This is a genomic window from Hymenobacter sediminis (assembly GCF_003231285.1).
GTDB classification, from domain to species: domain Bacteria; phylum Bacteroidota; class Bacteroidia; order Cytophagales; family Hymenobacteraceae; genus Hymenobacter; species Hymenobacter sediminis.
The window spans coordinates 1-56,702 of record NZ_QKNS01000001.1 but is presented as its reverse complement, the minus strand read 5'-3'; the positions used below and the strand labels follow the sequence as shown (position 1 = coordinate 56,702).

Below are 56,702 nucleotides of genomic sequence, written 5' to 3'. Positions count from 1 at the left end.
GCGCCGCCGGTAAGCCCACCAACCAGCCGTATTATGGCAAGGCGTAAAGTCCTTCGTCCTGATCAATGAGCTGCCTTCTGATATATGAAAATGCCCCTGCTGTCCGATGTGAGAGCAGGGGCTTTTTGCTAAGGTATATCGTGCCTGGGTTGGTCGGCCAACTCAGGGAAATACGACTGGCAGCGTTAGGGCAGTATCAATGGTTTTGCCGTTGCGCTTTCCGGGTTCAAACCGGGGTAGGCGACGGATGCACTCGACGGCGGCCGCACCGTAGGCGGCATTGATACCGTGCCCTGGTGCTACTTGCACGTCCGTTACTGCACCTGAGGTCTGCACGACCAGATACTAGTACCCGGCCGTGCTGCCGGGGGCCAGATGGGCGCTTCAGCGTTTTCCGGATGACCTTTAGAAGAGCTTCTTGGTCGCCCGGAAATATCGGTACCTGCTCCACGTAGAGGTAGCCGCCACTGGTTAGCAGAAGTGAGTCGGAGGCTATTGGGGCGGGCACGGAAACGGAAGGTGTGCGGGCCGGGCGTGGCGGGGCGGTGACGGGTGCCGGCGGCCGGGAGGCCCACCAGTTGTAGGAGTTCTGGGCAACTGCTGCGGCCGGCAGAAGCATACAGCATAGAACAACATAGGAGTGCGCAAGTCTTATGACGGATGCCGGAGGTAGGCTGGTTGCTGAAGATAACAACTTGCCCCTGCGCCCCTGTTATCTGCTCACATCATCACCTTCCTACCCATCACCTGCTCCCGTACTCTTCCGTACCTTTCCCTTCTGAACTTTCACCTCATTCCGTGGATCTGTCCCAACTCACTGACCGCATCAATACCGGCCTCGCTCAGCTTCGTTATGGCGAAGAACCAGTGGCCCTCTACGAGCCCATTCGTTACATCATGGCCCTCGGTGGCAAGCGGATTCGGCCCCTCCTGACTTTGCTAGGCGCCTACGTTTTCACCGATGAGCTGGAGCCCGCCCTGAAGCCGGCCCTGGCCACCGAGGTATTCCACAACTTCACCCTGCTCCACGACGACCTAATGGACCAGGCTCCCCTGCGCCGCGGCCAGGCCACCGTGCACGAAAAGTGGAACCCCAATGTAGCCATCCTGAGCGGCGACGTGATGCTGGTACGGGCCTATGAGCTGTTCCTCGATGTACCCGCCGAGTTGCTACCCCACGTGCTGCGCCGCTTCTCCCAAACCGCAGCTGAAGTCTGTGAGGGGCAGCAGTGGGACATGAACTTCGAGACAGAAACCGAGGTCAGCATCGACCAGTACCTCGATATGATTCGGCTGAAGACGGCCGTGCTACTGGGCTTTGCGCTCGAATTAGGAGCCCTGCTCGGCGGTGCTTCGCGCGCAGATGCTGACCACCTGCGGCAGTTTGGTGTAGGCATTGGGGTAGCCTTTCAGTTGCGCGACGACCTGCTGGATGTGTACGGCGACGCGGCCACCTTCGGCAAGCGCGTGGGCGGCGACATTCTCAGCGACAAAAAGACCTACCTCCTGCTCACGGCCCAAGCCCAGGCCAGCGAAGCACAGCGCACCACGTTGGCTCAACACATCGGCCAACCCGTCATTGATGCCGATGCCAAGGTGCAAGCCGTGCGAACCATATACGACGAGCTCGAAATACGTCCTCAGACGGAAGCACTCATCAACGACTATTTCCTAGATGCCTTGCAGCATTTGGAACGCGTAGAGGCCCCCGAAATGCGTAAAAAACCGCTGCGTCAGCTCGCACTTCAGCTCATGGAACGCGAGCAGTAGCCTTTCTCTTCTTCTTGATTTTTTTCAGGCTCATGGAAATTTCTCCTACCCTGGTGCTGACCGTGCTTACGGTGGGCATCTCCCTCTACGCATGGTCTAATGAAGCGCTGCTCGACAGCTGGATTCTATCTCCCTACCGGGTCAAGCGTAACCACGACTACTACCGCTTCATTACCTCCGGGTTTCTGCACGCCGACTTTGGGCACCTGCTTTTCAACATGCTGGCGTTTTACTCCTTCAGCCGCATTGTTGAAACTGTCTTCTTTGCGGTCTTCGGACCTACCGCAGGGCTGCTCTACTTCCTGCTATTGTACCTGGGCGGCATCATTCTGTCTGATATTCCTACCTACCTGCGGCACCGCGACGACCCCGACTACCGGAGCCTTGGGGCCTCGGGTGGGGTAGCGTCCGTAGTCTTTTCGGCTATTCTGTTTAACCCTACCGCCGGTATCCGCATCTTCCCAATTCCCATTCCTATTCCCGGCTTCATCTTCGGGTTCCTTTACCTGGCGTACTCCTACTACATGGGCCGGCGCCGGGGTGATAATATCAACCATGATGCCCACTTCTACGGCGCCCTATACGGTATCGTGTTGACTATCATACTGATACCAAAAATAGGCCCGCTTTTCTGGGAGAGAATCCGTGATTTTATCAATTAATGAATTGATATACAGGTAGTTGAATGTATTCATGGTTGCAGATAATATCCATTTCAGGCAGTGTGCGTACAGAACGGCATACTCTCCACCATTCTACACACTTCCCTGCACCATGAATAAGCTTGTTGCTCCTTTCCGCCAACTCTCTGTAACTGGCGTCCTAGCGCTTCTCATCTCTTTTGCATTAAGCAGCTGCGGCCGTACCCGCAATGCTGATGGTTCGCTTACCACGGCTGGTGTTATCCACTTAATTCTGGCGGTATATGCTCTGTACCGTTTGTTTCAGCAGCCTTGGTCGTTGGGCAAGAAACTTATCTGGGGTCTGATCATTTTCTTCTTCCCCTTCCTTGGCTCCCTTGCCTTCCTGCTCTTCGGTAAAGACAGGTAGTTACTACCTGTTCGCACAAGAAAAAGCCTCGATGCTCGCCGTGAGCATCGGGGCTTTTTCTTGTGCGGATATTCAGGCTTATTGCCCGCCTAGCAAGTGCTGCTTCTCCATGCGGGTTACGTGCTTCAGGATATCGGTTGTGTTGGTGATTTCTGTGGCCTGCCAGTAGTCACCCTTGTTGAGCATCTTTACTTCCAGCACGAGGGTAGTATCGTAGCGAGGTTGGGTAAACTCCAGCCCAACCAAGGCTTGCTCGCCTTCCTCTTTAGTGTATTTGATGCCTTTAAACTGGCTATCCTTGCTAACTACTTTTCCGGCTAACCCCAGCAACGAAACGTTGACCACCTGCTTAGAAGCATCCGCTACGGCAGCCTCTACCGAGCCGGTCTCTACGTAGCGCTGCACCTCTTGCCGAGCTGCCTTGGCTATCTGGGGTTTCAGCAAGCGTAAAGCGCCCTTCATAGCAAAGCCTCCAGGGTTGAGCATGCCCAGCATTGAGCTCTGTTCCGTTACGTCATCAACGAGGCTATTCGTGACGCTGCTCACATCTACGTAGCGCTCAAAGGCAGCTGGGTCGTGGTCGTGCACAGCCTTGGCCGCCTGCATCAAGGAGTACTCGGGGCCTGTGGAAAGCTGACGATAATAGAGGTAGCCCCCGAGAGCCAAGCCAATAAGAAGAGTTAAGAGTACTTTTTTCATAGTAGGGTAAAGGCGAAGAGAATCGGTACGGAAGTAAAAATAGAACAGATTTTGTCGGCTCCTGAGTGGCCTTGCGTAGTTGGTATGGGGTAGGGGCTTCAGGCCCGCCTTCGGCTTTGCTCACTGTTCGCTAGCCGTTCACCACACAAATCTGTTTATGCTATTTCCTGAGATACATGGGCACCGGGGCTGCCGGGGACTTCGCCCTGAAAACACGTTGCCGGCCTTTGTGCACGCCTTGACTTTAGGAGTTGATGTAATAGAGCTAGACGTAGTAATATCCGCCGATAGCCAGGTTGTTGTTTCCCACGAGCCGTGGATGTCGGCGGCTATTTGTCGCACTCCATCCGGCGAACCCATTGTGCCAGCAGAGCAAGCGTTGCACAACCTATATAAGCTGCCTTACTCACTTATCCGGCAGTACGACTGCGGCACCACGCCGCACCCACACTACCCCCATCAGGCACTTGAACCTGCCTACAAACCGCTGCTGCGTGAGGTAGTCCAAACCCTCGATGCTCAAGCCCAGATCATAGGTCGGAAACCCGTGCGGTTTAGCATAGAGTTAAAGAGTACTCCAGACGGCGACCATGTATTCCACCCTGAGCCTACCCGGTTTCTGAGCTTGGTACTCGACGAGTTGCAGGCCCTGCAAATCATGCCCCGAACTACTCTGCTTTGCTTCGACAAGCGAGTGCTCCAGGTTGCCCGGCAGGTTGCTCCCACCTTACCTCTGTGCCTCTTAGTAGAAGATGAAATATCACTGGCCACACATCTGGCGGAGCTTGGTTTCCTACCCCAGGTATATGGTCCATACTTCCGTTTGTTGACGCCCGATGTGGTTGCCGGGCTACGAGCAGCAGGCATCTCATTTGTTCCCTGGACGGTGAACGATACCGCCGACTTGAGCCGGATTCTAGCCTTCCGACCCCAAGGTATTACTACCGATTATCCAGACCGGCTCGCCTCTCTACGGGTGCTGTAACGACCGATAAGTTCTTCTGGAACCGTACTAGCCAAGGGTAATGGATGCCTGCAGCTAGCATGTAAAATACTGTGAGGTTATGGGCGATGACACTTGTGCTGGAAAGCTACTACGATAAGTGTGTACAAGGTGCTTTACACACTTCGTTATACCAATGTGTAATGAAGTGTATTGTAACATCAGGCAATATCTGTTTTGTATGTAACGTGTAACACTTGTAACTGTAACGAATGTGTCTGTAATGTGTCACTGTTCAAGTGTAAACCGGAGTAATGACTTTGCGTACACGTAACACATTCTTATATTTACAATCTTACGCTCTTACACTGTTCGTACTATGTCACATCAAGGCGAAATCCTGCAGGAAGCCATTAAAAACAGCGGAATATCAATTACACGTATCGTGGAAGAACTGGGTATTACACGTCCGACTATCTACCGTAAATTCAAAGAAGAAACACTTGACTACGGATTTGTAAAAAAAGTGGGAGATGTAATATCACATGATTTCTCACAAGATTTTACAGTGGATCATCAGGCGACGTTACCCTTTACATCTTACGCTGTTACACAACCTGTAACACATCAGCCGGAGAGAAGTGTAACACACCGTACTACACCTGTTGCTGTTACAGATTCTGATCCTACAAAACAGCTTCTGGCGCTTCAGCAGAAGTATATCGCGCTTTTGGAGGCGTACAATGAGTTACTCTTAAAGGTGTATGGCCCTAAGTAACAAGCTTGTTCCACGTGAAACATTTTTGTTTCGGTAGAGTAAGCAACCGGCTTTAAGAGGCTGAACAAGTACATTTCTCTGTAAAGGTGCATATACACTAGTGTGAGGTAGTGTAGCGTAAGCGCTGACTTGGCTTAGCGCGTTAAGAGGGGGTAGGAGAGAGGATAATATTGACTGCGGCATACGCCATATCTTGGAGGTAAATTTGACCGCCAGTTATGACTGCCCAAACACCAACACCTAGCCTTCCTGACTTCCGACCGGTGTCCTATTCACGGGTAACCCTAACGGAGTTGATGATTCCGTCCTATGCTAATTTTGGAGGGAAGATTCACGGAGGGATTCTGCTTTCCCTGATGGACAAGGTCGCCTACGCAGCGGCCTCCAAACACGCCGGTACCTATTGCGTCACGGTAAGCGTTGACGGGGTGAACTTCCTTCAGCCAGTCGAGGTAGGCGAGCTGGTTTCGTTGCTTGCTTCGGTAAACTACGTAGGAAGAACTTCCTTGCTAGTCGGCATCAAGGTGACTGCTGAAGATGTAAGAACAGGCACCGTGAAGCACACCAATACGTGCTACTTCACGATGGTGGCTAAGGATGATAATGGCCGGCCTACCCAAGTGCCAGGGTTGCGTCTGGAAACGGCCGAGGATACCCGCCGATTTCTGGAAGCCATCAAGCGCCGGGAGGTAAAGGAACGGAACAGTCAAGAGTTTGATAATGCCCGCACCCGCCTGACTGTAGCGCAGGACTTGCACATGTTGGAGAAGGAACGGTGCGAAATCAGCTACTGAAAAAGCAGTAAAAGAGAAGTCGTATCCAACCACTTCTGTTATCAATCCCGAAACATGGTTGCTATTGGGTAGGAGCTATGGGAATATACCTGCTGCCTAAAGCTCATGGATTCTTTACTAAGACTCCTCGTTGATAGGGGGTAGGAAGTATATGCCGATGAGCAGGAAATCTGCTTACGGAACAAATGACTGCTGTCGCTCCACATAAGGATCATGCATCCTTAAGATATAATCCGGAGGCGCTATCATACCGTACTAGCAGCCGGCACAAAGTAGCTCGTAAATGGGCGGATCTGGAATACCTACTTTTGAGCTTAGACAGGCCAAAGGGCACCGCGCCGGACATGCTCCTAAATGGCAGAAAAAGCTTACGCAAATACATGCGTCGGTTATCTAGTGATCAGCAGGTATAATTAAAGTAGTGGCCCCACTTATATACTGCACAGGTTATACCCTGGCTTATGGACATAACTGTACACGCTAGCACCTGATGAAGGAGGCTAACAAGAGTGATGGAAGGCAGAAAGGACTAAAGGAATACGACCTCCTTTACCACATCAACTCCAACCTCCGCGTTTATAAGTTCTAGCACCCTGGTCTTGGCCATCACCAACTCATGCTTGAGCGGAGCGGAAGACAAGCGCACGAAAAGCTTACTGTTGCTCACGTACACCTGCTGAGTTTTCATGGCTACAGCCTTACCCATGATTCGCTCCCAACTCGCAACCACCGTCACTTCATTCAGCTTGCCTTGCAGCCGGTAGGCGCGAAGCAAAGCCGTAATCCCATCCTTCAGTGGAACAATATCAGACTGACGGGAATTTTCGGAAGAGAAGGGTTTTTTAAGAGCCATTTTGTTACTTAACGCGCGAGCAACAAGCTTGTTGCTTCCTGCGGTAAAGGTACCACCTACTATTCCTAAAGTGGCGTGACAGTGCCAGTTTCTACCCGGAAACGACGAATATCATCCGACAAAGCAGCTAGCACTTTATCAGTGCGCTCTAGGTGCGTATCGGTTAGGAAAATCTGACCGAAGGTATGATTAGCTACCAGCTGCATTAGGCGGGTGATGCGCTTCTCATCTAGACGATCAAAAATGTCATCGAGTAGCAGAAGGGGCTTTTGCTGTTTATGGTGGGCTAGTATCTCGAACTGCGCCAGCTTGAGGGCAATGGCAAACGACTTCTGCTGCCCTTGTGACCCGTAGCCTTTAACTGCCATGCCATCCATCAGGAAAGTAACGTCGTCGCGGTGGGGGCCGATGGTAGTACGCTGCAGGCTTAGGTCCTTACGTTCCTGTAAGCGTAACAGCTTCAGAAAGTCAGCTTCAGGTAGCTCACTTTTATATACAAGGGTTACTTGTTCACGCGCATCGGCCAGCTGCTCGTAGTGCCGCTGAAAAACCGGCTCGAACTCTGTTAGGAACTGCTGGCGGCGCTGAACTAGTTGCTCGCCGAGCGGAGCCAACTGCTCATCCAGCACCAGTAGGTAGTCTCGGTCATAGCCTGCCTGTCGGTCGGCGGCTAGCTTTAATAAAGAGTTGCGCTGCTTAAGTAAGTGCGTGTAGCGAATCAGCCTTTCCAGGTATTCATGGTCGAGCTGAGAGATAAGGCTGTCGAAATACTTCCGGCGCTCCTCACTACCCTGTCGGATAAGGTCCGTGTCGTAAGGAGATATAAGTACCACGGGGTAGCGGCCAATGTGGTCCGAAACACGCTCGTAAGGCTGCTTATTATGAGTTAGCGTTTTCTTCTGCCCCAAGCGTAGGCTGCACTGAATTGTCTCGGGCTTATCTTCCGAAGAGGAGCTAAAGCGTCCTTTAACTACGAAGAACTCCGCGCCCTGCTTGATGCTGTTTACGTCTGAGGAAGTGAAAGCACTCTTCGTGAGGGAGAGGTAGTGAATGGCATCCAGCAGATTTGTCTTGCCACTGCCGTTGTCGCCGATGAAGCAATTGATGTGCGCCGATAAGCCTATGTTGGCTTCCTCGTAGTTTTTAAAGAACAGTAAATGCAGGCTTTCGAGTATCATGCGCGGGGTTCGGAATTGCAATCCTTTTACGTACTTTCGCATCCCAAACGCGAACAACCGAAAGCAAGATGGCGGAGACGAAAGTAAAGGGTGCCTCTAAGGCTTCCAATTCGACGAAAAAATCGTCGGCCCCGAAAGCTACCCCCAAAGGCAAGGCTGCTACCGATACGGTAAAACAGCCCGATCCGGTATTGCCCCCAACCAATGTGGAGGCGGAGCAGGCTACGGGTGCCCCCAAGGCAACCACTCCGGCTCAACCGGAATTTCCGAAAGAGACCTACTTGCAGTGGTATGAGCAGATGCAGCTCATGCGCAAGTTTGAGGAAAAGGCTGGTCAGCTTTATGGTCAGCAAAAAATCAAAGGGTTCTGCCACCTCTACATTGGCCAAGAGGCCTGCGTAGCCGGAGCCGTATCGGCCCTGACGAAGGACGATAAGTGGATTACGGCCTACCGTGACCACGCTCACCCCTTGGCTCTGGGTACCTCACCCAATGCTATTATGGCCGAGCTGTATGCAAAAGCTACCGGCTGCTCGAAAGGCAAAGGTGGCTCGATGCACATCTTTGACAAGAACGTAAACTTCATCGGTGGCCACGGCATTGTGGGCGGCCAGGTGCCCCTAGGTGCCGGCATTGCTTTTGCCGAGAAGTATAACAAGACCGGCAACCTGTGCATCTGCTACATGGGCGATGGTGCCGTGCGTCAAGGCGCTTTGCACGAAGCATTCAACATGGCCATGTTGTGGAAGCTACCCGTAATCTTCGTGGTAGAGAACAACGGCTACGCCATGGGTACCTCCGTACAGCGTACCTCGAACGTAACCGAGCTGTACACGCTGGGCGAAGGCTACGACATGCCATCGGAGCCGGTTAATGCCATGAATGTGGAAGACGTGCACAACGCAGTAGCCCGTGCTGCTGAGCGTGCCCGCGCCGGAGAAGGCCCCACCTTCCTGGAGTTTAAAACATATCGTTACAAAGGTCACTCCATGAGCGACCCGGCTAAGTACCGCACCAAGGAAGAACTGGAGGACTACCGTTCCCGCGACTCTATTGAAGCCGTACGCCACACCATTCTGACCCACAACATGGCTACTGAGGAAGACCTCAGCGCCATCGACGAGAAAATTAAAGCCCAGGTGCAGGAGTCAGTGGAGTTTGCCGAAAACTCACCCTTCCCTACAGCCGACGAGCTGTACAAGGATGTGTACGTGCAACAGGACTACCCCTACATCCGCGACTAATATTGCGGGAGCTTACCAGGTCGTTAGCGGCCTCCTTTTTGCGTAATTCTCATGTCGAAGATTCCTTTCACAGGTAAAAGCCAACAGGCCCGCCAGCAGCAAACGCAGCGCGTGGTAACCTCCACCGATCCGTTGCAGCCAGCAGAAGCCTACAACCCTGAGCATCCGTTGCTGGAAGACCCTGATGCGCTAGCCGTACGCCTAGCAAACTCGGAAGACTTCCTGCGCCGTAACAAGAGCGTGTTGCTGGGCTTGCTGGCCGTAGTGGTGCTGGCTGTAGCTGGCGGTATTGGCTACTACCTGTGGCGCGGCTCACAGGATAGCAAAGGGCAGGCAGCTTTATTCCCGGCAGTAAACTACTGGGAAGCCGACTCCTTACAAAAGGCAATGAAAGGCGACGGCCGAAACCTGGGCTTGGAGCGCGTGGCTTCAGAGTACAGCGGTACAGCTGCCGGTAATCTGGCCAACTTCTACGCTGGGGTAGCTTCCCTCAAGCAAGGACAGTACAAGCAGGCCATCGACTACCTCGAGGATTTCAGCTCCGATGACTATCTAGTACAGGCCCGTGCCTACTCGTTGCTCGGCGACGCTCATTTGGAACTGAACCAGCCCAAGGAAGCAGCCGACTTCTACAACAAGGCGGCCAATTACAACGCCAACGAGTACTTTTCGCCGGGCTACCTGCTGAAAGAGGCCACGGCCCGTGAGCTGGCTAAGGACAACGACGGAGCCGTAGCAGCCTACAACAAAATCCTGACGGACTATCCTGCTTCGGCCGAAGCAACTGAAGCCAAGCAGTACAAAGCTCGGGCAGAAGCGTTAGCTGGCAAGTAATCATCAGCATGCAATCAAAACAAAAAGGACGGGCTAGCCCGTCCTTTTTGTTTTACAACCTTATGTCAGTTTGTGCAAGGAGTAGGGGGTAGGCGAAGTGCTGAAGGACACTACCTTTGTCCACACATCATTTCGTTTCTCAACCTGCACCACCCTTTATGGCTACCTCCCTCAAAAACCTGAGCGACTATACTTCCGATAACTTTATCGACATTTCCGACAAGCGCTTTGGGCTAGTAGTAGCCGAGTGGAACCGGGAAATTACCGATACCCTAGCCCGCGGTGCGTATGATACGCTGATTAAGCACGGTGCTAAGCCCGAGAATATTTTTCGTAATACAGTACCTGGTAGCTTTGAGCTAACCTTAGGTGCTCAGCTGCTGGCGCAGCACGAGGAAATTGACGCAGTCATTTGCTTAGGCGTGGTTATAAAAGGTGAAACCAAGCACGACGATTATATCTGCCATGCCGTGGCTAGCGGTATCACCAACGTTGGGCTGAAATTCAACAAGCCCGTAATCTTTGGGTTAGTAACTACCAATACCCTGGAGCAAGCCTGGGACCGGGCCGGTGGGAAGCATGGCAACAAAGGGGTAGAAGGTGCAGTGGCCGCTATTCATATGTTGGGGTTCTAACCAGGAGTAAGGCCGAGCTTACCGGGTAGCAAGGTTCGCCGTAAAGCCCACAGGGATGATACCGTGCTCATTAGCGGACAAAACCGTAGCTTTGCGCCCGAAAATGCTTGGTCAACGGATGTCTCTGGGGGCCGGTAGTATGCTGGGCTGCGTGAGTACGCTGTAAGGTAAACTTATTCGTGTGAGCCGCTGTTGGGCCATAACTGCTGGTTCTTTGTAGAAGTCGGTGCCAGCAACCTAGCCAATCACCATTCTTTATTAACCTCTCCCTGCACCAACATGAGTGAAGAATCCCTACGCTATTCCAGGGAAGAACTGGCGGAGTTTGAGCAAATCATTCAGGATAAGCTCACCGCAGCCCGTAAGGAAGTGGCGTTCATCAAAGAAACGCTGAGCCGTAAAAACGATTCGGGTACCGATAACACGGCGTCTTCTTCGAAGGTGCTGGAGGACGGAGCCGATACGGCTGAGAAGGAGAGCCTGAACCAGCTGGCTTCGCGCCAGATGAAGTTTATTCAGCAGCTCGAAAACGCTCTGATTCGTATTAAGAATGGCACCTATGGGGTGTGCATTGGTACCGGCAAGCTCATCCCGAAGGAGCGCCTGCGTGCAGTACCTCATACGCAGCACTCGATTGAAGCCAAAATGGCCCGCCGCGACTAGCTCGCAGTAGCCTGCTTACCTGCCCGGACTTGTGACTGGCACCCGCTACGGCGGCGCTGGGTTGCTGGTCCGGGCACTGTTTTCAGGAGGCCGTGGTTATGGGCCTGCTGAATCATTTTTCTGATTTTTACCACTGTACCGTAGCGATACGGCACGCACGCTTCTTCCATATGGGCAAGAAACACTTCTCCGGCGATACGCCCGGCCGCCGTGGCCGCTCAACCGGCAACTCCAACGGGCCCGACGGCTTCCGTAAATTCTCGCAACCCGGCCGCAGCCGCGATGACCGCGCCGGCGGGGGCGCTCCTCGTTTTGGGGGCAATGATGATGCTCGCGGCAATGAGCGGTCTGGTTTTGGCCGTCCGGCCAGCGGCAGCTTTACCCCGGCTAAGAAGTTTAGTGGAGTAGGCAACTTTGGTAGCTTCAAGAAAGGTAGCTCGGCCGGTGCCGGCTACAACCGAGGTGGTGAAGGCCGTCCTGGTGGGTTTGGGCAGCGTAGCGGTGGCCGTCGGTTTGAGGAGGACAACCGCCGCGATGAGCGTCCGGTACGCCCATTTGAGCCTAAGAAGTCATGGCAGGGGCAACCCTATAGCCAAGAGGGCAAGCCCGCCGTGCCGCGCGGATTGCCGGGCGAGCGGAACCGGAAATTCGTTAAGCAAAACCCCAACCAGCAGGATGAACCGCGTCCGGAAGGATTCCGCCCGCGTGAAGCCCGCGAGACTCCTACCCGCCGCGACTTCGGTGCCAACGGCGAGCGGGAAGTACGGCCCGCCCGTCCTTTCGATTACCGGGGCCGCCCCGATGATCTGCCAACGGAACGCAACGAAAACCGTCGGGAAGAGCGCCGGATTGGCCGTGACTTCGAGGGTAGCAATGAGCGTAATGAGCGCCGCGAGTTTAGCAGCCGCAAGCCAGGTGGATTTGGCGGTGAGCGTCGGGAAGGGGGCTTTGGTGGTGGTAGCTTCGGGGAGAAGCGCACGGCTCGTCCGGGCAGCTTTGGTGGCGATAAGCGCGAAAGCCGCTCACGCGAAGAGCGCCCCGGCGGATTCCGCCCGGCACCCCGGGAAGGCCGCTCGTTTGAGGAGCGCCCTAAACGCGCACACGACGAGTTTGTAGGCCGCGGCAAGCAAGCTCCTGAGTCTAACCAAGCCGGTAAGCGCAAGTATGGCGAAGTAGCTGGCGAGGCCCCCGACTACAAGAATCTCAAGTTCTACGAGGAAGATAAAACCCGTGGCAACAAGCGTCGCCGCGAGGAAGACGACTTGGCCAGCGACGAGGTACGCCTGAACCGCTACATTGCCAATGCTGGCATTTGCTCGCGTCGGGAAGCCGATGCGCTGATTGCGGCTGGTGAAATTAAGGTGAATGGCCAGGTAGTAACGGAAATGGGCTACAAGGTGCAGCCCTCCGATACGGTGCAATACGGCAAGACCAACCTCAACCGTGAGAAGCTGGTGTACGTGTTGCTCAACAAGCCCAAGGATTATATCACGACGACGGATGATCCGGAAGGCCGCCGCACGGTGATGGAGTTGGTGAAAAGCGCTTCCAAAGAGCGGGTATTCCCTGTGGGGCGCCTGGACCGCAATACAACCGGTCTGTTGCTGTTCACCAATGATGGCGAGGTAGCTCAGAAACTTTCGCACCCTTCGCACCGCAACAAAAAAATCTACCAGGTGGAGCTCGACAAGCCCCTAACGGAAGACCACCTGCGGCAGATTGCCGAAGGCGTGGAGCTGGAAGATGGCAAAGCTGAGGTGGACGATGTGGCCGTAGTGGCTGGCAACCCGCACTTTGTGGGTGTAGAAATTCACATTGGCCGTAACCGCATCGTGCGCCGCATCTTCGAGCACCTTGGCTATGATGTGGTAACCCTGGACCGGGTACAGTACGCAGGCCTGACCAAAAAGGACCTGCCCCGTGGCAAATGGCGCTTCCTCACGGAGAAAGAAGTTATTCGTCTGAAGTATTTCATGTAAGCACGCAACCCGCCGCATGGTGGTTGGCTCTTCAAGGTGAAGTTGTGAGAGGTGAAATAGCAAGAGAGGAGGCGTTGACCAATACTATGGTTGACTTTCTTTTCTGAGCGCTTCACTTTTCTCAACTTCACCTTTCACCATTTTACCCTCATCCGTTAGGTGCGCACCTTAGCCCTTGATATTGGTAACACAGCCGTTAAGTACGGTTGCTTCGAGGCCGATGCACTAGTGGCATCGGCGGCGGGCCAAACGCCAGAGCAGGTTCGTGCGGTATTGAAGCGGTGGCAGCCCGAGCACGCCGTTGTAGCTTCCGTGGCCGAGCCCACCTCTGGCTGGGCTAATAGCCTTCGGGAAGTGGTGAGGGGTAGGGTGCTGGAGTTTGTGCCGGCTACTACCCCGCTACCCATCGACAACGCTTACGCCACCCCACACACCCTGGGTGCCGACCGGCTGGCCGCGGCTGTAGGGGTAGCATGGCTACTGCCGGGCCGTAATGTGGTAATCGTGGATGCGGGCACTGCAATTAAGTGCGACCTAGTTACCGCCGACAGCACCTTCCAAGGAGGCAGCATTGCGCCAGGGCTGGCTATGCGGTTCCGGGCATTGCATACGTTTACTGGTAGGTTGCCGTTAGTAGACCACCTGACGGATGTAGCGGCCTCTGTTCCTCTAACTGGCACCGATACGGAGTCGGCTATCCGGAGTGGGGTAGTAAACGGAGCCGTGGCGGAAGTGGAGGGCTTGCTGGCTGCCTATCATGCTCGGCTTCCTGACCTAGCAACTGTACTAGCCGGCGGTGATGCCGCTTTTTTCCGCACCCGGCTGAAAGGACCTATCTTTGTTATTCCAGAGCTCGTGCTGATTGGGCTCCATCGAATTTTAGTACACCATGTCTCAACCTAACTTCACCGGCCTAGCCGGTGGTCTTTCGCTGCTGGGCCTGCTGGTAGCGTCGCCTGCCGTAATGGGGCAGGGCCTTGGCAACTCGCCTTATTCGCGCCTGGGCCTGGGCGATGCCAGCCTGAATGCTGGCGGCGTGCGGCAGCTAGGCATGGGAGGCATTGGAGTGGCTGCTCCCAACAGCGTAAACGTCAACGAAATCAACCCGGCCCTGCTTTACTACACTGCTCGAACTACGTTTGAGGGAGGGTACAGCGCGCAATTCAAGACCTTGCGCAACAATGTAAGCAGCCAGCGCACGGGTTCCGCTAACTTGAGCTATCTGGCATTGGCCCTGCCCATCAACCGCCGGTGGGGAGCAGCAATTGGGCTGAAGCCATACAGCTCCGTCGATTACGAATCGACTACGGTGGATAACAGCGTCGCCGGCGACCCAACAGCCTTCGTGGAGAAGAGGTACACCGGAAGCGGTGGGCTAGCCGAAGCCTATATGAGCCACGGCGTACGCCTGACGAAAGGCCTCACGGCTGGGGTATCGGTAGGCTACGTGTTCGGTAGCATCGACCAGGAAGCCCAGACACGCCTGGCTAATTCCGTAGCCCAGCTGGAATCAGCCTCACGGGATATTTATCAGCAGCACATTCACTACTCTGACTTCACGTTTCGGGCCGGGGCTCACTACCGCGGTAAGTTCAGTGATAAGCTCAACTATAACCTGGGCGGCACTTACAGCTTCCGCTCAAACCTGAACGGGGAGCGAAGCCTAAGCTTGATCCGGCAGGATGACGAAGGAGTGCAAACCTCACTAACTGCCCTGGAGGTAGATGCTACTGGCAAGGCACGGGTACCCAGCCTGACCCAGATTGGCATCAGCCTCGACAACAACCGTAGCTGGAGCCTGAGTCTAGAAGGCACTCGTCAGCAATGGTCACAGTTCCGAGCTTTCGGAGAGCAGGGGGGGAGTGCCGGCATTCCGCTTAGCGACACGTACCGGGCTGCCGTAGGTGGAGAAATTACCCCCGACGCAAGTTCGGTGGATAGCTACTTCAAGCGCGTGACTTACCGGGCCGGCCTGAGCGTTGCTCAGCTGCCCTACCGTCCCGGCGGCAACACCCTCTATGATCGGGCCGTGAGCTGGGGCTTTGCTTTCCCGCTACCCACTGCTACCCCCCTCGATGCTACCACCATCAGCCTAGGCTTTGTGTATGGGCAGCGCGGCAACACCGATGTGCTTCAGGAATCTGGCGGCACAGTGGAGCGCAACGTAAAGGAAGATTACGTGCGTATGCAGTTGGGCGTGACGCTAAACAACCGTTGGTTTATCAAGCGGCGTATTCAGTAGCGTAGCATGAAAACGGGCTGTGTTCGACGTCTGATGCTAGCTGGCCTGCTGGTTAGTTTCCTGGTTGGGTGCGGCAAGCAAGAGGAGGTAGCTGTAAAGAAGACTATCTATACGGGGCCAACCATGGAAACCGAGAACTTGCTCATGATTATGAGCGACTCGGCTAAGCTGCGCATTCGGCTTACTTCCGCGCTTCGCCAGGATTTCGAGAACGGCAATCAGATTTATCCGAAAGGGGTGAAAATCACCTTTCTAGATAAGGACGGGCAAACGGTCGTCAACACCATTGACGGTAACTACGGCCTCTACGAGAAAGTCAAAAACCTTTACACGCTGCGGGGGAACGTGCGCGTAACCAACGTGCCCAAGCAGCAGACCATGAACACGGAAGAAGCCTTCTACGACCAGACGAAGGCTTCTATCTACACCAAGAAGGAAACGGAAATCCGGGTTACTACCCCCACCGAAGTCCTGACCGGACGCGGGCTGACGGCCAACCAGGATTTCTCATTCTACAGCATCCTGACGCCCACGGGTGTGTTCACCTTGCAAAACGCGCCAACTACTACCCCTGCCTCCGGTACCACCCGCTAATTATTCTTCATGAAACGCTTTTGGGACCCTGGCATTAGCCGCACGCTTTTGCTTGTTGTGGGTGTTGTCACCTTCGTTATTGCGGCTTACCAGACCTTGGTTACCGGCAACATGGAGGGCTTGTATAATAACTACTGGCTGTTCATGCTATCCTTCGGGGCTGTTATCTGGCTCCGCTACCTGCGCCAGCGCGACAAAATAGCAGCAGCCGAGGCAGAAGCTACCCGCAAAGCCGCCGAAGCCTCCGTCAAAAAGCCCCGCGGCAAGAAGCGCTAATGCTACGGCACAGCCGGGTAAACGGCAGCGCTTATATGGCTCTAACCGGTAGCACCGTTGCCGTAAAGCCGATACAGAAAAGCCTTTCCTTTCATGCAGGCAAGGCTTTTCTGCGTTTACAGCCAGCTCACTGCAAAACGGCTGGGCTATCTAGCTGAGCTATGGTCATTTCATTACCGAATGACCGTGTTTTTTGGTTATTTTGCGCCTCTTTCCACTTTTCTTACTGCGCTTTTTTTCAAGTAAATGGCATTAATCAACACGATTCGAGAAAAATCGGGCTGGGCAGTCGGGGCCATCATCATCGGCCTGCTGCTCTTCATGCTGGGGGGAGACTTCCTGTATGGACGTAGCAGCATCTTTAACAAGAACGATTTGACCGTCGGCGAAATTGCCGGTGAGAAGGTGGAGTACGACGCGTTCAATGCTACCCTGGAGCAGGCCAAGCAAGCCTTCATTGCCCAGCAGCAGCGTCAGCCCGACGAGCAAGCCATGGGCTACCTGCGCGACCAGGCCTGGAACCAGACCATCTACCGCATTGCCTTCCAGCAGGAGTTTGACCGGCTGGGGCTGAAGGTTTCCGACGAGGAGCTGACCGACATGGTACAGGGCAACAACATTCACCCTAGCATCCGGCAGGCTTTCACGGACCCTGCTACCGGCCAGTTCGACCGCAACAAGGTTATTGACTACCTGCGCAACCTCGACAAACTGCCCCCGCAGGCTCAGGATGCTTTCCGTAGCTTCGAAGCCAACCTTGGCCCGGAGCGCATGGCAGCTAAGTATAACAACTTACTTAAGCTAAGCACCTACGTTACCTCGGCAGAAGCCAAGCGCTTTGATCAGGCTCAGAATACCCGCGCTACCCTGCGTTACTTGGCAGTACCTTACTTCACCCTCTCCGATTCGAGCGTGAAAGTAACCGACGAGCAGCTGCAGGCCTACCTCGATAAAAACAAGGGCCGCTACAAGGTAGAGGATGGCCGTACCATTGAGTACGTATCTATTCCGGTAACGGCTTCGGTGGAAGACAGCGCCGCTGTACGCAAAACCGTTGATGAGCTGGCTACCCAGTTCGCCTCGGCACCCGTTGATTCGGCCTTCGTAAAGCTGAACTCGGACAACCCTACCAGCCCCGCCTACCTCTCGCCGGCCGATATGCCCGAGAAGCTGCGTGCTCAGTTGCCACTGCAAGTAGGAAAAGTATATGGCCCCTACGCTGAGAACGGCACCTACTCGCTGTTCAAAGTATCGGGTCAGAAAGCAGGAGCCCAGGCTGCTGCTCGTGCCAGCCACATCCTCATCAAGCCAGAAGGCGCTACCCCAGAGGCCGACGCAGCCGCGAAAGCTAAAGCGGTGGAAGTGCTCAACAAAATCAAAGGTGGTGCTGATTTCGCAGCCATGGCCCGCCAGTACGGTACTGATGGCACCACCGCCACCGGCGGCGACTTGGGCTGGTTCCAGCAGGGCCGCATGGTTCCCGAGTTTGAGAAGGCTGTATTCGGAGCTAACTCAGCTGGCCTGCTGCCCGCACCGGTGAAAACTTCCTTTGGTTACCACATCATCAAAATCACGGCTCCGAAGACTACGCAGACCTACCAGATAGCTGCCGTACAGAAGAGCATTCAGCCCACCGACGCTACCCGCGACGCAGCCTACCAAAAAGCACAGGCTCTGAAAGGTGAGGCTACCGACTTAGCTTCGTTCCGGGCCGCTGTTGCCAAGGATAAGACCCTGCAGAAAGTAGAAGCCAAAGGCATCGGCCGCGGCGACCAGGCCGTGAATAACCTGCAAGGTGCCCGCCAGCTGGTGCGCTGGGCCTACGGTGTAAACCCGGAAGGTGAGCCTACCGAAGTAGGTGACGTATCAGAAGTTTTCGAAATCAATGACCAGTATGTAATTGCCGTCCTGACCGGTGAGCGGACCAAAGGCACTGCTGATCTGGCCAGCGTGAAGCCGGAAATTACTGCGCTGGTACGCAACGAACTGAAGGCTGAGCAGATCATAAAGAAGCTGAACGCCTCGAAGGGCACACTGGAGCAAATTGCTCAGGCCTACGGCAATGGTGCTCAAGTGAAAACTGCCGAAGGAGTAGTACTGGGTCAGGGACAGATCCCGGGCCTAGGCAACGAGCCGGTAGCCGTTGGTAAGGCTTTCGGCCTGAAGCCCGGCCAGAAGTCGGCTGCTTTTGCCGGTGAGCAGGCCGTAATGATTGTGGAGCCTGTAAGCGTACAGCCCGCTACCAATACTACCGATGTAAACACTGTGCGCCAGCAACTGACCGCCCAGCGTAGTGCCCGCACCGACGGCCTCACCTACGAAGCCATCAAGCAGCACGCCAACATCAAGGATAACCGCACGAAGTTCTTCTAAGCTGCGCGCAGTTCCCTGCAAGCAAAAGGCCGTACCTTAGGGTGCGGCCTTTTTTGTTTAAACGGTACGAGGGCAAGGTGATGAATCAGATGTTTAGTCCACGTAGATTAAGTTGATAGAACATCCAGCTTACCACCCCACTGCCCCGCACTTCAGGCCTGATCTTTTCGTTATGCTTCTATGAATAAGTCGTTGCGTTTAGTTTTAAGCAAGGGTGGTTTGGCAGTGCTGTTCCTAGCAGCTAGCCCGGGCTTGGCTCAACAACAGTCGGGTGATAATGCCGTGCAACTGGCCCGCGAATATGAGCGTACCGGCGAGCATGAAAAAGCGGCCTATCTCTTCGGGCGTTTGCGTACCGAGGAGCAGGTAGCCCCTAATATTCTGCCTGACTACCTGGCTGCTCTGCAGGGCCTCAAGCGCGACAAAGAGGCTGAAAAGCTGATTAAGCGGGCCCAGCGCCAGCGCCCTGATGACCTGACGTTGGGAGTAACGCTTGGTCAGGTGTTCGAGAAGGCCGGTAACGCATCAGCAGCCCAGAAACAGTGGGAACGGGTGCTGCTTCAACTGACCAGTGCTCAGGTAGTACCCGTAGCCACTGAATTTCAAAAGGCGGCCCTACCTGATTGGGCGGCCCGAACCTATCTGCGGGGACGGGAACTGGTCAAAAACGAAACCGAGTTTGCCCCTCAGCTAATTCAGCTTTACACCCAAAGTGGCCAGACGGATAAGCTGATGAGCGAAACCTTGCGCTTAGTGCAGGAGAATGAGCAACAGCTGCCTTTTGTGCGCAACATGCTCCAGAATAGCCTCCAGGAAGACAAAGACTTCGCTGCGCTGGAAAAAGAGCTACTAGGGCTGGTACAGAAGAACCCGGATCGAGGCGTTTACAGCGAGCTGCTGCTGTGGCTGCAGGTACAGCGCCGCGACTTTAGCGGGGCCCTGGTACAGGCCAAAGCCCTAGACCGCCGCAGTCGGGCCGATGGACAACGGGTGCTGGAAGTAGCCGAAATAGCCCGCCGCAACAAAGACTACGAAAGTGCCATCAGCGGCTACGAATACATCGTGCGCGAATACCGAGGCCGGGCTTACTACGCGCTGGCCCGACAGCGGCTGGTACAAACCCGCGAGGAGCAGGTGCGCACTACCTACCCCGTAAACGTAACCCAACTCCGCAGCCTGCTACAGGACTACCAACAGGTGCTGGCCGACCTGGGGCGCACCCCCGAAACGGCGCCGGTATTGCGCAGTATGGCGGCCCTGATGGCTTTTCAGCTTGACGAAAAGGAGGCGGCCATTAAGCTACTAAAAGAAGTTATTGACATGCCCCGCGCCAGCCTGGATGTAGTAGATCAGGCCAAGATTGATCTGGCCGACATCTACCTGCTGCGCGCTGAGCCCTGGGAAGCCACACTGCTGTACTCGCAGGTAGAAAAGTCACACAAAGACACACCGCTGGGCTACGATGCCAAGCTGCGCAACGCCCGCCTGAGCTACTTCGCCGGCGACTTTAAATTGGCGCAAAGCCACCTCGACATTCTCAAGCAGGCGACCAGCCGGGAAATTGCCAACGATGCCATGCAGCTCAGCCTGCTCATCACCGATAACACGGCCATGGATACGGCGGGGGTAGCCCTCCGCGACTACGCGGCCGTGGAACAGCTCGTATTTCAGAACAAGATTCCGGAGGCCCTGCGTGGGCTCGATGCCTTACTACAGAAATACCCAGGCCACGCGCTTCAGGATGAAGCCTGGTTTCTGAAGGCCCAGCTCCTACGCCGCACCGGCGACTACCCGGCGGCACTTGCAACTCTGGAGAGCATTACGGGTAACCCCAAGTACGATGTGCTGAGCGATGACGCCCTGTTTCTGGCGGCCAGTATTCAGGAAGAAAACCTCAAGGATTTCGGACAGGCCCAGCAGCTCTATAATCAGGTTCTCGTGAAGTACCCAGGTAGCATCTACGTAGCCGAGGCTCGGAAACGCTTCCGCAAGCTTCGCGGCGATGTAGTAAATTAGTCCGGCTAGCTTAGCCATATTATCAGCGCGTTCTTCGGCCGTAGCTTTGCTAGCCGAAGAACGCGCTGTTGCTTATAAAGCAGTAAGCAGAATCAAAGTTAGCAGCTGCTTTACTATTTAATCATTATACAATTTTATAAAGCAAAGCCAACAATCAGTCACTCGCATATTAATGCTTTACTTATTTATAAAAGGTAAAAATCATGAAGCAAGGGTAAAAAAGCACTTTATCGAAAGCTGAGGTAAGGTGGCACTGATAATAGCTAGCTACAAGGATTGGGGAAGGCGGCAGGGGGAGGGCTGGTGTAAAACGCTGGGTAGGTGGGCTCTGTCAGCAAATACAGGCGCTTGCACCGGCAAATGGCCGCCGAAACCGCCGTTTTTCTTCGTACTTTTGAAGATATAGCCCACGGTGGCCCCTCGCAGAAGTATGGAAAAAAGATGGATTCACAAGCCCACGCCCGACCCTGAACAAGTTCGGCACCTGGCCGACGCCCTGCGCGTCAACGAGGCTATCATTTCCATCTTGTGCCAGCGGCAGGTTTGTTCCTTCGAGGAAGCTCGTGCTTACTTCCGGCCGTCCCTGGATTCCTTGCCTGATCCGCTGCTTATGCGCGACATGGACCGGGCGGTGGAGCGCCTCGTGCGCGCCCTGCACATGGGCGAGCGGGTTTTGGTTTTCGGCGACTATGATGTGGACGGTACCACCTCCGTGGCGCTGGTGTATAGCTATCTGCGTCAGTTTTTCGGCCCCGAGCGGGTTGATTACTACATTCCGGACCGCTACAAGGAGGGCTACGGCATATCAGATGCTGGCATCGACTTCGCCGCCGATTTTGGCTACGAGCTGATTATTGCGCTCGACTGTGGGGTAAAAGCCGTGGAAAAGATTGCCTACGCCAATAAGCTCGGCGTCGATTTTATCATCTGTGACCACCACTTGCCCGGTGCTGATCTGCCGGCAGCCGTAGCCGTGCTGGACCCCAAACGCTTCGACTGTCCCTACCCCTTCAAGGAGCTTTCAGGCTGCGGAGTGGGATTCAAGCTTATGCAGGCCTTTACCCAGCACCAAGGATGGCCCGAGGATGATCTGTATGAGCTGCTGGATCTGGTGGCTGTCAGCATCGCCGCCGATATTGTACCCATTATGGGCGAGAACCGGACGCTGGCTTACCATGGCCTGCGCCTGATCAACGACCGAGCCCGCCCCCAGCGCCCCGGCCTCGATGCTTTGCGCGAGCTGGCTGGCTTGCAAACCACAGAGCTCAACATCAGCAGCCTCGTGTTTGGTTTTGCTCCGCGCATCAACGCGGCCGGCCGCATGGGCGACGCTAAACGCTCGGTGGCTATGCTGCTGGCTGAAAGCACCGATGAGGCGAAGGAAAAAGCTGGGGTAGTGGATAAAACTAACCAGGAGCGCCGGGGCTTCGATACCAGTATTACCAAGGAAGCCCTGGAAATGATTGAGCAGGACGCCCTGCTGCGCACTGCCCGTACCACCGTTCTGTTCAAGCAGGACTGGCACAAAGGGGTAGTAGGCATTGTGGCCTCGCGCTGCCTCGATAAGTACTACCGTCCTACCATTATCCTTACCGAAAGCAACGGCAAGGCCACCGGCTCGGCCCGTTCCGTAGTGGGGTTTGATGTGCACCAGGCCATTGAGGAGTGCGCGGAGTTGCTGGATCAGTTTGGAGGCCACATGTACGCGGCGGGCCTGACTCTCCCCATTGAAAACGTGCCAGCCTTCCGCGAAAAGTTTGAGCAGATAGTAGCCGGCCGCATTTTGCCGGAACAACTTATTCCGCCCGTGGAAATCGACCACGTTCTGCAGCTCAGCGACATTACCCCTTCTTTCTTCCGTCTGCTGAGTCAGATGGAGCCTTTTGGGCCAGGCAATCCTAACCCAGTATTCGCCTCCGAGAAGGTATATGCTACCCCCAACTCAGCCCGCATTGTTGGCAACTCCCACCTGAAACTCACCCTGACCCAGGACGGCCGCCATACCGTTGATGCCATTGGCTTCGGGCTAGGAGAGTATTACGAGCAAATCCAGCAGGGGCAGCCATTCAGTGTGTGCTACACTGTAGAAATGAACGAGTTTCGGGGCGTGAAAAACCTGCAGCTGCGGGTGAAGGACATCCGCTGGGAGTAGACGGCAGTTAGCCAGCAGAGGCAGCTAGGGTTCAGGGAAACGAAAGGGGGAGGGAACTAGAGCCGTCCGGCGGGCTGTAAGTCTGCTGATGCGGAAGCGCGCTCCTACCCCTGTTCATGTGGTAAACGTGCGGCAATGGTCCTGCCCCTCTATCAAGAAGCCTGAAATGGCTTGCAGCGGTGGCAGCCGGGGCGCAATGCGTACCTTGGTAGCGGCGTTATAGGCGCCTACATTTCTCTTTTTATCTATTCCATTTTAATGAAAGCAGTTTATCTGGCGCTCGGGTTCGGGCTGGCTACCGTGGGCACTGCCGCCGCTCAGCAACCGGCCGGCTATCAAATTAACCTCGATCTGCAAAATGTTCAGAACGACCGGGTTAAGGTAGTTGTCAATACGCCCGCCGTGAAGGAGCAGCAGGCTACTTATGTGATTCCTTCGGTTGTGCCGGGCTCCTATTCTAAAAAGGATTATGGCCGATTCGTCACTGATTTCAAAGCCTTTGACAAGCAGGGCAAACGCCTGAAGGTGAAGAACGATGGGCCAAATCTGTTCGTTATTGACAATGCCAAGAACCTGACGCGGCTGGAGTACCTAGTGGATGATACCTGGGATGCCAAGCAGGACGACTCCTTCATCTTCCAGCCCGGCGGCACCAACATTGACGCCGGCCGCAACTTCACCATCAACCACTACGGTTTCTACGGCTACCTCGAAGGCTATAAGATGCAGCCTTACCAGGTGAGTGTGCAGAAGCCTACGGGGCTCTACGGTGCTACCGCCCTAGATGTACGCCGCGAGTCAGCTACCAAAGACGTATTCACGGCTCCCGACTACGTGACACTGGCCGATGGCCCTATCCTGTATGCCAAGCCCGACACGGCTAGCTTCAGCACGGGCGGCGCGCGCATTTCGGTAGCGGTACTGTCGGAGAGTGGGGTAGTAAAAGCCGCAGACGTCAGCCAGATGCTACGGCCAATGTCGGAGGCTCTGACCAAGTTTTTTGGGAAGATGCCGGTACCCCGCTATCAGTTCTTGTTTTACTTCCCCAGCCTGAACTCGCCGCTCAATAGCAAAAACGGCGGCTATGGAGCTATGGAGCACAGCTACTCCTCGCTCTATTTCCTGCCCGAAATGCCGGATCAAGACCGGCTACGGAGCATGGTGCTGGAGGTAGCCTCGCACGAGTTCCTGCACATGCTGGCTCCGCTGAACATCCACAGCCGCGAAATCGGGGAGTTTGATTTCCGCAATCCTAAAATGTCGCAGCACTTGTGGCTCTATGAAGGCGTGACGGAGTACGTGTCGCAGCTGGTGCAGGTGCGCGGCGGCCTGATTACCCCCGAAGAGTTCCGGGAGCGGATGAAAGGCAAAATAGATAATGCCGGTAAGTATGAGAACGTGTCGTTTACGGAAATGAGCCGTCGGATTCTGGATGCTCCTTACAAAGACATGTACCAGAACGTATACGAAAAAGGCGCGCTGATTGGCTTGCTGCTCGATATCCGCATCCGGGAGCTCAGCCAGGGCCGCCAAACCCTGCGCGACGTGCTGCTGGCCCTACGCGAGAAATACGGCCCTACCCGCTCGTTTGAAGACAACCAGCTCATTCCGGAAATTGTGGCTCTCACCAGCCCCGAGCTACAGCCGTTCTTTACGCGCTACGTGCAAGGCAACGAGCCCCTGCCGCTAGCCGAATATCTGGGCAAAATCGGGTGGGTGTACGCACCCGTAGGCCAAGCTCGCGTAAAAGCCTTCGGTAACCTCGGCTTCGGCTACGACCAGAGCAAAGACCAGTTCCGGGCCGTAAAAACCAAAGCCGACGAAAATGCTTTCGGTCTGAAAGAAGGCGACGTGATTGTTGCTGTGAACGGCCAAGCCGTAACCATGCAGACTGCCGAGAAGCTACTGCGCCCGTTGGTGGAGCCTAAAACTGCTGACCCCGTGCGGGTGAAATTCCGCAATGGTAGCGCCGGCTCCGAGCAGGAGCGCCAAGCTTCTCCCCGCGAGTTTGAGGTGGAAGTGAAGAACCTAGTGGAACCAGTGCCCTCTCTTACTCCCTCACAGCAAGCCCTCCAAGATGCTTTGCTGAAAGGGTAGGGGGTAGAACCGCAAGGATGCTATTTGCCTACCCCCTCCTGGCGGTTCTGCTCATCACTTTGTTCCCTTCTTACCTTTGCCCCAATGATTCTTCGAGCCGAACACCTGGTTAAGAAATACAAGTCGCGCACTGTTGTGAACGACATGTCGCTGCACGTAGAGCAGGGCGAAATTGTGGGTCTGCTGGGACCGAACGGCGCCGGCAAAACCACCTCGTTCTACATGACGGTGGGCATGGTGAAGCCTAATGAGGGCAAGGTGTTCCTCGATGACAAAGACATTACCAAGCTGCCCATTTACCAGCGGGCCCGCCTCGGCATCGGCTACCTAGCCCAGGAGGCCTCGGTGTTCCGCGACCTGACAGTAGAAGAAAACGTGCTGTCGGTGCTGGAAATGACCGATCTGCCCAAACAGGCCCAACGCGACAAGGTAGAGGAGTTGCTTAATGAGTTCAGCCTGACCCATGTCCGCAAAAACCTGGGCCGGGTGCTGAGCGGCGGTGAACGGCGACGCACCGAAATTGCCCGTGCCTTGGCCGTAGACCCTAAATTCGTGCTGCTAGACGAGCCTTTTGCCGGCGTTGACCCCATTGCCGTAGAGGAAATTCAGGGTATTGTGGCCAAGCTCAAGCACAAGAACATTGGCATTCTCATTACTGACCACAACGTAAACGAAACGCTCAGCATCGTGGACCGTGCTTACCTCCTCTTCGAGGGCAAACTATTGAAAGCCGGCACCGCCGAAGAGCTGGCCGAAGACGAAATGGTGCGCCGCGTGTACTTGGGCAAGCACTTCGAGCTGAAGCGAAAAATCTAACTCGCATCGGCAACGGGCTGGCAAGTTGCAGAGCCAGAAGGGGGTAGGGCGGAGCATAGCTTCGCCCTTTTCCGTTACTAAACTCCGGTTCATAGATTTCGTGCTAGTCTGGTAACTTTCCGGTGCAGGCAAGGGTACAGACAACCCGTTCCTGCATTGTCCCATCTACCTTCCCACCGTGATTAGTACCGTACTGACCTGGGCCGTGCAACGGCGGCTAGCCAATGTGGAGCATATTCGTCGCTACCCCCACGAGGCGCAGCAACAGGTACTGCACGAGCTGCTGCAGCAGGCGCGCACTACTGAATGGGGGCAGCGCTATGGTTTCGGCGACGGGCTATCGGGCCGGGAATTTGCCCAGCGCCTACCTATCAGCAGCTACGAAGAGCTGTATCCGGAAATTGAGCGGGTACTGCGCGGCGAGGCCAACGTACTCTGGCCGGGCACCGTGCAGTGGTTTGCCAAAAGCAGCGGCACCACCAATGCCCGCAGCAAGTACATTCCCGTCACCCACGAATCGTTGCACGATGGCCACTACCGGGCCGGCCGCGACATGACGGCGCTAGCTACCTTATACTACCCCGACATCAATATTCTGGGCGGCAAAACGCTTTCCTTGGGCGGCACGCACGGCCCCAACCCGTTCCGCCCTGCCGAGGCTGACTCCCGCATCGGCGACGTCTCGGCCGTGATTATGCAGAACTTGCCAACCTGGGCCGAGTTTGTGCGCACCCCGCCCCTGGAGTTGGCTCTGCTAGATGAGTGGGAAGAAAAGATTGAGCGTATTGCCCGCCATGTGCTAGAGGTAGATGTACGCGTGCTGGCTGGCGTGCCTACCTGGATGATTGTGCTGCTACGCCGCGTTACAGAGTTGGCTGGGGCAGCTTCCATCCTTGATGTGTGGCCCCGGCTGGGGCTCTTCCTGCATGGAGCGGTAGCATTTGGTCCCTACCGTGAGTTGTTTCGTCAACTGGTTCCGAGCCCTCAGATGCACTACCTGGAGGTTTATAATGCCTCCGAAGGCTACATAGCCTTACAGGACGAGCCGGAATCGGAAGACCTGCTGCTGTTGCTGAACCACGGCATCTACTACGAGTTCCTACCCCAAGATCAATGGGAAGCCGCTGAACCGCAGGCGGTAGGACTAGAGGATGTGGTATTAGGCCGCACCTACGCCCTAATCATCAGTACCAATGCCGGCCTGTGGCGCTACCGCATCGGCGACACCGTGCGCTTCACGAGCTTGGCGCCCTACCGTATTCGTATTTCGGGGCGTACCAAGCACTTCCTGAATGCTTTCGGGGAGGAAGTGGTGGTAGAAAACGCCGACGCTGCTATTGCCGCTGCTTGCCGGGCTACCCATGCTACCCTTCACGACTACACGGCCGCTCCTATCTACTTCGCTGCCCACGATGGAGCCTCACGGGGCGGCCACCACTGGATTGTAGAGTTCAGTCAGCCACCAACCGATGCCGCCCAGTTCGCGCTAGTCCTAGACGATACCCTACGCCAACTCAACTCCGACTACGACGCTAAACGCCACCGCGACCTTGCCCTGATGCCACCGAAGCTTACTGTGGCTCCAGCAGGCACTTTCGAGCAATGGTTAGCTAAAAAAGGCAAGCTTGGTGGTCAGCACAAAGTGCCTCGATTGAGTAACTCCCGCGAATTGCTGGACGAAATACTTAATCAACTAAATGAATAGTTTAACTTGAGAGGACGTCACTAGCTCCTCTTATGTTTACTTATTCTACTGCTTGCCATGTCGCTAGCCGCGCTTATAGCCTTTGCGGCAGGTTCATTTTTATCTGGGGGGTAGCAGTAACGCTGGGCGCCTGCGCGAGCCTGAAAAAAGGACCTATTGGGTTCTGGTCGCGCAACCGCTTTGATGCCAGTAAAGGGCAGCGGCATGGCCCCTGGTGCGAGTATTTTGACGCGGCCGAACAACAGATTGCCAACAAAGGCCGCTACCGGCACGGCACACCAGTTGGCCGGTGGCGCAGCTTCAGCCCTAGCGGGCAGCTAGAGCGCAAAGAGCAGTTTCATTGGCGCCCACGCGGCCTTGCCACCCTGACGTACTACCACCCTAATGGGCAGGTAGAGAAAACAGGTCAAGCGCGGTACCAAATAGAGCCTACAGGAGCCCGCTTTTTCTGGTTTGGAGAGTGGCGCTGTTTCTCGCCAGCAGGGCAAACACTACCCTCTGAATGGTACCAAGATGGCGAGAAAATCATTGCTCCACTTGAAATGGGTAATCAAGGAACTACAACAAAACGTCGCTCTAATGTTGATTAGATTCAATTGTATTATTGTAAATTAATATATCATGGTCTGTAGGGTTAGTAGAGGCTTATTAAGCCATCAGACAGGACGTTACGGGTTAACGGTAAGATATGTGCATTTGCTCTAGTAAGTTTGGAAAGTGCAAAAAACCTGTATTTTTGTAAAGCTCGCATTTGGTTGTTGAAATCAAAAAGTCCTAAAGTCTACTAATGTCTGTCTCTACTTCTTCATCCCGTCGCTCGGGAGAAGGACGGCGTCGTCGGCGGCGCAGTCTTAAAACTGATGACCAGGATTCTCCTCAGAAAATGCGCGTTACGGCGGGTATTTTTGGGCTGATTATTCTTGCGCTACTGGCCAGCTTAGGAGTTATAGCCGCCAGCGCTGCCGGTCAGTAGATCCACACCTTATCATTAAAAAGAAGAGCCTCTACCTCCGAGCAGTTTCGGGGGTAGGGGCTTTCACTTCTTATTATAAGCTCCTATTCGTCTAGCACGCCGCCTACCAGCCGGCCGAGTACGCTGCCGCTTTCCTTTTGAGCGTTTCCGCCACCAGGAGCCAGAGCCTGAATGAGTTTTTTGACCGGCATAGATTGCAGCCACACCCGACCCGTACCGCGCAGCGTAGCTAACAGAAGGCCCTCGCCACCAAAAATCATCGACTTCAGGCCGCCAGCACGGGCAATACTGAAATCTATGCCGGGCTCGAAGGCTACCACGCAGCCAGTATCCACGCGCAGTAACTCGTTATTGAGGCGCTTCTCGATAATGGTACCGCCAGCATGAATGAATGCCTTACCGTCGCCAGTGAGGCGCTGCAGGATGAATCCTTCGCCCCCGAAGAAACCTGCCCCCAACTTCTGATTGAAGTGAATGTTGATTTTGGTGCCCTTAGCAGCAGCCAAGAAGCCATCCTTTTGCACAATAAGTCCTTGCGGCATCTCCCCTAAGTCGATAGGAACGATGGTGCCGGGGTAGGGAGCCGAAAAAGCAACATGGGCCTTGCCGTAGCCGCCACGATGGGTAAAGTGCGTCATAAACAGCGACTCGCCAGTAATCAGACGGGTGCCTGCCGAAAACAGCTTACCCATAAAGCCTTGGTCGGGCTCTGATCCATCTCCCATTTTGGTTTCAAAGGCAATAGCCTCGCTCATATAAACCATGGCACCTGCCTCAGCTACCACGGTTTCATTAGGGTCCAGTTCTACTTCCAGCACCTGAATATCAGTGCCAAGAATTTTGTAATCGACGTCGTGGGAGCGCATAGCAGGGGTAGGGAGGTTGGTGAAAGCTACGCCCAAGTATAGCAAAACGCGTCTGGATAATTAGCCTCATGGCCGTTTGGGTTACTAGGCTTAGGCTTGTGTTAGGCTTAATTCTTCCCTAGCACAAACTCAAGCTTAGTAACAGACGCGAGTTTTTGCATTCTGCAAACAGGTGCCTAGTCGTCGTTGCCCACTTTGGGTAAATCCTCATCGTCTTCGGGCTCGGCTTCTGCTTTGGGGCCTTTCTTTTTGGCTTCCTTGCTGGTCCGGCGCATGAAATCTTCATCGGATTCTTCGGGCTCTTGAGCCATATCCTCCAGCGCGAAGTCTTCATCCTCTTCGTCCTTTTCACCGAACTGACCGTCGCGGTTCACCAGCTTTTTGTCGCGCACATGGCGGTTCAAGAACTGGTTGATGTCCTCAATGGAATAGTTAGAGGTGATTTCTCCCAGGGGGTTCACCTTGATTTCGAAGCCCTCCAACTCCTTATGGACGCGGGCTTTCTTCTCCGGATCTGTTTTCTTCTTTTTCGGGCTAACGGGTTTCTTGGCCATGATGCGGGCAGGTAAAGTCGGTTTGATGGAGGGCGCTTTTGCTTGTACGCCAGCAACCCTGACATCAGTAGTACGAGGCTACCCCCGCCCCGGTTGAAATCCAGGGAAGTAGGGCGGCGTTTCTTATCTACCGCCCACAAAAAAGCCTGCCTGACCACGTTGGGTCAAACAGGCTTTTACTAATATGGTAGCTAAGTGTCTGAGGCAGAGTTAAGCGGCTGGTAGCTGAGCCACAGCCTGCTCGATTCGCTCGGCTGTTTCTTGAGCGCCCAGGATGCTCATAATGTGCATCAGGTCGGGGCCAGCCCCGGCACCGGTTACCGCCACGCGCAACGCCTGCAGTACCTGCCCGATTTTGATGCCTTGGGCTTCGAGTACTTGCGTGAGCAGTGCCTTGATGCCTTCCGGGGTGGTGTCGGAGGTAGCAGGCAGCTGCCGAGCAAACTCGGCGAGGGCACCCGCTACTTGCGCATTCCACTTCTTGCTGATTACCTGCTCCTCGTAAGAGGTAGGGCGCTGGAAGAATAGCTGGGCTTCACGAGCCAGATCGGCCGGGAAGGTAGCACGCTCTTTTACCAGCGCGGCAATTTGCTCGGCTTTGTCAGCGGGCACCTGCGCATCCTGGCCTTGCAGGGCTTCTGTGAGGTAGTGAGCCAGTTCGGCATCGGGCTTGGCGCGGAGGTACTGTTCGTTGTACCAGCGCACTTTGTTCTGGTCGAAGCGGGCCGGCGACTTGCTCACGCGCTCAATCGAGAAAGCCTCAATCAGCTCCTGCATAGTGAACAGCTCCTGCTGGGTGCCGGGGTTCCAGCCTAGAAAGGCCAGGAAATTGATGAAGGCCTCTGGCAGATAGCCGCTTTCCCGGTAGCCGCTGCTAACGGTCGGCTCACCGGTTTCAGCGTCTTTACCGTGCCATTCCAGCGGAAACACCGGAAAGCCCAGTCGGTCGCCGTCGCGCTTGCTCAGCTTGCCGGTGCCATCGGGCTTGAGTAGCAGGGGCAAGTGGGCAAATTGCGGCATGGTAGCTTCCCAGCCCAGATAACGGTAGAGGAGTACGTGCAGCGGAGCCGAGGGCAACCACTCTTCACCCCGAATTACGTGGGTGATTTCCATCAGGTGGTCATCCACGATGTTGGCCAGGTGGTAAGTCGGCATACCATCCGACTTCATCAGCACCTTGTCATCAATAGAAGACGAGTGAACCACTACCCAGCCGCGGATAAGGTCGTTGAAGCGAACTTCTTCCTTGCGGGGTACTTTCAGGCGAATCACGTACTGCTCGCCGCTTTCAAGCAACTGCTTCACCTCCTCGGCTGGCAAGGTGAGGGAGTTGCGCATCTGGGCGCGCGTGATGCTGTTGTACTGCGGGTTCGGCACCTTAGCTGCCGTGAGGCGGGCGCGCATAGCGTCCAATTCCTCCGGTGTATCGAAAGCGTAGTAGGCATGGCCGCTATCGATGAGCTGCTGGGCGTACTGCATGTACATGGGCTTGCGCTCACTCTGGCGGTAGGGAGCATGAGGGCCTCCGTTCCAAGGGCTCTCATCCAACTCAATACCGCACCACTCCAAGCTCTGGCGGATATAGTCCTCGGCGCCTGGCACGAAGCGGTTCTGGTCGGTATCTTCAATGCGGAGCAGCATTTTGCCACCCAGCTTGCGGGCTAACAAGTAGTTATACAGCGCAGTGCGCACGCCGCCAATGTGCAGCGGGCCGGTGGGGCTGGGCGCAAAACGCACCCGTACTTCTCTTTCCATACAAACAGCTGATTTGCGCCCGATTCAGGTCCGAAACGCGCCGCAAAGGTACGTAATTAGAGGGGAGGTAGAAGGATATAAAATGAGCGCACCAGCTTGCTATTCGGCGGTCCTGAAGTAAACTACCTACTCAATTTCCAACTGATGCCGAGTAAGCAGCCCCGGTAAGCTAAGCAGGGAGAAACGAGCCTTTGTCAGTTCGTTACGCTCCGGATCCAAGACTACATTGTGAGCAGTCCGGAGGTCGGCGCCAGTAAGCTGACTCTGCAGAAAGATGGCTCGGTCCAACTCGCAGTTCTGGAAAACGGCTCCTGCCAGATTGGTGCTACTGAAGTTGACTTCCCGCATAGAGCAGTCCACAAACCGCGTGTTAACCATGGTTTTCCCGCCAAAAGAGGCGTAATCCAGTTGGCATCGATCAAAATGTACCCCGAACAGCATGTCGCGGCAAGCCTCAAATTGCAGCCCTATCAACTTGCACCCATCGAAGGCTACGTTTTGTAGAGAGGTATTGGCCAGACTACTACCAGCCAGGTTGCAGTTTTCGAACCTACACTCACTAAACAAGCGGCCTGATAAGTTAGCTTGACTGAGGTCGAAGTTGAGAAAGTGATACTGTTCGAACTCTCGCTGGCCTACTAGGTCAGGCGGCAAGACACGGCTGAGTACTCGCTCTGGGGTGAAGTGTTCGGGTTTCTGTAGTGGCTTAGCCGATTTGCGGCTGTTTGGCTTTCGCATCAGTCCTGGTTTCGGAAGCGCAGCCACAGCAGCAGCCCTACCAGCACCGCGCCACCTCTAATCAGCCAAGCGGTAGTTGGGCCCCAGTTGTTGATCCAGTCCAGCAGGGGAAAGCGGAAGTTCGCTGGCAACAACATAGGAGCTACAATAGCCACTAACCCAGCCAAAAGCAGAAAAATCCCTACCTCCTTCATCAGAATAAATGATTACGGGTAATAACTGATTTTGAATATTATTTCACCGCAATGCAGGAAATCTCAACCTGCACATCTTTCGGCAAGCGGCTAACTTCCACGGTTTCGCGGGCTGGGGCGTAATCGGCAAAAAAGTAGCTGCCGTAAATTTCGTTGATGAGGCCAAAGTTGCCCAGATCCTTCACGAAGATGGTGCACTTCACCACGTCGCGCAGGGTATAGCCTGCTGCCTCCAGTACTGCTTGCAGGTTGCGCATCACTTGGTGCGTTTCTCGGGCTACATCCCCCTCACCAACTAACTGACCGGTATCCGAGTCGAGGGCTATCTGGCCGGAAACGTAGATAGTATTACCCGCTTGTATGGCTTGGCTATAAGGGCCAATGGGGGCTGGGGCCTGAGCGGAATAAACAATAGAGTTGGACATGGGGGTGGGGTAGGAGTTCTAGAAAGAAACTGTAATGCGGCAAAGTAAAACGAAAAGCCCTAAAACGAGCAGAGCCGCCCTGATACCCAAGGCGGCTCTACTGTTTTCAGCTGAAGAAATTACTCAACCGTTACTGATTTAGCCAGGTTACGGGGTTGGTCGACGTTGCAGCCGCGCAGCACAGCAATATGGTACGAAAGTAATTGCAAGGGTACTACCGATACCAGAGGCATCAGTACCTCGCTGGTAGCGGGTACCTCAATGGTAAACTCGGCCATTTCCGGAATTACCGTATCGCCTTCGGTTACCACGGCAATGATCCGGCCTTTGCGGGCTTTTACTTCCTGAATGTTGCTTACTACCTTCTCGTACGAGCTGTCCTTGGTGGCGATAACCACTACCGGCATGTTCTCATCGATAAGAGCAATAGGGCCGTGCTTCATCTCTGCGGCGGGGTAGCCTTCAGCATGGATGTAGCTGATTTCCTTAAGTTTCAGAGCGCCTTCCAGAGCTACCGGGAAGTTATAGCCACGGCCCAGATACAGGAAGTTGGTCGCGTCCTTGAAAATCTCTGAAATCTGCTCGATTTCGTCGTTGAGCTGCAGTGCTTTTTCCACTTTGGCCGGGATGGTATTCAGCTCCATCATCAGCTCACGCAGCTTGGTGTCGGAGAGAGTGCCGCGCTTATGACCCACAATCATGGCCAGCAACGTCAGCACGGTTACCTGGGCCGTGAAGGCCTTGGTTGAAGCCACGCCGATTTCAGGTCCAGCGTGGGTATAAGCACCGGCATCGGTAGCGCGAGCAATGCTGCTACCTACCACGTTGCAGATACCAAAGATGGTAGCGCCCTTGCTCTTAGCTAACTCAATAGCTGCCAGTGTATCAGCAGTTTCGCCGCTCTGTGAAATAGCAATTACAATGTCACGCTCTGTGATAATGGGGTTGCGGTAACGGAATTCCGAGGCGTATTCCACTTCTACCGGAATCCGGGCCAAATCCTCAATGAGGTATTCAGCCACTAGGCCCGCGTGCCACGAAGTACCACAAGCTACAATGATAATGCGGTCAGCATTAACAAACTTCCGCTCATAAGCCCGTACACCGCCCATGTTCAAGTGACCGGCTTCCAGCTCCAAACGGCCACGCATCGAGTCGAGGATAGAGCGGGGCTGTTCAAAAATCTCTTTCAGCATGAAGTGCTCGTAACCGCCTTTCTCAATGCGGTCCAGCTCCAGCTCAAGCGTTTGGATATAAGGAGTTTGCTTAACGTCCTCCCGGGTCCGAATCTCCAACTGACCATCTTTGATAACAGCCAGCTCGTAGTCATTCACATACACTACCTCATTGGTGTACTCAATGATGGGGGTAGCATCAGAAGCCAGGAAGAATTCACCTTCGCCTACCCCAATCACCAGCGGCGAACCTTTACGGGCCGCAATCAACTGGTTAGGATTGTCCTTGCTGAGCACCACAATAGCGTAGGCGCCTACCACCTCGTGGAGAGCCAAACGCACGGCTTCCTCCAGTGTGCAAATGTTCTGCTTCTGAATTTCTTCAATCAGATTTACGAACACCTCTGTGTCCGTGTCGGAATGGAATACGTGCCCTTGCTGCTGCAAATGCTGCTTAAGAGCTGCGTAGTTCTCAATGATGCCGTTGTGGATGATAGCAATCCGCTCCGAAGTAGAGTAGTGCGGGTGAGCATTTACGTCATTCGGCTCACCGTGTGTTGCCCAGCGGGTGTGGCCCATGCCAATGTTGGCATGTGTATCCTTTTCCGCAATAAAAGCTTCCAGATCGGCTACCTTGCCTTTCTTCTTATAAACGCTTAGCTGGCCGTTGAGCAGTGCTACGCCGGCTGAGTCGTAGCCGCGGTACTCTAAGCGGCGCAGGCCTTTGAGGATGATGGGGCAAGCCTCACGGTGCCCAATGTAAGCGACAATCCCGCACATAATTTGGTTGGTTGTGACAGAGCAGAAGCTCTCAACAAATGAAAGCAAAAACGGGCGGCATCGGCAAAAGCCGTGCCGCCCTTGTAAGCTAGGCTACGTTAATATTCAGAGTTTTTAACGCAGCTTGGAGTAATACACGCGCAACGTAATGTTTTTGGCGTCAAGCTGGGCGCGGTTCATGGTCAGGAATAAGTTGCTGCGCAGTACAGGAGACACCAGCAGTGCTGCAGGCCGCTCTCCATCTAACCGATTCTGCAGATAATTCTGCAGATAGTTGGTAATAGGGAACGTATAGTACTGCAGCATGTCGTAGCTGGGGTACAAAGAGGCTGCAGGAGCGCTAGGTGCGGCGCCTACGGGCGGAATGTCGATCTGAACTATTCGCTCAACCGTTGTGGCTCCTACTGTACGTAATAGCGGCTGGTTGTTCGCATCTACCTCATATAGATACATACTTCCCGTTCTTGGATCAGTACGGTCAAAACGGTCGTTATTTTCATTTGATTGAGCATCATTGCCAATGTAGGGAAACAGCCCGTTGGTATTCTGCTTGATAGGCAAAATCAACTCAGCCCGATTGATTGCCAGCTCAGAGTTGTTTATCAATGCCTGCACGCCCGATAGGTCAATGCGGGTAGCCAAACCAACACCATCCTGAACGTAAGTTGACTCATCGGTGGCACTGGAGCTAACCTGCTGTCCAGTGGTAGCGAGGCTAGCTAGAGCAGTACCTGAGAAATCAGTCGAGAGCTGAGTAAAGTATTTCGGACCAGTTGTTGGTGCGCTGGCAGGCAGCGGACCGGCTACTATACTATACGAACGACGACCTTTGGCAGTACCTCCAGCATTGGTCCCATTGAAATAGAATATAATTCTGGAGTTATATGAGCGGTTGAAGGCAACAATATTATCAGTGGTACCTGCAGCCGGCGTTAGGGCCAAGCCTGGTAACAGCGTATTGAGCTTATCTTGGTTTAGAGAACCGTCACGCAGAGCTGCGAAGATGGCGCGAGCCACGGATTCAGTACCCGCGTGTTTCAGCAGCCGCACGCGTACTACCTTGTCGTTGACGGTAGTGGTGATGAGGCGGGTGGTAGTATCTGTCTGGCTGGATGCCTGAGTCCGCTGCCTTACTTGAATCGTGCGGTTAAGCGGAGCAGCTATGTTCGTCAGCAGAACGGTACTTGCTGGTGCAGCAGACGCCGAATTATAAACCGTTCGGTCATCTAGTGGCTGCCCTAAAGCAGCCAAGTTGAACCTCAACGGTTGGGTTGCTGAGCCATACACTTTATCGAACCCCAGAGTAAATACCACAGAGTCAAGCTTGGCATCAGCAAACTTGCTGGGTAGCGAGTCAGGAGAGCTAAGCTGCGGATTATACTGGAGGTTCAGATAGCCTTGCGCCGTAGTAACACCCACCTTGGTGTCGCGTATGCGCCCCACCAAGAGGTAGTTACTATTAACGGTTTCAATAGGCTGTTGACGAACGGTAGCCGTAGCAATAGGCACCGTCTGAAACTGTGAGTTAATAGGAGAGGTGCCGGGCAACTCCAAGCCAAGGTCGCTGGCTTCTTCGCAGCTGGTAGCCAAGCTGAGCAGCGAAACGGCAAAGAGGGAAACCGACGCGAGTCGGCTGGCGCTAGCTGGCCAATTCATTATAGAGAGCGTAGTAAGAAGTCAGCAGGTTGTCGTCGGCGCCGACCTGCTCAATTTGTTTCTTGGCCGAGTACTCTGTGAACAGCGTGTTCAGCTTCTCGCTGAATGGCTCATCAGATTTTACTACCGTATCGGCGTACTCCATGCCTACCTTAATAAAACCACCAAAGTCGGCTGTTTTCAAAGCAGCCAGCATGTCATCCTCAATGTCCAGCATCTTGGCCTTCTCAATGATGTCGCCCTCAAATTTGTGGTCAAACTCATTGTTGTAGATGGTGAACACCGATTTGGCATCCTTGAAAATCGGGTCCTTCTTGTAAGTCGTTTTCAGGTACATCGGAATCAAGCCCGTCATCCAGTCATTGCAGTGTACAATGTCCGGAGCCCAGCCTAGTTTCTTTACCGTTTCCAGCACACCTTTGCAGAAGAAGATAGCCCGCTCGTCATTATCAGCGTGGAACTTGTCGTTTTTGTCGACTAGCACTGATTTACGGTGGAAATAATCTTCATTGTCGATGAAGTACACCTGCAGTTTCGCATTTGGGATAGACGCCACCTTGATAATCAATGGCTTTTCATCCTCGCCTACGGCAATGTTGATGCCCGAGAGCCGCACTACCTCATGCAAGCGGTTCTTACGCTCATTGATAATACCAAAACGGGGTACGAAAATGCGGATTTCCATCCCCATTTCCTGCATTCCCTGCGGCAGCCGCCGCAAAAACTCTGCTACCTTGGTGGTCTGCAAAAACGGGTTGATTTCCGTGGCAGCGTAGAGTATTCTCAACTTGGACATATAGAGTCAGTTGGGGTGATTAGGAATGGGCAACACTTTGGGATGCACAAAATTAAACATTTTTGAGGGAAATTTCAACCACACGACCCTACTACTCGTTAGAGGGTGTCTTTTACCCTATGGAGATACTGAATACCGCCGCGGCGTTGCAAGCCCAAACAGAAACTTGGCGGCGAGAGGGAAAGCGCATTGGCTTGGTCCCAACGATGGGGGCTTTGCACGAAGGCCACCTGCAGCTAGTGCGCGCCGCAGCCCAAGAGTGCGACGCCGTAGTGGTGAGTATCTTCGTCAACCCTACCCAGTTCAATAACCCCGACGATTTTCGGCTGTACCCGCGCCTGCCCGAGGCTGACGCCGCGCTCCTGGCCCCGGCAGGCTGCACTGCTCTCTTTCTGCCAGCGGTAACAGAAATGTATCCTCAGTCTACTGTGCTCCGCTTTGATTTCGGGGCGTTGGAGCAAGTGATGGAAGGTGCTCACCGACCGGGCCATTTCAATGGGGTAGCTACAGTAGTAAGTAAACTGTTTCACCTGAGCCGGCCGCACCGAGTGTATTTTGGGCAAAAAGATCTGCAGCAGGTAGCAATTGTCCGGCAGTTAATTGCTGACTTATCGTTTGATCTGGAGCTTGTCGCCTTTCCTACCGTGCGAGAGGCCGATGGACTAGCTATGTCGTCGCGCAACCGCCGACTGGATGCCGAAGCGCGAGCCATCGCGCCACGGTTGTATCAAGGCTTACAGTTGGCCGAAAAGTTAGTGCAGGGTAGAGAAGCTAGCCCGGCAGCCGTTCAGGCGGCCGCACAGGAGCTGCTGGCATCGGAACCAGCCCTTGATCTGGAGTATTTAGAGGTAGTAGATGCTCAGACCCTACAGCCCCTGACGGATTGGCAGCCACACCGCGCCGTGGCTGTTTGCCTGGCAGCCCACCTGGGCGGTGTGCGTCTTATTGATAATGTGGTGATAGAGGGGTAGTCAGTAAGAAGTCAGACGGCTTTCGTGGCAAGTGCCGGGGTAGGGAGAGCTACATCTGCTTACAACTTCACCTTCGTATCTTTGCGGCCCAAAATTCATCTGCTTTCTCACCATGCATATAGAGGTTCTTAAGTCAAAGATTCACCGCGTAAAGGTTACGCAGGCGGAGCTGCACTACGTAGGGAGTATCACTATTGATGAAGACCTGCTGGATGCGGCTAATATGGTGGAGAACGAGAAAGTGACCATTGTGAATATCAACAATGGCGAGCGGTTCGAAACCTACACGATCAAAGGGGAGCGGGGCTCGGGTATGATTTGCCTAAACGGTCCGGCCGCCCGCCGAGTAGCCGTCGGCGACATTATTATCATTATTTCCTACGCCCTTATCGACTTCGCGGAAGCCCGCACGCATAAACCCACTGTCATTTTCCCCGATCAGCATAACCGCGTCGGGTAGGGCCTATGCCTTCGAGGCAAGTGGCTGCCGACTTCAAAGCGGAATAGCCTGAACCTGGGCTGCGCCGCCCTGAAGTCGGCAGCCACTTTTGTTTAGCGGGCGGTATACATCTGTCACTACATGAAGAAATTACTCAATATCCTCAAGTACGGCCTGCTGCTGATATTGTCGGGGTTGTTAATGTGGTACGCCTTGCGCGGGCAGGAGCTCCGGTTGGTGGGCGAGTACGTGCGCACGGCTAATTATGGCTGGCTGGGGCTAACAGTTATTCTCTCGGGGCTAGGATATTTTAGTCGGGCGCACCGGTGGCAGATGCAGCTGGAAGCTAGCCGGCAGAAAGTCAGCTACTGGGACGTATATCACGCCATGATGGTCGGCTACCTGGCAAATCTGGTGCTACCTCGTATGGGAGAGGTAATCCGGTGCTCAGTACTGAATCGTACGGGCCGGGTGCCGGTGCAGGTGTCGCTCGGAGCCGTAATTACTGAACGGGTAATTGACTTGCTGATTTTGGCAGCACTGCTGAGCCTAACGCTGCTGCTGGACTTTCAGAAGTTCTGGCGTTTCGTCATCAGTCTATTTTCAGATCGATACAACTCTCTGGCTACGCATCAAGGACTACTGCTGGCCGTGCTGGGAACCGCGGTGGCGCTCTTGTTGATTCTAGGCTACTTATTATTCCGCAACCTAGAGGCGCTTCGGCAGCGGGCACTATTTGTAAAAGTGGAAGGCTTCGTGCGTGGTATGATTGAAGGTATCTTCAGCGTCCGGAAACTGCGTAATCCTGGGTTGTTTCTACTACACACGGCCTTCACTTGGCTAGTGTATTACCTTATGGACTACCTGGCTTTTTTCGCCTTCCCGGCAACGGCTGGCCTCACCCCCGCAGCGGGCTTGGCTGTACTCACGTTTGGGGCCTTCGGTATGGCAGCTCCGGTTCAGGGGGGCTTTGGTGCATTTCACCTGATGGTGCAAAGCACGCTGCTGGTGTATGGCATCAGCAAAGAAGCCGGTATTGCCTATGCGCTGGTGGTACACGGCTCCCAAACGCTGCTGGTTGTCTTAATGGGCGGTGTCAGCTTCGTGGCTAGCATGATGAAGTCAGGGCGTGAGATAAAGCAGGTAGCGCTAACCTAGAACACTAAGCGTATGTGGACGAAAGAAAAAATCATGTCCCTGGAGGCTTTGCTACCCCAGGTAGCCGCTTGGAAGGCCAACGGCGAACAGGTGGTATTCACCAACGGTTGTTTTGACTTACTGCACCTAGGCCACGTCGACTACCTCGAGAAAGCACGCCACCTCGGGCAGCGGCTGGTAGTCGGGCTGAATACAGACGCTTCGGTTAGCTGCCTCAAGCCGGGCCGCCCCCTTCAGGACGAAGTGTCACGGGCGCGGGTATTGGCCTCGCTTTTGTTTGTGGATGCCGTAGTGCTCTTCGGTGAGCAAACGCCCCTGGCCCTGATTGAAGCCATCCAACCTAATATTTTAGTGAAGGGTGATGACTATCAGATCAGTGGAATTGTCGGCCACGAGGTAGTGTTACAAAACGGCGGACAAGTGCTGACCGTACCATTGGTAGCTGGGTACAGTACCACGCGCATCGTCGAGCGAATTCTGGGTAGCCGCTGAGGAAGAGGGTAGGAAGATGATGCTGCCGCTTCCTGCAGTTGGCCCCATCACTTCTAATCTCTTTCCCTATGTACTACAGTTCAAGCCCCATTTACTTTATCATCATTCTGGCTATGGTAGCCGGATGGTTGATTCAATGGCGGTTACGCAGTAAGTTCAGTCAATACTCTCAGATCGGGCTGCAGTCGGGCCTTTCGGGCAAGCAGATTGCTGAGCTGATGCTGGCCGACCACGGTATTACCGATGTGCGGGTTATCAGCACCGAAGGGCGCCTGACCGACCACTACAACCCCGCCGACAAAACCGTGAACCTAAGCGAAGCAGTGTATGCCGAGCGTAGCGCCGCGGCCGCGGCCGTAGCCGCCCACGAATGTGGCCATGCCGTACAGCACGCCACCGCCTATAGTGCCTTGCAATTCCGCTCAGCTATGGTGCCGGCCCTAAGCGCCGTGTCGCGCTTCATGCCTTTCGTGCTGCTGATTGGGGTGCTGATGCTCCGGACTACGCCCTACCCCCTGGGTTTAGGTATTGTGCTGTTCTCGCTTACTACCCTGTTTTCCTTCGTGACTCTGCCAGTTGAATTTGATGCTTCGAAGCGGGCCCTGGCCTGGATTGATAAGCGTGGCATTGTAACTCCGCAGGAGCACGCTATGGCTAAAGATGCCCTCTGGTGGGCCGCCATGACCTATGTGGTAGCCGCCATCAGTTCATTGGCTACCCTTCTTTACTACGTGAGCCTGTTTATGGGCAGCCGCGACCGTCGCTAACACGACTTCATTATAAAAATAAAGCCGCCGCTTCTGATAAGGAGCGGCGGCTTTATTTTTAATAGAATAGTGGTTGCTAAGCCTATTGAATAACTGAAAACTCGGCTACTCGGGAAACGAAAAATCCGGCGGTTGCATTATTCTGCTAGCCTACTAAAAAATTGCGGCCTGTCTGCAAAATGTGCAAACTAGTCAGTTAATTTTGAGGCTCCTCAGCGAATTTACGCTTTGGTTTCTTTGACGCTTTTCCCACCCCACCCTTTTCTTACTGCATGGATTTCCAGCTCACCGAAGAACAATTGGCCGTTCAGGCCGCTGCCCGCGATTTTGCCCAAAGTGAACTATGGGCTGGCGTTATTGAACGCGACGAACATCAGAAATTTCCTGCTGAGCAGATCAAGAAAATGGGGGAGCTAGGCTTCCTCGGTATGATGGTAAGCCCGGAGTACGGTGGCGGCGGCATGGATACCGTAAGCTATGTGCTAGCCATGGAGGAAATCAGCAAAGTTGATGCTTCTTGCTCCGTTATCATGTCAGTAAATAACTCACTGGTGTGCTGGGGCCTGGAGAAATACGGCACCGAAGAGCAGAAGCAGAAGTACCTTACCCGTCTGACCACAGGTGAAATCATCGGCGCTTTTGCTTTGTCGGAGCCGGAAGCTGGTTCTGACGCTACCAGCCAGCAAACTACCGCTGAGGACAAAGGTGACTACTACCTCTTGAACGGCACTAAAAACTGGATTACCAACGGTACTACAGCTTCGGTGTACTTGGTAGTAGCCCAGACCAACCCCGAGCTGAAGCACCGCGGTATCAATGTGCTCATCGTGGAGAAAGGCATGGAAGGCTTCCAGACCGGCCCCAAAGAGAATAAGCTGGGCATTCGAGGCTCCGATACTTGCTCGCTGCTGTTCAACGACGTGAAGGTGCCCAAGGCTAACCGCATCGGGGAAGATGGTTTCGGCTTCAAGTTCGCTATGCAGGTATTGGCCGGCGGGCGGATTGGCATTGCGGCGCAGGCGCTGGGTATTGCTTCAGGTTCCTATGAATTAGCGCTAAAATACTCCAAGGAGCGCAAAGCATTCGGTGTGCCGATTTCTCAGCATCAGGCTATTCAGTTCAAGCTGGCTGATATGGCTACCAACATTGATGCGGCTCGTTTGCTGTGCCTGCAGGCTGCTGCCGACAAAGATGCCCACCGCGACTATGCCAAGTCGGGCGCTATGGCGAAGCTATTCGCTTCCAAAACGGCCATGGACGCTTCTGTGGAAGCTGTGCAGATTCACGGCGGCTACGGTTTCGTGAAAGAATACCACGTAGAGCGGCTCATGCGCGACGCCAAAATCACCCAGATTTACGAGGGAACTTCTGAGATTCAGAAAATTGTAATCTCTCGTGAAATCTTAAAATAAATTTTGAATTGCCTAAAATTCAGAAGTATTGCACAAAACCCAGCCCTTTTTAGGCTGGGTTTTGTGTTTGTGTGAATTTTTATATGTTATTTTGCATTACCTAAGTGCGGGGTACTATTTCTTTGCCCAAGCTTAAGCTTTTAAATGCCCGTCAAAGATGGAAGATTATAATAAAGTGATTGAGTCGCTGGGTGTAAGGTACATCAAGGCGAAAAACCTAGTGTTGCAACAGCCCTTTACGGTGCGCAACTCTTACGACGTAGGAAACAACCTGATTCTGCTTCACAAAGGACGTATTTCGTTCGGTGATGAAGATCAAGTAGTTGAGGAAGGCGAAATGCTGTTCATTCCAGGTGGCCGGGCTACCAAGGTGACCTACGGCGAGTCTTCGAATAAGAGCATCACCAACGACGACCTGATTACTAACAAGGACAAGTTCTTTCACTCCAACTCCGATCTGGACTTGATCGGTGACGCGGAGGAGAGTCACTCGTTTGTAAGCTTTGAAGCCAAGGTGTTCGATTCCGTGAACTTCTTTGCTTCGCTGGACGTGCCGGCTTTCCTGATCACAGGAAATTCCAAGCTGGCTAACCTAGTGATTAAGGTAGTAGAAGAAAGCCTGCAGGAACTGCCAGGCCGGGAGCGGCTCATCACAATCTACACCGAGAACATTGTGGTGGAAATTGTGCGCTACATCTTGAAAAACAAGATGTTCGTGGAGCAGCTGGCTACTAACAGCACCTACTTCAAAGACCCTCGCCTCATCGACCTGTTCAACTACATTAAGGAGAACATCGGTGGCGACCTGTCGAATAAAGTACTGTCGGGCGTGGCAAATGTGAGCGAGGACTATGTAGGCCAGTACTTCAAGATGCTGACCGGCATTAACCCGCAGGACTATATTGAATACCAGCGTATGGAACGCGCCGTGTTCCTGCTCCGCACGACCAAGAAAAGCATCCGCGACATTGGAAAGGAAGTGGGCTACAAGGACACAGCTTACTTCTGCCGCCGCTTCAAAATGATGTTTGGCATTCCAGCCGGAAAGATGCGCCGCCGCGAGTCGGCCATGAACATCTAACTATAAGTTTACTACCCCTATCAAAGCAGAAAAGCCCCGTTTACACGGGGCTTTTCTGCTTTGATAGGGGTAGGGCCAAGACAAAATAGCTTCGCCGCAAGGCGGGTTGGCCACTGTTCTGCTTATTTAGAGAGAACCTGGGTCTGGTTGAAGCTGCGTACTACGCGCGACATATCGGCCAGAAATTCGGGCGATTTTTCAATCTGGTTGCCGATAACAATGACGTCGGCGCCGGCAGTGAGGGCCGCTTGTGCCTTTTCTATGGTATTGATGCCCCCACCTACAATCAGAGGGACATCCACGGCCTGGCGCACGGCCCTGATAGTAGCTGCTGCTACGGGGTACAAGGCGCCGCTACCCCCATCGAGATACATAAGGCGCAGGCCCAGCTGCTCGCCAGCCATAGCGGTACAGGCTGCAATGCTGGGTTTGTCGTAGGGGAGGGGGGTAGTACCACTGATGTAGCTGGCTGTCGTCTGACGACCGGTATCTACTAGCATGTAGCCGGTGGGCAGAATCTGCAGATTGCTCTGACGTAGCAGAGGCGCGGCAATTACGTGCTGCCCGATCAGGAAATCCGGGTTGCGTCCCGAAATTAGGGACAAGAGCAGAATGCCGTCGGCCTGATCATCGAGGTGCAGGCTGTGGCTGGGAAAAAGCAGCACGGGCACGGCCGAGCGGCTCTTGATAAAACGAATGAGGGCAGCCTGGCGAGAATTCATCACCAAGCTGCCGCCCACAAAAAAGTAATCTACGGTATGTTGCTCGCTTAGCTCCAGCACCTGCCGGCAAGCAGCCTCATCTAAATTATCCGGGTCCAGCAGAACGGCCAGAGACTTCTGGCCGTGCATCCGGCGGTTGCTTAACGTATCATACAGGCTGGTGAGGCGCATCCGCGTCGTCGTGGTGGTAAGTAAACTCGATATCCTTGGTTTCGGGTTCGGTCTGAACCGGGCCCGAAGATGCAAGGTCGGGATTTTTAAGCACAGGCAAATACTCACTGGCCTTCTTCGCTACATATGCCATCAGCACCGCGGAAGCTTGAGCTACCAGCAGCTTGCCGGTATCCGACTGCAGAAATGCCTTTATCACGGACGCCAGCATCGACGAGCCATCGGCAGTGGTGTGGGTTGAGGGCCGCGACACGGGTAGGGAGCGGTAAGCCGACGACTCATCGAACCCTAGCGGCTGGAACGGATCAGCGTCGGTGTGGTACACATCGGGGGCAATGTGGGCCCGCTCCGAATGAGGATGGGTATTGCCTCGGTCGTAGTGATGGTGATTGGTGCCAAACCCTAAGTCATCGGCCACAGCCGTATCAACGGCCGTCGAAGCCTTTGACCGGCGCGGAGGGGTAGCACTTTTCAGCTGATGGCGGCGGTACTCATTATCGTTTTGGAGAGCGGCGGACTTTTTTTTTCCACCAAAGGCTTTCGACAGCAACCAAACGCCACCTAGTACACCAGCTCCAATAGCTACGTACTTGCTGACAACCTGGGTTTTGGCTTTAATTCCTTCGACCTCGCCCAACAGGGCGCGCTCATATTCCAGCTTCTGGCGCTCCAGAAACTCTTTTTCATCTTCAAACAGCGGGTTATGCAGATCGGCCATACGAGGGGTTAGGCTTGGCGTTTATCAGATTTATAAATCGTGTTATTCAGGAGCTTATCGGCTAGGCCCTGGAACAGCTTCTTATCTACTCCAATCACAAAGATGACGAGTAGCACTAGGTAGAAACCGGCTACGATGCCAAAACCCCAGTAGGGGCTATCAAGCACGTCGTTTAGTAGCAACCCAAGGAAAATATTCAGGAAAAGAAAGAACATCAGCCCGATTACGCCCAGGGTTACCCCGTGCACAGTACCTACGAAGGCAGTTTTTACTTTTTCTTGCGTTTCAAGGCGTACCAGATCAATACGAGTATCGAGGTAGCCCATCAAGTTGCCCATCAGATTATCGGTGCGGGGCGTTTTGGTGGCATCGTCTTCGGTGGAGAACAGGCCCATGGGGGAGGATTTTGACGAGGAACAATGTTACAGATGAACAGGTCCGAAAGCCCTGGCAGAGCCGGTTTTGCGAACAGCCTTTTCTTACGGAAAAGCGGCCGCTGTGTCTGAAAATTGCCGTACTTTTACTATATACTGATCTAGTTTGAGCCAGAATCATTATCAGGTACTTGGAATTGCTGCCACCGCTACCGCACGCGAAATAAAGTTGGCGTATAAGCAGCTGGCCGTAAAATACCACCCTGATAAGCACGGGGGCAGCCCCCTGTACGAAGACTTATTTAAAGCGGTAGCAGCAGCTTATCAGGTGCTGGGCGACCCTAGCCGCCGGGCACAGTACGACTTCCAGCTACAGGTAGCCGCCCGCCGGGCCGAGGAAGCACGCCGGCAACAGCAGTTTCGGAACCAAGGCCAACACGTGTATGGAGTGCCCATGCCACCACCTGCGGCCCCCATGCGGACCCGGCGCCCGGCGGGCTCTTATGAGCGGCATTACCGACCCATCCCAAAGCAACGCATTCGGTTTACGCGGCGCGACTTACGGCTTATTCTGTTGCTGGTAGCTGGTATTGTGCTCTTTATCGTTTCGGTACGTGTATCAATGTACCGCGTGACTGCCTCCAGCAACTACCAATATGGGCTGGAAGCTTACACTCGACACGAGTGGAGCGCCGCACACAGCTTTTTCTCGGAAGCCATTGAATTCCGGCCCGGCTATGCTGATGCCCTACGTCGGCGGGGCGAAATAGAAGAACTGTTCTACCATAATCCCAAGGCCGCCGCTGCCGACTACCGTGCCGCTCTGGCCGAAACCACAATGCCCGCGGCTCGTGCTCAACTGCTCCTTCGCTTGAGCCAGTGCTACCGGGGGCAGCAACGCCCCGATTTGGTAGAAGTTACGGCCAGCCAGGCGCTGAGGCAAGATTCTACCTTGGCTCGGGCGCGGCTTCTGCGAGGCGAGGCCCTGCTTTTGACCCACCGCTACGCTGCCGCCCACCGCGACTTTGATGTTGGCCTACAGTACACTCAGAACCAACCAGCTTATGTGGTAGCGCGGCTGTTGTTGTACCGAGGGCTGGCCAGCTATAAGCAGCAGGACCTTCGGGCCGCCCGCGCCGATTACTGGCAGGTACTGGCAACCTACCCTCGGCAGGGCCAAGTCTACTTTTTGTTAGGGCGCATAGCACAGCAGGAAGGCAATGCCACCGAAGCCTGCGAGTTTTTCCGACGGGCAGTAGTACAGGGCTACCGCTTCGCGGAGCAAGTACGCGACGAAGTATGTGCGCCCGAGAAAAAGCAGAACACCTTCCCCATATCCGAAGAAGGTATTCTACAGAATAAATAAGCCACACAGCGCAGCCACTGATGCAAGTGCCTACCCCTGGCCTTAGGCGGAAGGCTGCTCAAACTTCCAGCGCACGAATGCTTCTATCCCTTCGTATTCTGGCAAGCCCAGTTGGTCGTAGAGGCGAGCCGTGGTCCGGTTACGCTCCTCGGCGCGTTGCCAGAACTCCCGCTGATCAGCCCCGGGGAAGAGAGGCCGGTCTTTCTGCGACTGGTGCTTGAAGATAGCGCGGCGCTTACGGGTAAGCTCCTGTGGGGAAAGTGGCACTGCCATTTCAATCTGGTCGATGTCCCACTCCTGCCATGCGCCCCGGTAGAGCCACACTCTGCACTCCGCAAGCCAACTAGTCTGGGCCGCCTGCAGCCGGCGAATGGCTTCGAAAACAGCGGCTAAACATACCCGGTGCGTGCCATGGGGGTCGGAAAGGTCGCCGGCGGCGTACACCTGGTGTGGGCGTATTGGTTCCAGCAGCTCCATCGTCAGCCGAATATCCTCTTCGCCGATAGGCTTTTTGCGGACCCGCCCGGTTTCATAAAACGGCAAATCCATGAAGTGCGCGTTCTGATCCGGAACCCCGGCATAGCGGCAAGCACTTTTGGCTTCTCCGCGCCGGATCAGCCCCTTGATCTGCTGCACCTCAGCGGAATCTACCTGGCCGGGGTGCTTCTGGCGCAGAAAATCAGTTACGCGTCGGTACAGCCTTTCGGCTGGTTGATCATCGAGCCGGAAGGCTTCATCGTACTCCGCCACAAACTCGGCAAACCGAACCGCTTCGTCATCAAAAACGGCAATGTTGCCCGAGGTCTGATACGCTACGTGCACTTCATGCCCCTGGTCAACCAGACGCAGTAAGGTGCCGCCCATGGAAATAACGTCGTCATCGGGGTGGGGGGAGAAAATAAGAACCCGCTTCGGGAAAGGTGCTCCCCGTTCTGGTCGGTCGGTATCGTCGGCGTTGGGTTTGCCGCCTGGCCAGCCCGTTATGGTGCGTTGCAGCTGCCGGAATACCCGGATGTTGATATCATACGCCAGTCCTGATTCAGCCAGCAAGCCTGATAGTCCGTTTTCGTTGTAATCTTCGTCTGTAAGCTTCAGAATAGGCTTCTGCAGGGTGCGAGCCAACCAAGTAACGGCCTTGCGTACCGTAGCGGCATCTTGCCAGTTCAGGGAGCTGCCTACCAGCCATGGTGTTTTTACCCGGGTTAGCTCAGCACTAGCAGCCTCATCCAACACTACCTGCACTGCGCTATGCTGCTGAAGGTAGGTAGCCGGTACTGAATCCGACATGTCGCCCTCCACCATGCGCTTAACCACGGCGGCCTTGCCTTCGCCCCAGGCCAGTAGCACAATGCGATGCGCTTCCAGAATAGTCCCTACCCCCATCGTAAGGGCCCGACGTGGCACGTTCTCTTCGCCGTAAAAGTCAGAGGCCGCATCGGTGCGGGTGATATGATCAAGAGTTATTAGGCGTGTTCGGGAACCAGCACCAGAGCCCGGCTCATTGAAGCCAATATGGCCGGTGCGGCCAATCCCTAGCACCTGCAGGTCAATACCGCCTGCCTCTTTAATCTGCTCCTCATAGCGCTGGCAAAAATCTGCTACCTGCTCTTGGGCAATAGTGCCATCCGGAATGTGGATGTTTTCGGGCAGAATGTCGAGATGATCAAACAAGTACTCGTGCATAAACCGGACGTAGCTCTGCAGCGAGTCGGGACGCATAGGGTAGTACTCATCCAGATTAAAGCTGATGACGTTGCGGAAGCTAAGCCCTTCTTGCTGGTGTAGGCGAACCAGCTCCTCATAGAGGCGGGTAGGGGTAGAGCCCGTAGCCAGCCCCAGCACGCACATCTGACCCGCGGCAGCTTTCTGTCGGATAAGCTCGGCAATCTGCCTAGCTACCGCCACCGAGGCTTGTTCAGAATCAGCGTAGATGGTGGTGGGGAGGCGCTCAGCCCGTAGTTCAGCGGCAGTATCCATGGAAATAGAAAAGCTAGTGGACGAGGAAGAAGACATCGGAAGGATAGGCATAATGCGCTAAATCCCCTAGCCCTATCCCGATATGTTTGCTACTTAGCTTACTTCCTTAAAAGCTGGGGCTTCTATTTCCTAGCCTTTACTGCTTCCTCAACATATCTCAAATTGAATGTCACAAATGAGGCAGTATTTGCCTTTCTATGTAAGTGAGAGTAATGCAAATTGCTTATCCGGATAGGTCTGTTCCGCGCCGGGTATGTATGCTTTCCTTATCTATCAAAGACACTCAACTGCAGCAGTTGGGCTTCATCCGAATCTCCTTGTATCGGTCCTGGGACTACCCTGTAAGCAACACCGAACCCTCCTTTATTCCCGCCAGCGATGTTCGGTATCAGTTTCACCTGCCAGCGCAAGATGGCACTTTGCTGTACGCTTATTCCTGGGTGCAACACCCAGGTTACCTCTTAAGCACCGCGCGTCACATTTCAGCCTTCGAGCATATTGTGGCCGAAAGCGAAACAGATGATTTAGTAAGCTTACAGCGGCAGGTTGATGAGTTCTTCCGTCAGCACGGAGGTAGGGCAACTTCCGCAACCCAACCTTGGTAGCACAGAGGCTGGGAGGTTATGAAAAACAAAAAGGCCCTTCACAGTGAAGTGAAGGGCCTTTTTAGTGGTAATGGTTGGAATCGAACCAACGACACCAGCATTTTCAGTGCTGTGCTCTACCAACTGAGCTACATTACCAGCTCGTTGTTTCCCCGAAGCGTTACAGCCATTGGGGAGCACAAAAGTAGTAAACCATTTTCAACCTGCAAGACGTATCGAAAAAAAATTTTCAGCCGGAATCTAACAAAGGCAAACACTGTCATTTGTTATGCATAACGAGTATATTTCGGCCTAAACCCCAAACCTACCCAATTCCCGTGCACTTTTCTTTTCAAAACATCCTCTTCCTGCTAGTGGCAGTGGCAGGCTTTGGCCTGTTCTTCTGGCAAGCGCGGAAGATTCGGGCCAACATCCTCGTCGGGCGCGACCGGGACATGAGCGGCAACGTGAACGAGCGGCTATGGAAAACGCTGCTGGTGGCTTTTGGTCAGCAAAAGATGTTCAAGCGCCTTACGCCGGCTCTGCTTCACTTGGTTGTGTATATCGGCTTCATTGTTATCAACATCGAGGTAATTGAAATTCTGGCGGACGGTATCTTCGGGACGCACCGGTTTCTGCAATTCCTCGGGCCACTGTACTCGGCGCTTACTGCTACCAATGAAGTTCTGGGCGCGCTGGTAATTCTGGCAGTAGCGGCCTTCTGGTGGCGCCGCAACGTGCAAGGTGTGCGTCGCTTCACGGGACCCGAAATGCGCGCCTGGCCTCGCCTCGACGCCAACGTCATCCTCTACATCGAGGTGATTCTGATGGCGGCGTTGTTCACCATGAACGCCGCCGATTTAAAGCTGCACGGTGCCGATTTGCCTGGGGCTTTTCCAATCAGCCAGTTTCTTACCGGCTTACTGCCCGATAGTCCGGCCGCGCTGCACGTATTGGAGCGCATTGGTTGGTGGGCTCACATTGTCGGTATTCTGCTGTTCCTGAACTACCTGCCCAGCTCCAAGCACTTCCATATCATTATGGCCTTCCCGAACGTGTACTTCTCGCGGTTAGTACCGCAGGGGCAGTTCTCGAACGTGGAAAGCATTACCCATGAGGTGAAAGCCATGATGGACCCCAGCTACGAGGTACCGGCTTCGGCCCTCGCTCCTGATGGCTCGGCCGCGGCGCCTACCCCCTTCGGCGCCAAAGACGTGGACGACTTGGCTTGGACCAACTTGCTCAACGCTTACTCCTGCACTGAGTGTGGCCGCTGCACCTCGGTATGCCCGGCCAATCTCACGGGTAAGCTTCTCTCGCCCCGTAAAATCATTATGGACACCCGCGATAGGGTAGAGGAGAAGTATAACTCGCCCTTAGTGTTCAGCCCCAACCTCTACGGCAAAGAGGCCAAGCACCCCGAACAAGAGCAACTAGACAAAGAAAACCATACGTTGCTCCGCGGCTACGTAACGCCGGAAGAGTTGTGGGCCTGCACTACCTGCAATGCCTGCGTGGAAGCCTGCCCCGTGAACATCAACCCGCTGGAAAGCATTGTAGAGATGCGCCGCTTCCTAGTGCTGGAAGAATCGGCGGCGCCTAACTCTCTGAACGTGATGTTCAGCAACATCGAGAACAACGGTGCTCCCTGGGCCTTCTCGCCTTCAGACCGGTTTAACTGGGCCGATGACCTGTTCGTGACGGAGAAAACTACCGTTGCACAGGCCTAGCGTCGGCGTTGAGTTTCTTGAATTGAAATCCTCATCAACCAGTAGTAGCTTTTTGGCTCCTGGTATCTAATTTTCAGCTCCTCAGTGGAAAAACGTCAGATTAATGTTCCGATGATGGCCGACTTGGCCGCCCGGGGCGAAACCCCAGAAGTGTTGTTCTGGGTAGGCTGCGCCGGTGCCTTCGACGACCGGTACAAGCGTGTTACGCGCGCCTTCGTCCGGATTCTGGAGCACGTAGGTGTAAACTACGCTGTTCTGGGCATGGAGGAAACCTGCACCGGCGACCCAGCCAAACGTGCTGGCAACGAGTTCCTGTTCCAGATGCAGGCAATGCAGAACATTACTACCCTCAATGGCTACGGTATTAAGAAGGTGGTAACGGCCTGCCCGCACTGCTTCAATACCATTAAAAACGAGTACCCGGCGCTGGGCGGCGAATATGAGGTAATCCACCACAGCACGTTCCTGCAGCAGCTAATCAATGAGGGCAAGGTGACGGCAGAAGGTGGCGAGTCATTCAAAGGGCGGCGCATTACTTTCCATGATTCCTGCTACCTCGGTCGGGCTAACAACATCTACGAAGCGCCACGCGCTGTGCTAGAAGTGTTAGATGCTGATCTGCTGGAGATGAAGCGCTGCAAAACCAATGGCCTGTGCTGTGGTGCTGGTGGGGCTCAAATGTGGAAAGAGCCTGAGCCCGGCAAGAAGGATGTCAACATTGAGCGTACTGAGGAGGCTCTGGCTACCCTCGATGGGGACGCCAATGTACTGAGCAACTTGCGTGGGGTAGAAAGCACCGCTCCTGCTTTGCCGGCTGGCTCCAACCACGGCGGCAGCGTTATTGCCGTAGCTTGCCCCTTCTGCATGACCATGATGGCCGACGGCGTGAAAAACAAAGAGCGTGAATCTGACGTGCAGGTGTTCGACCTGGCCGAACTGATTGCCTCCGCTGAAGGACTGAATGCGTAACTGCAACTTGCCCTATTACTCTATATAGTAAGCAGCCCCGCCGGAACTTCCGGGCGGGGCTGTTTCTTTGTAAGGAATCGGCGCTTCTTCCTAGCACCGTCTATAAATTCGGCAGGGTAGGAGGTAACCCCTTTTCCCTGCCTTAGCTTTCAGGTTTATGCACGTATCCTTCAACCAGTTGCCAGGTTCAGCCCGCATCTGGATATATCAGGCCGAGCGGCCCTTCACTGCTGCCGAGGTAGCCGTCCTGCAGCCAGCCCTCCAGCAGTTTGCCGAAGAATGGACCAGCCACGGACGTACCCTGGCTGCATCAGCAGAAATCCGGCACCAACAATTCTTGGTCATTGGCCTAGATGAAGCCGTAGCCGATGCCAGTGGCTGCTCCATTGATGCCTCCGTACGCTTCGTGCGCAGCATAGAAGAGCAGCTGCAAATTCAATTGCTCGATAAAGCAAAGCTGGCTTTTCTACTCAATGACAAGGTTCACCTCCTCGACCGGCGTGAGCTGCGCACTGCCGTAGCCCAGGGGCTGCTACGCCCAGAAACGCCTTACTTCGACAATACGATTTCCTCTGTGGGGCAGCTCCAGGCAGCGTGGCCGGCTCCGGCAGCCGCAACTTGGCTAACGCGCTATTTCCAATCACCCGTTTCTGCGGTAGAGAAATAGAGGAGGCCGTCGTATCTTGACATACTTCCTCCCGAAATACTCGTTATTCGTTCTGGTATTGTTTCCTTCCTACCCCTGCCTTTCATGAAAACCTATATTCTATTGGGTGCCGTAGCTGGTTCGGCGGCCCTGCTCAGTGGCTGTGCTACATCTGGCGGTATGAGCAAGGCCGATAAGCGCTTCGCCCAGGGCGAGTATGAAACGGCTATTGCTTTATACAAAAAGGATGTTGCCAAGGGCCGTAGTGTGGCGGCCTATAACTACCGTATCGCAGAGGCATATAGGCTTTCCAACCGTCTCGACCAAGCCGAGCCCTACTACAAAGCGGCCCTGGATGGGAAAGCGAAGGCTCCCGATGCTGGTTTCCGCTATGCTCAAGCCCTGCGGGCAGCGGGCAAAACGGAGGAAGCTGCTACCCAGTTTGAAGCCTATGCCCAAGCCGGCAGCAACCGCACCCTGGCTGAGCAAGCGGAAGCAGCCGCGCGCACCGCTCGGGCCTCCACGGCCTTGCTGGCTCTGCGTACCAATGATGAAGTAACGCCCCTGGACCAGATTAACACCCCCGCCGCCGAATTCAGTGCTACCCGCATGCCGGATACCAAAGAGTTGGTATTCGCTTCCGGACGGGAGGGCAAGGTCTTTCAGGGAAATGGCGAAGGTTTCAATGACCTCTATGCTATTCGGTTTGAGGATGAGCAGAAGCTAACGGGCGGCACCGTTCGGAAGCTTGAGTCTACTTTCAACTCCGATAACCGCCACGAAGCCAGTGCTACCTACTCGCCCGATGGCAAGATGATGGTATTTGCCCGCTCCAACGATGGCTCCAAGAAAGGCTACCTCAGCGTTGATCTGTGGGTATCGTACTTCAGAAATAACACCTGGACCGAGCCGGAAATCCTGCGCGGAGTAAACAGCAGCACTGCCGATGAATTCTCGCCGGTATTCTCTCCCGACGGGCAAACGCTTTACTTCACCTCCACCCGCAAAGGTGGCTTCGGGGGTAACGACCTATATAAATCCACCATGGAAAGCCCGGGGCGTTTCTCTACCCCCGAAAACCTGGGCGAACTGATCAATACGCCCGGCAACGAGAACTTCCCCGCCATTGCCCCAGATGGCACCCTCTACTTCTCTTCCGATGGCCACCCTGGCCTTGGCAAGCTCGATATTTATAAGGTACAGAAAGGGAAAGTAGTTAACCTAGGCGCTCCTATTAATAGCAACGGCGACGACTTTGCTCCTTTCTTTACAAGTCCCCGGATGGGCGTGTTTGCCTCCAACCGTGCCGGTGGCAAAGGCTCCGATGACCTTTACCTGTTCCGGGAGCGACCTTATAAAGCCGTTACCTTCTACGTAGATGGTACTTTGGTGGAGCTAGTTGGCAAAACCGGCCAATCGGTTCCGGTAGCAAGTGAGAAGGTGACTCTTTATAGTAACAGCGGGCAGAAGCTACAAGAAGTCACTACCGGTACCGATGGCAAATTCAGCATGAAGCTGGATACTGCAACAGCTACCTATTCGCTCATCGCAAACCGTTCGGGCTATTTCACTGCTCGCAACAATGTAAGTACTGTTGGCCGGCGCCCTCCCCAAGAGTCTCTACCTGACTTGATGAACGATGTTCGGGTACCTGTAACCCTCACGCTCACCAGAATCGTGAAGAACAAAGCCATTGTGGTCGATAACATCTTCTACGACTACGATAAGGCCAACATTCGTCCTGATGCTGCTGTAGAGTTGGACAAGCTGGTACAGACGCTGAATGATAACCCTCAAATCACAATTGAGCTCAGCTCTCATACCGACTCCCGGGGCAAGGACGCCTATAACATGGCTCTTTCTCAGCGTCGGGCAGAAGCCGCTGTTGCCTACATTGTGTCTAAGGGAATTGCAAAGTCCCGCATCACAGCGAAGGGCTACGGTGAATCTCGTCCAGTAATACAAGGTGCCAAAACCGAGGAAGATTATCAGCGTAACCGCCGCACAGAGTTTAAGGTCACCAGAATTGCGGAGTAGCCTACCCTAACCAGTTAGTAAAAGCCCGAGTTGCGCAAGTAGCTCGGGCTTTTCTTTTCTTATATCTCTATACTATATCCCAGTGTAAACAGGTAGTACACCAGAATATGCAGTTGGCATAATCCTTGGATTTAGCCCACGGACCAATCACTCCAACAGCTGCATTATGAAAAAGGCTTTACTTCTATGTGTCGGGCTCTATCTGTTCTTGGCTTCTTTGGCTAATGCGGCTCCTGCCAATGTCAACTTTACTTCTGAGCGAGGGGTAGTATTTCGGCTAATCTTCGATGGTCGTGCCTTAACTCAGGCTGGAGCTCGCCAAATAAGCCTAAGCCGCATAGCTCCTGGTTTCCATCAGGCCGAGTTTCTTATTCCCACCGGCTACGGCCGTAGCATCAGTTACCGGACTAAGGTATTTTTGGATGAAGGCCTAGAAACCAATTTTGTCTTAGCAACTCGGAATGGCTACCCTCCTCAACTCCGTAAAGTCTCGGCCTTACCTATTCAGCGAGGAGGGTATAGCCCTGTTCCCCGCGGCCCGTATTCTCCACCCGTACCGCCTGCGCCTGCTCCTGACTATAACAATGAACCTCCTTATCCCAATAGTTACCCTGGCAACGCATCTTATATAATGGTGCCTCAAGATGTAGATGCCCTACTACAGACTGTACAGCGTCAATCCTTTGACGACAATAAGCTGGCCATTATTCGCGAAGCTTTGCGGGAGGTAAGCTTACCAGCTGATGATGCCCGACGTCTTATCACTACCATTGCATTTGATAGAAACCGTATCGAGCTGGCTAAATACATGTACACCCGTGTTGCTGATAGACAAAACTTCTATCGTGTTTACGATGCACTACAATACCAATCCAGCATCCGCGAGGTTCAGCAGTATATAGATTCATACCGGCCCTGAGCACCGCTTCTAATGAATTCAAAAAGGCCTCTATTCACAATAGAGGCCTTTTTTATAATACTAGGAACATTTTTTCACCACGTAAGTGTTTGCCCTTCTGCCGCCTAGCACAAGCCGCCCAGCCTTAAGCGGGGCCTGAAACGAAAAAAGATGGGGCAGGGTTTGGAAAAGCGGGCGGCATGGTGCACTTTTGCACTCCCAATCCGAAACGCGGAGGGGGCCAGCGGCGAGAGTACAGCACTCTAGCCGACGGTCGAAAAAAAGTTTGCCTGCAGGCTTGCGAAAGTGAAACGAGGTGTGCTACCTTTGCACCCCGATTCAGCCGGAAGCGGAGCCCGACCCCGCGAGGGGACTTGGGAAAAGCCAAGAACCAGCACCCCACGCCTTGCCGCTTAGATAGCGGTAAAAGCGGGATAGCCGCCCACCAGGGCGCCAAAAAGCGAAAAAAAGTTTTTTGGTCTGGAACTTGGAAAAAGCAAAAAGCTGTTTACCTTTGCAGCCCGCTTCAATCGGAAGCCGGCACTAAGTACTGAGAAGAAAACGCTTCGAAAAAAGTTTTTCTCTTG

General features: G+C 54.3%; 55 protein-coding genes and 1 tRNA gene (1 of these 56 running past the window's edge). 38 read left to right on the top strand and 18 right to left on the bottom strand.

Annotation, left to right across the window (positions count from 1 at the left end):
* Positions 1-13 carry the end of a ribonuclease R gene (rnr, locus tag DNI29_RS00275; RefSeq protein ID WP_110976074.1) on the top strand. Its footprint begins 2,528 nt before the window's first position, so the window shows 13 of its 2,541 coding nt (coding positions 2,529-2,541); its start codon lies beyond the left edge, outside the window; the stop codon is at positions 11-13.
* Between the two features lie 149 nt (positions 14-162).
* On the opposite strand, the gene DNI29_RS00270 is transcribed toward rnr, so the two are convergent.
* Positions 163-336: an energy transducer TonB family protein gene (locus tag DNI29_RS00270; RefSeq protein WP_162303459.1), complete on the bottom strand. Its 174-nt coding sequence runs from the start codon at positions 334-336 to the stop codon at positions 163-165.
* A gap of 462 nt (positions 337-798) precedes the next feature.
* Here DNI29_RS00270 and DNI29_RS00265 point away from each other — a divergent pair, with 462 nt between their 5' ends.
* From DNI29_RS00265 to DNI29_RS00255, 3 genes are all read left to right on the top strand, one after another.
* Entirely contained in the window at positions 799-1,770 is a 972-nt protein-coding gene (locus tag DNI29_RS00265; RefSeq protein ID WP_110976072.1) for a polyprenyl synthetase family protein, read from the top strand.
* Between the two features lie 32 nt (positions 1,771-1,802).
* Complete coding sequence (locus DNI29_RS00260; RefSeq protein WP_438834622.1) at positions 1,803-2,432, top strand: rhomboid family intramembrane serine protease; 630 nt, start codon at positions 1,803-1,805, stop codon at positions 2,430-2,432.
* Positions 2,433-2,544: 112 nt separating this feature from the next.
* On the top strand, positions 2,545-2,820 hold the full coding sequence (locus tag DNI29_RS00255) for a PLD nuclease N-terminal domain-containing protein (RefSeq protein WP_162303458.1): 276 nt from the start codon (positions 2,545-2,547) through the stop codon (positions 2,818-2,820).
* Between the two features lie 78 nt (positions 2,821-2,898).
* On the opposite strand, the gene DNI29_RS00250 is transcribed toward DNI29_RS00255, so the two are convergent.
* Positions 2,899-3,519, bottom strand: a complete 621-nt coding sequence (locus DNI29_RS00250) for a DUF2939 domain-containing protein (RefSeq protein WP_110976070.1) — start codon at positions 3,517-3,519, stop codon at positions 2,899-2,901.
* A 157-nt stretch (positions 3,520-3,676) separates the two neighbouring features.
* On the opposite strand from DNI29_RS00250, the gene DNI29_RS00245 reads away from it, so the two are divergent.
* The 3 genes from DNI29_RS00245 to DNI29_RS00235 all read left to right on the top strand — a co-directional run bounded on the left by DNI29_RS00245 (position 3,677) and on the right by DNI29_RS00235 (position 6,034).
* Entirely contained in the window at positions 3,677-4,504 is an 828-nt protein-coding gene (locus DNI29_RS00245) for a glycerophosphodiester phosphodiesterase family protein (protein WP_110976069.1), read from the top strand.
* 337 nt (positions 4,505-4,841) lie between these two features.
* Entirely contained in the window at positions 4,842-5,240 is a 399-nt protein-coding gene (locus DNI29_RS00240; RefSeq protein WP_110976068.1) for a helix-turn-helix domain-containing protein, read from the top strand.
* 218 nt (positions 5,241-5,458) lie between these two features.
* Entirely contained in the window at positions 5,459-6,034 is a 576-nt protein-coding gene (locus DNI29_RS00235; RefSeq protein WP_110976067.1) for an acyl-CoA thioesterase, read from the top strand.
* A 529-nt stretch (positions 6,035-6,563) separates the two neighbouring features.
* On the opposite strand, the gene DNI29_RS00230 is transcribed toward DNI29_RS00235, so the two are convergent.
* Positions 6,564-6,887 carry a DciA family protein gene (locus tag DNI29_RS00230; RefSeq protein WP_110976066.1) on the bottom strand — a complete coding sequence of 108 codons (324 nt, stop codon included), beginning with the start codon at positions 6,885-6,887 and terminating at the stop codon, positions 6,564-6,566.
* Between the two features lie 65 nt (positions 6,888-6,952).
* On the bottom strand, positions 6,953-8,065 hold the full coding sequence (recF, locus tag DNI29_RS00225; protein WP_110977239.1) for a DNA replication/repair protein RecF: 1,113 nt from the start codon (positions 8,063-8,065) through the stop codon (positions 6,953-6,955).
* 68 nt (positions 8,066-8,133) lie between these two features.
* Between recF and pdhA the strand changes: the two genes are divergently transcribed.
* The 17 genes from pdhA (at position 8,134) to DNI29_RS24000 (ending at position 28,664) form a co-directional block, all read left to right on the top strand.
* A complete protein-coding gene (pdhA, locus tag DNI29_RS00220; RefSeq protein WP_110976065.1) occupies positions 8,134-9,309 on the top strand; it encodes a pyruvate dehydrogenase (acetyl-transferring) E1 component subunit alpha in 1,176 nt (391 codons plus the stop codon).
* A gap of 51 nt (positions 9,310-9,360) precedes the next feature.
* A complete protein-coding gene (locus DNI29_RS00215) occupies positions 9,361-10,143 on the top strand; it encodes a tetratricopeptide repeat protein (RefSeq protein WP_110976064.1) in 783 nt (260 codons plus the stop codon).
* A 158-nt stretch (positions 10,144-10,301) separates the two neighbouring features.
* A complete protein-coding gene (gene ribH, locus DNI29_RS00210; RefSeq protein ID WP_110976063.1) occupies positions 10,302-10,778 on the top strand; it encodes a 6,7-dimethyl-8-ribityllumazine synthase in 477 nt (158 codons plus the stop codon).
* A gap of 279 nt (positions 10,779-11,057) precedes the next feature.
* A complete protein-coding gene (locus DNI29_RS00205) occupies positions 11,058-11,441 on the top strand; it encodes a TraR/DksA family transcriptional regulator (protein WP_110976062.1) in 384 nt (127 codons plus the stop codon).
* 170 nt (positions 11,442-11,611) lie between these two features.
* Complete coding sequence (locus DNI29_RS00200; RefSeq protein WP_110976061.1) at positions 11,612-13,420, top strand: pseudouridine synthase; 1,809 nt, start codon at positions 11,612-11,614, stop codon at positions 13,418-13,420.
* Between the two features lie 159 nt (positions 13,421-13,579).
* On the top strand, positions 13,580-14,323 hold the full coding sequence (locus tag DNI29_RS00195; protein ID WP_110976060.1) for a type III pantothenate kinase: 744 nt from the start codon (positions 13,580-13,582) through the stop codon (positions 14,321-14,323).
* The gene (gene bamG, locus DNI29_RS00190) at positions 14,310-15,662 is read left to right on the top strand and encodes a BamG family beta-barrel-assembly machinery protein (protein WP_110976059.1); all 1,353 of its coding nucleotides are present in this window, start codon (positions 14,310-14,312) and stop codon (positions 15,660-15,662) included. The genes DNI29_RS00195 and bamG overlap by 14 nt, the downstream gene beginning before the upstream one ends.
* A 6-nt stretch (positions 15,663-15,668) precedes the next feature.
* Positions 15,669-16,256, top strand: a complete 588-nt coding sequence (gene lptC / locus DNI29_RS00185; RefSeq protein ID WP_110976058.1) for an LPS export ABC transporter periplasmic protein LptC — start codon at positions 15,669-15,671, stop codon at positions 16,254-16,256.
* A 9-nt stretch (positions 16,257-16,265) separates the two neighbouring features.
* Positions 16,266-16,532 (top strand): hypothetical protein, encoded by a 267-nt coding sequence (locus DNI29_RS00180; RefSeq protein WP_110976057.1) that lies wholly within the window; start codon positions 16,266-16,268, stop codon positions 16,530-16,532.
* Between the two features lie 246 nt (positions 16,533-16,778).
* Entirely contained in the window at positions 16,779-18,905 is a 2,127-nt protein-coding gene (locus DNI29_RS00175) for a peptidylprolyl isomerase (RefSeq protein ID WP_110976056.1), read from the top strand.
* A 180-nt stretch (positions 18,906-19,085) separates the two neighbouring features.
* Positions 19,086-20,921: a tetratricopeptide repeat protein gene (locus tag DNI29_RS00170; RefSeq protein WP_110976055.1), complete on the top strand. Its 1,836-nt coding sequence runs from the start codon at positions 19,086-19,088 to the stop codon at positions 20,919-20,921.
* A gap of 430 nt (positions 20,922-21,351) precedes the next feature.
* Positions 21,352-23,073, top strand: a complete 1,722-nt coding sequence (gene recJ / locus DNI29_RS00165) for a single-stranded-DNA-specific exonuclease RecJ (protein ID WP_110976054.1) — start codon at positions 21,352-21,354, stop codon at positions 23,071-23,073.
* Positions 23,074-23,331: 258 nt separating this feature from the next.
* Complete coding sequence (locus DNI29_RS00160) at positions 23,332-25,170, top strand: M61 family metallopeptidase (protein ID WP_110976053.1); 1,839 nt, start codon at positions 23,332-23,334, stop codon at positions 25,168-25,170.
* An 84-nt stretch (positions 25,171-25,254) separates the two neighbouring features.
* Positions 25,255-25,986 (top strand): LPS export ABC transporter ATP-binding protein, encoded by a 732-nt coding sequence (lptB, locus tag DNI29_RS00155; protein ID WP_110976052.1) that lies wholly within the window; start codon positions 25,255-25,257, stop codon positions 25,984-25,986.
* Between the two features lie 178 nt (positions 25,987-26,164).
* Entirely contained in the window at positions 26,165-27,691 is a 1,527-nt protein-coding gene (locus DNI29_RS00150; RefSeq protein ID WP_110976051.1) for a GH3 auxin-responsive promoter family protein, read from the top strand.
* A 32-nt stretch (positions 27,692-27,723) separates the two neighbouring features.
* On the top strand, positions 27,724-28,281 hold the full coding sequence (locus DNI29_RS00145) for a toxin-antitoxin system YwqK family antitoxin (RefSeq protein WP_110976050.1): 558 nt from the start codon (positions 27,724-27,726) through the stop codon (positions 28,279-28,281).
* A 197-nt stretch (positions 28,282-28,478) separates the two neighbouring features.
* Complete coding sequence (locus DNI29_RS24000) at positions 28,479-28,664, top strand: hypothetical protein (RefSeq protein ID WP_123823012.1); 186 nt, start codon at positions 28,479-28,481, stop codon at positions 28,662-28,664.
* An 83-nt stretch (positions 28,665-28,747) separates the two neighbouring features.
* Here the strand turns inward: DNI29_RS24000 and DNI29_RS00140 are convergent, their stop codons facing one another.
* From DNI29_RS00140 to DNI29_RS00100, 9 genes are all read right to left on the bottom strand, one after another.
* Positions 28,748-29,530, bottom strand: coding sequence for a TIGR00266 family protein (locus DNI29_RS00140; protein ID WP_110977238.1), 783 nt, complete (start codon positions 29,528-29,530; stop codon positions 28,748-28,750).
* A 176-nt stretch (positions 29,531-29,706) separates the two neighbouring features.
* Positions 29,707-30,084, bottom strand: coding sequence for a hypothetical protein (locus DNI29_RS24690; RefSeq protein ID WP_202910349.1), 378 nt, complete (start codon positions 30,082-30,084; stop codon positions 29,707-29,709).
* Positions 30,085-30,294: 210 nt separating this feature from the next.
* Positions 30,295-31,839: a glutamate--tRNA ligase gene (gene gltX, locus DNI29_RS00130; protein ID WP_110976049.1), complete on the bottom strand. Its 1,545-nt coding sequence runs from the start codon at positions 31,837-31,839 to the stop codon at positions 30,295-30,297.
* A 126-nt stretch (positions 31,840-31,965) separates the two neighbouring features.
* Entirely contained in the window at positions 31,966-32,577 is a 612-nt protein-coding gene (locus DNI29_RS00125; RefSeq protein WP_110976048.1) for a pentapeptide repeat-containing protein, read from the bottom strand.
* Positions 32,577-32,771 carry a hypothetical protein gene (locus tag DNI29_RS24370; protein ID WP_110976047.1) on the bottom strand — a complete coding sequence of 65 codons (195 nt, stop codon included), beginning with the start codon at positions 32,769-32,771 and terminating at the stop codon, positions 32,577-32,579. The genes DNI29_RS00125 and DNI29_RS24370 overlap by 1 nt, the downstream gene beginning before the upstream one ends.
* A 38-nt stretch (positions 32,772-32,809) precedes the next feature.
* Positions 32,810-33,196 (bottom strand): RidA family protein, encoded by a 387-nt coding sequence (locus DNI29_RS00115; protein WP_110976046.1) that lies wholly within the window; start codon positions 33,194-33,196, stop codon positions 32,810-32,812.
* A 119-nt stretch (positions 33,197-33,315) separates the two neighbouring features.
* Positions 33,316-35,151, bottom strand: a complete 1,836-nt coding sequence (gene glmS / locus DNI29_RS00110; RefSeq protein WP_110976045.1) for a glutamine--fructose-6-phosphate transaminase (isomerizing) — start codon at positions 35,149-35,151, stop codon at positions 33,316-33,318.
* Positions 35,152-35,265: 114 nt separating this feature from the next.
* Entirely contained in the window at positions 35,266-36,807 is a 1,542-nt protein-coding gene (locus DNI29_RS00105) for a DUF4270 family protein (RefSeq protein WP_110976044.1), read from the bottom strand.
* On the bottom strand, positions 36,791-37,603 hold the full coding sequence (locus DNI29_RS00100) for a glycogen/starch synthase (protein WP_110976043.1): 813 nt from the start codon (positions 37,601-37,603) through the stop codon (positions 36,791-36,793). The genes DNI29_RS00105 and DNI29_RS00100 overlap by 17 nt, the downstream gene beginning before the upstream one ends.
* A 119-nt stretch (positions 37,604-37,722) precedes the next feature.
* On the opposite strand from DNI29_RS00100, the gene panC reads away from it, so the two are divergent.
* The 7 genes from panC (at position 37,723) to DNI29_RS00065 (ending at position 43,923) form a co-directional block, all read left to right on the top strand.
* On the top strand, positions 37,723-38,574 hold the full coding sequence (panC, locus tag DNI29_RS00095; RefSeq protein ID WP_110976042.1) for a pantoate--beta-alanine ligase: 852 nt from the start codon (positions 37,723-37,725) through the stop codon (positions 38,572-38,574).
* Positions 38,575-38,686: 112 nt separating this feature from the next.
* Entirely contained in the window at positions 38,687-39,034 is a 348-nt protein-coding gene (gene panD, locus DNI29_RS00090) for an aspartate 1-decarboxylase (protein ID WP_110976041.1), read from the top strand.
* Positions 39,035-39,154: 120 nt separating this feature from the next.
* A complete protein-coding gene (locus DNI29_RS00085) occupies positions 39,155-40,171 on the top strand; it encodes a lysylphosphatidylglycerol synthase transmembrane domain-containing protein (protein ID WP_110976040.1) in 1,017 nt (338 codons plus the stop codon).
* 12 nt (positions 40,172-40,183) lie between these two features.
* Positions 40,184-40,663 (top strand): D-glycero-beta-D-manno-heptose 1-phosphate adenylyltransferase, encoded by a 480-nt coding sequence (gene rfaE2 / locus DNI29_RS00080; RefSeq protein ID WP_110976039.1) that lies wholly within the window; start codon positions 40,184-40,186, stop codon positions 40,661-40,663.
* A 68-nt stretch (positions 40,664-40,731) separates the two neighbouring features.
* The gene (locus DNI29_RS00075) at positions 40,732-41,430 is read left to right on the top strand and encodes a zinc metallopeptidase (protein WP_110976038.1); all 699 of its coding nucleotides are present in this window, start codon (positions 40,732-40,734) and stop codon (positions 41,428-41,430) included.
* 272 nt (positions 41,431-41,702) lie between these two features.
* The gene (locus DNI29_RS00070) at positions 41,703-42,842 is read left to right on the top strand and encodes an acyl-CoA dehydrogenase family protein (protein ID WP_110976037.1); all 1,140 of its coding nucleotides are present in this window, start codon (positions 41,703-41,705) and stop codon (positions 42,840-42,842) included.
* A gap of 157 nt (positions 42,843-42,999) precedes the next feature.
* Complete coding sequence (locus DNI29_RS00065) at positions 43,000-43,923, top strand: helix-turn-helix domain-containing protein (RefSeq protein ID WP_110976036.1); 924 nt, start codon at positions 43,000-43,002, stop codon at positions 43,921-43,923.
* A gap of 122 nt (positions 43,924-44,045) precedes the next feature.
* Here the strand turns inward: DNI29_RS00065 and DNI29_RS00060 are convergent, their stop codons facing one another.
* From DNI29_RS00060 to DNI29_RS00050, 3 genes are read right to left on the bottom strand one after another with little or no spacing between them, the layout of a single operon-like run.
* Positions 44,046-44,816: a phosphoglycerol geranylgeranyltransferase gene (locus DNI29_RS00060; protein WP_110976035.1), complete on the bottom strand. Its 771-nt coding sequence runs from the start codon at positions 44,814-44,816 to the stop codon at positions 44,046-44,048.
* Positions 44,794-45,534, bottom strand: coding sequence for a hypothetical protein (locus DNI29_RS00055; protein WP_110976034.1), 741 nt, complete (start codon positions 45,532-45,534; stop codon positions 44,794-44,796). Before DNI29_RS00055 ends, DNI29_RS00060 begins: the two co-directional genes overlap by 23 nt.
* Positions 45,535-45,542: 8 nt before the next feature.
* The gene (locus DNI29_RS00050; protein WP_110976033.1) at positions 45,543-45,929 is read right to left on the bottom strand and encodes a phage holin family protein; all 387 of its coding nucleotides are present in this window, start codon (positions 45,927-45,929) and stop codon (positions 45,543-45,545) included.
* Between the two features lie 145 nt (positions 45,930-46,074).
* On the opposite strand from DNI29_RS00050, the gene DNI29_RS00045 reads away from it, so the two are divergent.
* On the top strand, positions 46,075-47,274 hold the full coding sequence (locus DNI29_RS00045) for a J domain-containing protein (protein ID WP_110976032.1): 1,200 nt from the start codon (positions 46,075-46,077) through the stop codon (positions 47,272-47,274).
* A gap of 42 nt (positions 47,275-47,316) precedes the next feature.
* Here DNI29_RS00045 and nagB read toward each other — a convergent pair whose 3' ends face one another.
* Positions 47,317-49,251, bottom strand: a complete 1,935-nt coding sequence (gene nagB / locus DNI29_RS00040; protein WP_238387963.1) for a glucosamine-6-phosphate deaminase — start codon at positions 49,249-49,251, stop codon at positions 47,317-47,319.
* Positions 49,252-49,508: 257 nt separating this feature from the next.
* Here nagB and DNI29_RS00035 point away from each other — a divergent pair, with 257 nt between their 5' ends.
* Entirely contained in the window at positions 49,509-49,856 is a 348-nt protein-coding gene (locus tag DNI29_RS00035; RefSeq protein WP_110976030.1) for a hypothetical protein, read from the top strand.
* A 65-nt stretch (positions 49,857-49,921) separates the two neighbouring features.
* Here the strand turns inward: DNI29_RS00035 and DNI29_RS00030 are convergent.
* Positions 49,922-49,994 (bottom strand) — tRNA-Phe (locus tag DNI29_RS00030).
* Between the two features lie 179 nt (positions 49,995-50,173).
* Here DNI29_RS00030 and DNI29_RS00025 point away from each other — a divergent pair.
* From DNI29_RS00025 to DNI29_RS00005, 5 genes are all read left to right on the top strand, one after another.
* Positions 50,174-51,565: a 4Fe-4S dicluster domain-containing protein gene (locus tag DNI29_RS00025; RefSeq protein ID WP_110976029.1), complete on the top strand. Its 1,392-nt coding sequence runs from the start codon at positions 50,174-50,176 to the stop codon at positions 51,563-51,565.
* Between the two features lie 114 nt (positions 51,566-51,679).
* Positions 51,680-52,534, top strand: coding sequence for a (Fe-S)-binding protein (locus DNI29_RS00020; RefSeq protein WP_110977237.1), 855 nt, complete (start codon positions 51,680-51,682; stop codon positions 52,532-52,534).
* 157 nt (positions 52,535-52,691) lie between these two features.
* A complete protein-coding gene (locus DNI29_RS00015; protein ID WP_110976028.1) occupies positions 52,692-53,201 on the top strand; it encodes a hypothetical protein in 510 nt (169 codons plus the stop codon).
* A gap of 84 nt (positions 53,202-53,285) precedes the next feature.
* Positions 53,286-55,217 (top strand): CHU_0125 family OmpA-like outer membrane integrity protein, encoded by a 1,932-nt coding sequence (locus DNI29_RS00010; RefSeq protein ID WP_110976027.1) that lies wholly within the window; start codon positions 53,286-53,288, stop codon positions 55,215-55,217.
* 166 nt (positions 55,218-55,383) lie between these two features.
* Positions 55,384-56,136 carry a proline and serine-rich protein 1 family protein gene (locus tag DNI29_RS00005; protein ID WP_110976026.1) on the top strand — a complete coding sequence of 251 codons (753 nt, stop codon included), beginning with the start codon at positions 55,384-55,386 and terminating at the stop codon, positions 56,134-56,136.
* Positions 56,137-56,702: the final 566 nt, after the last annotated feature.

Bases quoted from the DNA above. Each gene is read 5' to 3' on its own strand.
- DNI29_RS00260 (WP_438834622.1), top strand. From the start codon at position 1,803: ATGGAAATTTCTCCTACCCTGGTGCTGACCGTGCTTACGGTGGGCATC.
- DNI29_RS00255 (WP_162303458.1), top strand. From the start codon at position 2,545: ATGAATAAGCTTGTTGCTCCTTTCCGCCAACTCTCTGTAACTGGCGTC.
- DNI29_RS00250 (WP_110976070.1), bottom strand. From the start codon at position 3,519: ATGAAAAAAGTACTCTTAACTCTTCTTATTGGCTTGGCTCTCGGGGGC.
- DNI29_RS00245 (WP_110976069.1), top strand. From the start codon at position 3,677: ATGCTATTTCCTGAGATACATGGGCACCGGGGCTGCCGGGGACTTCGC.
- DNI29_RS00240 (WP_110976068.1), top strand. From the start codon at position 4,842: ATGTCACATCAAGGCGAAATCCTGCAGGAAGCCATTAAAAACAGCGGA.
- DNI29_RS00235 (WP_110976067.1), top strand. From the start codon at position 5,459: ATGACTGCCCAAACACCAACACCTAGCCTTCCTGACTTCCGACCGGTG.
- DNI29_RS00230 (WP_110976066.1), bottom strand. From the start codon at position 6,887: ATGGCTCTTAAAAAACCCTTCTCTTCCGAAAATTCCCGTCAGTCTGAT.
- recF (WP_110977239.1), bottom strand. From the start codon at position 8,065: ATGATACTCGAAAGCCTGCATTTACTGTTCTTTAAAAACTACGAGGAA.
- pdhA (WP_110976065.1), top strand. From the start codon at position 8,134: ATGGCGGAGACGAAAGTAAAGGGTGCCTCTAAGGCTTCCAATTCGACG.
- DNI29_RS00215 (WP_110976064.1), top strand. From the start codon at position 9,361: ATGTCGAAGATTCCTTTCACAGGTAAAAGCCAACAGGCCCGCCAGCAG.
- ribH (WP_110976063.1), top strand. From the start codon at position 10,302: ATGGCTACCTCCCTCAAAAACCTGAGCGACTATACTTCCGATAACTTT.
- DNI29_RS00205 (WP_110976062.1), top strand. From the start codon at position 11,058: ATGAGTGAAGAATCCCTACGCTATTCCAGGGAAGAACTGGCGGAGTTT.
- DNI29_RS00200 (WP_110976061.1), top strand. From the start codon at position 11,612: ATGGGCAAGAAACACTTCTCCGGCGATACGCCCGGCCGCCGTGGCCGC.
- bamG (WP_110976059.1), top strand. From the start codon at position 14,310: ATGTCTCAACCTAACTTCACCGGCCTAGCCGGTGGTCTTTCGCTGCTG.
- lptC (WP_110976058.1), top strand. From the start codon at position 15,669: ATGAAAACGGGCTGTGTTCGACGTCTGATGCTAGCTGGCCTGCTGGTT.
- DNI29_RS00180 (WP_110976057.1), top strand. From the start codon at position 16,266: ATGAAACGCTTTTGGGACCCTGGCATTAGCCGCACGCTTTTGCTTGTT.
- DNI29_RS00175 (WP_110976056.1), top strand. From the start codon at position 16,779: ATGGCATTAATCAACACGATTCGAGAAAAATCGGGCTGGGCAGTCGGG.
- DNI29_RS00170 (WP_110976055.1), top strand. From the start codon at position 19,086: ATGAATAAGTCGTTGCGTTTAGTTTTAAGCAAGGGTGGTTTGGCAGTG.
- recJ (WP_110976054.1), top strand. From the start codon at position 21,352: ATGGAAAAAAGATGGATTCACAAGCCCACGCCCGACCCTGAACAAGTT.
- DNI29_RS00160 (WP_110976053.1), top strand. From the start codon at position 23,332: ATGAAAGCAGTTTATCTGGCGCTCGGGTTCGGGCTGGCTACCGTGGGC.
- lptB (WP_110976052.1), top strand. From the start codon at position 25,255: ATGATTCTTCGAGCCGAACACCTGGTTAAGAAATACAAGTCGCGCACT.
- DNI29_RS00145 (WP_110976050.1), top strand. From the start codon at position 27,724: ATGTTTACTTATTCTACTGCTTGCCATGTCGCTAGCCGCGCTTATAGC.
- DNI29_RS24000 (WP_123823012.1), top strand. From the start codon at position 28,479: ATGTCTGTCTCTACTTCTTCATCCCGTCGCTCGGGAGAAGGACGGCGT.
- DNI29_RS00140 (WP_110977238.1), bottom strand. From the start codon at position 29,530: ATGCGCTCCCACGACGTCGATTACAAAATTCTTGGCACTGATATTCAG.
- DNI29_RS24690 (WP_202910349.1), bottom strand. From the start codon at position 30,084: ATGGCCAAGAAACCCGTTAGCCCGAAAAAGAAGAAAACAGATCCGGAG.
- gltX (WP_110976049.1), bottom strand. From the start codon at position 31,839: ATGGAAAGAGAAGTACGGGTGCGTTTTGCGCCCAGCCCCACCGGCCCG.
- DNI29_RS00125 (WP_110976048.1), bottom strand. From the start codon at position 32,577: ATGCGAAAGCCAAACAGCCGCAAATCGGCTAAGCCACTACAGAAACCC.
- DNI29_RS24370 (WP_110976047.1), bottom strand. From the start codon at position 32,771: ATGAAGGAGGTAGGGATTTTTCTGCTTTTGGCTGGGTTAGTGGCTATT.
- DNI29_RS00115 (WP_110976046.1), bottom strand. From the start codon at position 33,196: ATGTCCAACTCTATTGTTTATTCCGCTCAGGCCCCAGCCCCCATTGGC.
- glmS (WP_110976045.1), bottom strand. From the start codon at position 35,151: ATGTGCGGGATTGTCGCTTACATTGGGCACCGTGAGGCTTGCCCCATC.
- DNI29_RS00105 (WP_110976044.1), bottom strand. From the start codon at position 36,807: ATGAATTGGCCAGCTAGCGCCAGCCGACTCGCGTCGGTTTCCCTCTTT.
- DNI29_RS00100 (WP_110976043.1), bottom strand. From the start codon at position 37,603: ATGTCCAAGTTGAGAATACTCTACGCTGCCACGGAAATCAACCCGTTT.
- panC (WP_110976042.1), top strand. From the start codon at position 37,723: ATGGAGATACTGAATACCGCCGCGGCGTTGCAAGCCCAAACAGAAACT.
- panD (WP_110976041.1), top strand. From the start codon at position 38,687: ATGCATATAGAGGTTCTTAAGTCAAAGATTCACCGCGTAAAGGTTACG.
- DNI29_RS00085 (WP_110976040.1), top strand. From the start codon at position 39,155: ATGAAGAAATTACTCAATATCCTCAAGTACGGCCTGCTGCTGATATTG.
- rfaE2 (WP_110976039.1), top strand. From the start codon at position 40,184: ATGTGGACGAAAGAAAAAATCATGTCCCTGGAGGCTTTGCTACCCCAG.
- DNI29_RS00075 (WP_110976038.1), top strand. From the start codon at position 40,732: ATGTACTACAGTTCAAGCCCCATTTACTTTATCATCATTCTGGCTATG.
- DNI29_RS00070 (WP_110976037.1), top strand. From the start codon at position 41,703: ATGGATTTCCAGCTCACCGAAGAACAATTGGCCGTTCAGGCCGCTGCC.
- DNI29_RS00065 (WP_110976036.1), top strand. From the start codon at position 43,000: ATGGAAGATTATAATAAAGTGATTGAGTCGCTGGGTGTAAGGTACATC.
- DNI29_RS00060 (WP_110976035.1), bottom strand. From the start codon at position 44,816: ATGCGCCTCACCAGCCTGTATGATACGTTAAGCAACCGCCGGATGCAC.
- DNI29_RS00055 (WP_110976034.1), bottom strand. From the start codon at position 45,534: ATGGCCGATCTGCATAACCCGCTGTTTGAAGATGAAAAAGAGTTTCTG.
- DNI29_RS00050 (WP_110976033.1), bottom strand. From the start codon at position 45,929: ATGGGCCTGTTCTCCACCGAAGACGATGCCACCAAAACGCCCCGCACC.
- nagB (WP_238387963.1), bottom strand. From the start codon at position 49,251: ATGGATACTGCCGCTGAACTACGGGCTGAGCGCCTCCCCACCACCATC.
- DNI29_RS00035 (WP_110976030.1), top strand. From the start codon at position 49,509: ATGCTTTCCTTATCTATCAAAGACACTCAACTGCAGCAGTTGGGCTTC.
- DNI29_RS00020 (WP_110977237.1), top strand. From the start codon at position 51,680: ATGGCCGACTTGGCCGCCCGGGGCGAAACCCCAGAAGTGTTGTTCTGG.
- DNI29_RS00015 (WP_110976028.1), top strand. From the start codon at position 52,692: ATGCACGTATCCTTCAACCAGTTGCCAGGTTCAGCCCGCATCTGGATA.
- DNI29_RS00010 (WP_110976027.1), top strand. From the start codon at position 53,286: ATGAAAACCTATATTCTATTGGGTGCCGTAGCTGGTTCGGCGGCCCTG.
- DNI29_RS00005 (WP_110976026.1), top strand. From the start codon at position 55,384: ATGAAAAAGGCTTTACTTCTATGTGTCGGGCTCTATCTGTTCTTGGCT.